The 51,673-nt window shown below is 69.8% G+C and carries 52 protein-coding genes; 26 read left to right on the plus strand and 26 right to left on the minus strand.

What is annotated here, in order from left to right; translation table 11 throughout:
- Positions 1 to 474 (minus strand): TerD family protein (locus ACWDOP_RS35880; protein ID WP_456348623.1); only part of this gene is annotated, 474 nt, incomplete at its 3' end.
- A 388-nt stretch (positions 475 to 862) separates the two neighbouring features.
- Here ACWDOP_RS35880 and ACWDOP_RS35885 point away from each other — a divergent pair.
- The 6 genes from ACWDOP_RS35885 to ACWDOP_RS35910 all read left to right on the plus strand — a co-directional run bounded on the left by ACWDOP_RS35885 (position 863) and on the right by ACWDOP_RS35910 (position 7,934).
- Positions 863 to 2,131 (plus strand): heparan-alpha-glucosaminide N-acetyltransferase domain-containing protein, encoded by a 1,269-nt coding sequence (locus ACWDOP_RS35885; protein WP_456348624.1) that lies wholly within the window; start codon positions 863 to 865, stop codon positions 2,129 to 2,131.
- A 347-nt stretch (positions 2,132 to 2,478) separates the two neighbouring features.
- A complete protein-coding gene (locus ACWDOP_RS35890; protein ID WP_456348625.1) occupies positions 2,479 to 3,372 on the plus strand; it encodes a DUF2971 domain-containing protein in 894 nt (297 codons plus the stop codon).
- 156 nt (positions 3,373 to 3,528) lie between these two features.
- Positions 3,529 to 4,149, plus strand: a complete 621-nt coding sequence (locus ACWDOP_RS35895) for a TetR/AcrR family transcriptional regulator (protein WP_456348626.1) — start codon at positions 3,529 to 3,531, stop codon at positions 4,147 to 4,149.
- A gap of 145 nt (positions 4,150 to 4,294) precedes the next feature.
- Positions 4,295 to 5,629: a flavin monoamine oxidase family protein gene (locus ACWDOP_RS35900; protein WP_456348627.1), complete on the plus strand. Its 1,335-nt coding sequence runs from the start codon at positions 4,295 to 4,297 to the stop codon at positions 5,627 to 5,629.
- A gap of 126 nt (positions 5,630 to 5,755) precedes the next feature.
- On the plus strand, positions 5,756 to 7,354 hold the full coding sequence (locus tag ACWDOP_RS35905; RefSeq protein WP_456348628.1) for a GMC family oxidoreductase: 1,599 nt from the start codon (positions 5,756 to 5,758) through the stop codon (positions 7,352 to 7,354).
- Between the two features lie 211 nt (positions 7,355 to 7,565).
- On the plus strand, positions 7,566 to 7,934 hold the full coding sequence (locus ACWDOP_RS35910; protein ID WP_456348629.1) for a hypothetical protein: 369 nt from the start codon (positions 7,566 to 7,568) through the stop codon (positions 7,932 to 7,934).
- Here ACWDOP_RS35910 and ACWDOP_RS35915 read toward each other — a convergent pair.
- Positions 7,922 to 9,073, minus strand: a complete 1,152-nt coding sequence (locus ACWDOP_RS35915) for an NAD(P)/FAD-dependent oxidoreductase (RefSeq protein ID WP_456348630.1) — start codon at positions 9,071 to 9,073, stop codon at positions 7,922 to 7,924. The genes ACWDOP_RS35910 and ACWDOP_RS35915 overlap by 13 nt on opposite strands.
- An 80-nt stretch (positions 9,074 to 9,153) precedes the next feature.
- Entirely contained in the window at positions 9,154 to 11,265 is a 2,112-nt protein-coding gene (locus ACWDOP_RS35920) for an MMPL family transporter (protein WP_456348631.1), read from the minus strand.
- Positions 11,266 to 11,329: 64 nt separating this feature from the next.
- Between ACWDOP_RS35920 and ACWDOP_RS35925 the strand changes: the two genes are divergently transcribed.
- Entirely contained in the window at positions 11,330 to 11,830 is a 501-nt protein-coding gene (locus tag ACWDOP_RS35925; protein ID WP_456348632.1) for a MarR family winged helix-turn-helix transcriptional regulator, read from the plus strand.
- A 71-nt stretch (positions 11,831 to 11,901) separates the two neighbouring features.
- Here ACWDOP_RS35925 and ACWDOP_RS35930 read toward each other — a convergent pair whose 3' ends face one another.
- Positions 11,902 to 12,480 (minus strand): hypothetical protein, encoded by a 579-nt coding sequence (locus ACWDOP_RS35930; protein ID WP_456348633.1) that lies wholly within the window; start codon positions 12,478 to 12,480, stop codon positions 11,902 to 11,904.
- 445 nt (positions 12,481 to 12,925) lie between these two features.
- Positions 12,926 to 14,977, minus strand: coding sequence for a DUF5615 family PIN-like protein (locus ACWDOP_RS35935; protein ID WP_456348634.1), 2,052 nt, complete (start codon positions 14,975 to 14,977; stop codon positions 12,926 to 12,928).
- A 286-nt stretch (positions 14,978 to 15,263) separates the two neighbouring features.
- On the opposite strand from ACWDOP_RS35935, the gene ACWDOP_RS35940 reads away from it, so the two are divergent.
- Positions 15,264 to 15,974, plus strand: a complete 711-nt coding sequence (locus tag ACWDOP_RS35940; protein ID WP_456348635.1) for an SRPBCC family protein — start codon at positions 15,264 to 15,266, stop codon at positions 15,972 to 15,974.
- 43 nt (positions 15,975 to 16,017) lie between these two features.
- Here ACWDOP_RS35940 and ACWDOP_RS35945 read toward each other — a convergent pair whose 3' ends face one another.
- The gene (locus tag ACWDOP_RS35945; protein ID WP_456348636.1) at positions 16,018 to 17,184 is read right to left on the minus strand and encodes an epoxide hydrolase family protein; all 1,167 of its coding nucleotides are present in this window, start codon (positions 17,182 to 17,184) and stop codon (positions 16,018 to 16,020) included.
- A 63-nt stretch (positions 17,185 to 17,247) separates the two neighbouring features.
- On the opposite strand from ACWDOP_RS35945, the gene ACWDOP_RS35950 reads away from it, so the two are divergent.
- Positions 17,248 to 18,201, plus strand: coding sequence for a helix-turn-helix transcriptional regulator (locus ACWDOP_RS35950; protein WP_456348637.1), 954 nt, complete (start codon positions 17,248 to 17,250; stop codon positions 18,199 to 18,201).
- A gap of 3 nt (positions 18,202 to 18,204) precedes the next feature.
- Here ACWDOP_RS35950 and ACWDOP_RS35955 read toward each other — a convergent pair whose 3' ends face one another.
- Complete coding sequence (locus tag ACWDOP_RS35955; protein ID WP_456348638.1) at positions 18,205 to 18,657, minus strand: MarR family winged helix-turn-helix transcriptional regulator; 453 nt, start codon at positions 18,655 to 18,657, stop codon at positions 18,205 to 18,207.
- A gap of 109 nt (positions 18,658 to 18,766) precedes the next feature.
- Here ACWDOP_RS35955 and ACWDOP_RS35960 point away from each other — a divergent pair, with 109 nt between their 5' ends.
- A complete protein-coding gene (locus ACWDOP_RS35960) occupies positions 18,767 to 20,242 on the plus strand; it encodes an MFS transporter (protein WP_456348639.1) in 1,476 nt (491 codons plus the stop codon).
- A gap of 44 nt (positions 20,243 to 20,286) precedes the next feature.
- Here ACWDOP_RS35960 and ACWDOP_RS35965 read toward each other — a convergent pair whose 3' ends face one another.
- The gene (locus ACWDOP_RS35965) at positions 20,287 to 20,925 is read right to left on the minus strand and encodes a TetR/AcrR family transcriptional regulator (RefSeq protein ID WP_456348640.1); all 639 of its coding nucleotides are present in this window, start codon (positions 20,923 to 20,925) and stop codon (positions 20,287 to 20,289) included.
- Between the two features lie 71 nt (positions 20,926 to 20,996).
- Between ACWDOP_RS35965 and ACWDOP_RS35970 the strand changes: the two genes are divergently transcribed.
- On the plus strand, positions 20,997 to 21,416 hold the full coding sequence (locus ACWDOP_RS35970; protein ID WP_456348641.1) for a Dabb family protein: 420 nt from the start codon (positions 20,997 to 20,999) through the stop codon (positions 21,414 to 21,416).
- Between the two features lie 74 nt (positions 21,417 to 21,490).
- On the opposite strand, the gene ACWDOP_RS35975 is transcribed toward ACWDOP_RS35970, so the two are convergent.
- Both ACWDOP_RS35975 and ACWDOP_RS35980 read right to left on the minus strand, forming a co-directional pair.
- Positions 21,491 to 22,066: a dihydrofolate reductase family protein gene (locus ACWDOP_RS35975; RefSeq protein ID WP_456348642.1), complete on the minus strand. Its 576-nt coding sequence runs from the start codon at positions 22,064 to 22,066 to the stop codon at positions 21,491 to 21,493.
- A 148-nt stretch (positions 22,067 to 22,214) separates the two neighbouring features.
- Positions 22,215 to 23,108, minus strand: a complete 894-nt coding sequence (locus ACWDOP_RS35980) for a LysR family transcriptional regulator (RefSeq protein WP_456348643.1) — start codon at positions 23,106 to 23,108, stop codon at positions 22,215 to 22,217.
- A gap of 210 nt (positions 23,109 to 23,318) precedes the next feature.
- Here ACWDOP_RS35980 and ACWDOP_RS35985 point away from each other — a divergent pair, with 210 nt between their 5' ends.
- Entirely contained in the window at positions 23,319 to 24,221 is a 903-nt protein-coding gene (locus ACWDOP_RS35985; protein WP_456348644.1) for an alpha/beta fold hydrolase, read from the plus strand.
- A 119-nt stretch (positions 24,222 to 24,340) separates the two neighbouring features.
- Here ACWDOP_RS35985 and ACWDOP_RS35990 read toward each other — a convergent pair whose 3' ends face one another.
- Both ACWDOP_RS35990 and ACWDOP_RS35995 read right to left on the minus strand, forming a co-directional pair.
- Positions 24,341 to 25,204, minus strand: a complete 864-nt coding sequence (locus ACWDOP_RS35990; RefSeq protein ID WP_456348645.1) for an SDR family NAD(P)-dependent oxidoreductase — start codon at positions 25,202 to 25,204, stop codon at positions 24,341 to 24,343.
- 80 nt (positions 25,205 to 25,284) lie between these two features.
- Positions 25,285 to 26,151, minus strand: coding sequence for an alpha/beta fold hydrolase (locus tag ACWDOP_RS35995; RefSeq protein WP_456348646.1), 867 nt, complete (start codon positions 26,149 to 26,151; stop codon positions 25,285 to 25,287).
- Positions 26,152 to 26,263: 112 nt separating this feature from the next.
- On the opposite strand from ACWDOP_RS35995, the gene ACWDOP_RS36000 reads away from it, so the two are divergent.
- Positions 26,264 to 26,881, plus strand: a complete 618-nt coding sequence (locus tag ACWDOP_RS36000) for a TetR/AcrR family transcriptional regulator (protein WP_456348647.1) — start codon at positions 26,264 to 26,266, stop codon at positions 26,879 to 26,881.
- 300 nt (positions 26,882 to 27,181) lie between these two features.
- Here ACWDOP_RS36000 and ACWDOP_RS36005 read toward each other — a convergent pair whose 3' ends face one another.
- The 4 genes from ACWDOP_RS36005 to ACWDOP_RS36020 form a co-directional block, all read right to left on the minus strand.
- Positions 27,182 to 27,922, minus strand: a complete 741-nt coding sequence (locus ACWDOP_RS36005) for a hypothetical protein (RefSeq protein WP_456348648.1) — start codon at positions 27,920 to 27,922, stop codon at positions 27,182 to 27,184.
- Positions 27,923 to 27,947: 25 nt separating this feature from the next.
- Positions 27,948 to 28,655 (minus strand): hypothetical protein, encoded by a 708-nt coding sequence (locus tag ACWDOP_RS36010; RefSeq protein WP_456348649.1) that lies wholly within the window; start codon positions 28,653 to 28,655, stop codon positions 27,948 to 27,950.
- 127 nt (positions 28,656 to 28,782) lie between these two features.
- The gene (locus ACWDOP_RS36015; RefSeq protein WP_456348650.1) at positions 28,783 to 30,273 is read right to left on the minus strand and encodes an aldehyde dehydrogenase family protein; all 1,491 of its coding nucleotides are present in this window, start codon (positions 30,271 to 30,273) and stop codon (positions 28,783 to 28,785) included.
- Positions 30,270 to 31,124 carry a sterol desaturase family protein gene (locus ACWDOP_RS36020; RefSeq protein ID WP_456348651.1) on the minus strand — a complete coding sequence of 285 codons (855 nt, stop codon included), beginning with the start codon at positions 31,122 to 31,124 and terminating at the stop codon, positions 30,270 to 30,272. Before ACWDOP_RS36020 ends, ACWDOP_RS36015 begins: the two co-directional genes overlap by 4 nt.
- Before the next feature lie 164 nt (positions 31,125 to 31,288).
- Here ACWDOP_RS36020 and ACWDOP_RS36025 point away from each other — a divergent pair, with 164 nt between their 5' ends.
- Complete coding sequence (locus ACWDOP_RS36025; RefSeq protein WP_456348652.1) at positions 31,289 to 31,936, plus strand: TetR/AcrR family transcriptional regulator; 648 nt, start codon at positions 31,289 to 31,291, stop codon at positions 31,934 to 31,936.
- Positions 31,937 to 32,073: 137 nt separating this feature from the next.
- Here ACWDOP_RS36025 and ACWDOP_RS36030 read toward each other — a convergent pair whose 3' ends face one another.
- Both ACWDOP_RS36030 and ACWDOP_RS36035 read right to left on the minus strand, forming a co-directional pair.
- Positions 32,074 to 32,877, minus strand: coding sequence for an alpha/beta fold hydrolase (locus tag ACWDOP_RS36030; RefSeq protein WP_456348653.1), 804 nt, complete (start codon positions 32,875 to 32,877; stop codon positions 32,074 to 32,076).
- A gap of 116 nt (positions 32,878 to 32,993) precedes the next feature.
- Positions 32,994 to 33,962 carry a DUF1152 domain-containing protein gene (locus ACWDOP_RS36035; RefSeq protein WP_454203116.1) on the minus strand — a complete coding sequence of 323 codons (969 nt, stop codon included), beginning with the start codon at positions 33,960 to 33,962 and terminating at the stop codon, positions 32,994 to 32,996.
- 254 nt (positions 33,963 to 34,216) lie between these two features.
- Here ACWDOP_RS36035 and ACWDOP_RS36040 point away from each other — a divergent pair, with 254 nt between their 5' ends.
- The 3 genes from ACWDOP_RS36040 to ACWDOP_RS36050 all read left to right on the plus strand — a co-directional run bounded on the left by ACWDOP_RS36040 (position 34,217) and on the right by ACWDOP_RS36050 (position 36,633).
- Positions 34,217 to 35,260: an NAD-dependent epimerase/dehydratase family protein gene (locus ACWDOP_RS36040; RefSeq protein WP_456348672.1), complete on the plus strand. Its 1,044-nt coding sequence runs from the start codon at positions 34,217 to 34,219 to the stop codon at positions 35,258 to 35,260.
- Positions 35,261 to 35,394: 134 nt separating this feature from the next.
- On the plus strand, positions 35,395 to 35,658 hold the full coding sequence (locus ACWDOP_RS36045) for a hypothetical protein (protein ID WP_456348654.1): 264 nt from the start codon (positions 35,395 to 35,397) through the stop codon (positions 35,656 to 35,658).
- 138 nt (positions 35,659 to 35,796) lie between these two features.
- Entirely contained in the window at positions 35,797 to 36,633 is an 837-nt protein-coding gene (locus ACWDOP_RS36050; protein ID WP_456348655.1) for a helix-turn-helix domain-containing protein, read from the plus strand.
- On the opposite strand, the gene ACWDOP_RS36055 is transcribed toward ACWDOP_RS36050, so the two are convergent.
- On the minus strand, positions 36,621 to 36,833 hold the full coding sequence (locus ACWDOP_RS36055) for a hypothetical protein (protein WP_456348656.1): 213 nt from the start codon (positions 36,831 to 36,833) through the stop codon (positions 36,621 to 36,623). The two genes, ACWDOP_RS36050 and ACWDOP_RS36055, sit on opposite strands and share 13 nt — an antisense overlap.
- Positions 36,830 to 37,102: a MarR family transcriptional regulator gene (locus tag ACWDOP_RS36060; RefSeq protein ID WP_456348657.1), complete on the minus strand. Its 273-nt coding sequence runs from the start codon at positions 37,100 to 37,102 to the stop codon at positions 36,830 to 36,832. Before ACWDOP_RS36060 ends, ACWDOP_RS36055 begins: the two co-directional genes overlap by 4 nt.
- A gap of 204 nt (positions 37,103 to 37,306) precedes the next feature.
- Between ACWDOP_RS36060 and ACWDOP_RS36065 the strand changes: the two genes are divergently transcribed.
- The 4 genes from ACWDOP_RS36065 (at position 37,307) to ACWDOP_RS36080 (ending at position 40,033) form a co-directional block, all read left to right on the plus strand.
- Positions 37,307 to 37,633: a hypothetical protein gene (locus tag ACWDOP_RS36065; protein ID WP_456348658.1), complete on the plus strand. Its 327-nt coding sequence runs from the start codon at positions 37,307 to 37,309 to the stop codon at positions 37,631 to 37,633.
- Positions 37,614 to 38,129, plus strand: coding sequence for a DUF6879 family protein (locus tag ACWDOP_RS36070; protein WP_456348659.1), 516 nt, complete (start codon positions 37,614 to 37,616; stop codon positions 38,127 to 38,129). The genes ACWDOP_RS36065 and ACWDOP_RS36070 overlap by 20 nt, the downstream gene beginning before the upstream one ends.
- Positions 38,126 to 38,956: a helix-turn-helix domain-containing protein gene (locus ACWDOP_RS36075; RefSeq protein WP_456348660.1), complete on the plus strand. Its 831-nt coding sequence runs from the start codon at positions 38,126 to 38,128 to the stop codon at positions 38,954 to 38,956. The genes ACWDOP_RS36070 and ACWDOP_RS36075 overlap by 4 nt, the downstream gene beginning before the upstream one ends.
- A gap of 312 nt (positions 38,957 to 39,268) precedes the next feature.
- Entirely contained in the window at positions 39,269 to 40,033 is a 765-nt protein-coding gene (locus tag ACWDOP_RS36080; RefSeq protein WP_456348661.1) for an SDR family oxidoreductase, read from the plus strand.
- 89 nt (positions 40,034 to 40,122) lie between these two features.
- Here ACWDOP_RS36080 and ACWDOP_RS36085 read toward each other — a convergent pair whose 3' ends face one another.
- A complete protein-coding gene (locus ACWDOP_RS36085) occupies positions 40,123 to 41,106 on the minus strand; it encodes a hypothetical protein (RefSeq protein ID WP_456348662.1) in 984 nt (327 codons plus the stop codon).
- Between the two features lie 110 nt (positions 41,107 to 41,216).
- Between ACWDOP_RS36085 and ACWDOP_RS36090 the strand changes: the two genes are divergently transcribed.
- From ACWDOP_RS36090 to ACWDOP_RS36100, 3 genes are all read left to right on the plus strand, one after another.
- Positions 41,217 to 42,299, plus strand: a complete 1,083-nt coding sequence (locus tag ACWDOP_RS36090; RefSeq protein WP_456348673.1) for a lycopene cyclase family protein — start codon at positions 41,217 to 41,219, stop codon at positions 42,297 to 42,299.
- 156 nt (positions 42,300 to 42,455) lie between these two features.
- Positions 42,456 to 44,276, plus strand: coding sequence for a hypothetical protein (locus ACWDOP_RS36095; RefSeq protein ID WP_456348663.1), 1,821 nt, complete (start codon positions 42,456 to 42,458; stop codon positions 44,274 to 44,276).
- 10 nt (positions 44,277 to 44,286) lie between these two features.
- On the plus strand, positions 44,287 to 45,240 hold the full coding sequence (locus tag ACWDOP_RS36100) for a hypothetical protein (protein ID WP_456348664.1): 954 nt from the start codon (positions 44,287 to 44,289) through the stop codon (positions 45,238 to 45,240).
- A gap of 22 nt (positions 45,241 to 45,262) precedes the next feature.
- Here the strand turns inward: ACWDOP_RS36100 and ACWDOP_RS36105 are convergent, their stop codons facing one another.
- The 3 genes from ACWDOP_RS36105 to ACWDOP_RS36115 form a co-directional block, all read right to left on the minus strand.
- Entirely contained in the window at positions 45,263 to 46,159 is an 897-nt protein-coding gene (locus ACWDOP_RS36105) for an alpha/beta fold hydrolase (RefSeq protein ID WP_456348665.1), read from the minus strand.
- Between the two features lie 127 nt (positions 46,160 to 46,286).
- Positions 46,287 to 47,171 (minus strand): LLM class flavin-dependent oxidoreductase, encoded by an 885-nt coding sequence (locus tag ACWDOP_RS36110; RefSeq protein WP_456348666.1) that lies wholly within the window; start codon positions 47,169 to 47,171, stop codon positions 46,287 to 46,289.
- Between the two features lie 46 nt (positions 47,172 to 47,217).
- Entirely contained in the window at positions 47,218 to 47,658 is a 441-nt protein-coding gene (locus ACWDOP_RS36115; protein WP_456348667.1) for an SRPBCC family protein, read from the minus strand.
- Positions 47,659 to 48,003: 345 nt separating this feature from the next.
- On the opposite strand from ACWDOP_RS36115, the gene ACWDOP_RS36120 reads away from it, so the two are divergent.
- Entirely contained in the window at positions 48,004 to 48,846 is an 843-nt protein-coding gene (locus ACWDOP_RS36120; RefSeq protein ID WP_456348668.1) for a MerR family transcriptional regulator, read from the plus strand.
- 42 nt (positions 48,847 to 48,888) lie between these two features.
- On the opposite strand, the gene ACWDOP_RS36125 is transcribed toward ACWDOP_RS36120, so the two are convergent.
- Entirely contained in the window at positions 48,889 to 49,485 is a 597-nt protein-coding gene (locus tag ACWDOP_RS36125) for a lipocalin family protein (RefSeq protein WP_456348669.1), read from the minus strand.
- Between the two features lie 147 nt (positions 49,486 to 49,632).
- Positions 49,633 to 50,955: a cryptochrome/photolyase family protein gene (locus ACWDOP_RS36130; protein ID WP_456348670.1), complete on the minus strand. Its 1,323-nt coding sequence runs from the start codon at positions 50,953 to 50,955 to the stop codon at positions 49,633 to 49,635.
- A 186-nt stretch (positions 50,956 to 51,141) separates the two neighbouring features.
- On the opposite strand from ACWDOP_RS36130, the gene ACWDOP_RS36135 reads away from it, so the two are divergent.
- Positions 51,142 to 51,673: TerD family protein (locus ACWDOP_RS36135; protein ID WP_456348671.1), on the plus strand; the 532-nt coding region annotated here is incomplete at its 3' end.

Below are 51,673 nucleotides of genomic sequence, written 5' to 3' on the forward strand. Positions count from 1 at the left end.
GCCGAAGACCATGGCGGTCTCGGTCGAGGCGTCCTCGCTCAGGTCGTAGCGGGCGAGCTCGGTGCCATTGGCGCGGTCGACGACGCGGATGTAGGCGTTGCGGACCTGGCCGAAGCTCTGGCTGCGCGAGACGGCGTCGTAGATCGAGACCGGGAACACGATGGACTCGATGCTCGCCGGGGTGGCCGCGAGATCGACGTTGATGACCTCGTCGTCGCCCTCACCCTCACCGGTGCGGTTGTCACCGGCGTGCTCGATCGCGCCCTCGGGGGACTTGAGGTTGTTGAAGAAGACGAAGTGCCCGGGCGACACGACCTTCTTGCTCCCGTCGACGCCGATGGCGCTGGCATCGAGATCGAAATCGGTTCCCGTGGTGGTCCGCAGGTCCCAGCCCAGGCCGACCGCTACCGCGGTCAGGCCCGGCGCGGCCTTGGTCAACGACACGTTGCCGCCCTTGGACAAACTCACACCCATGCCAACCATCTCCTGTCGATCGTTGTCGCGGCGGGCTCTGAGAAGCCCGCCGTCGCGTTTCGGAACCACAAGGGAACCGCACCTGCGCGAGGCGCGTTGCCCGAGTGGGTCGATACGTCAACATTCGGGACGCGAAAGTGGTTCCCCGCGCTGCCCCCGAAGCCGAACGCACACTATCACGTGCCACTGGATGGTTGTCCGGGCAAGGGTCGGGCAACACCGCCCCCGAGGTGATCGGCGGCCATGAGACCGGCGGACGATTGTGTTTGCTGCGATGTCCACCCCGAGAGTGATCTTGCCCCCGATTCGACGTCGGGACCACCTTTTCACGAGCTCTTGAATTAGCCTGCCGGTAACCGGCATTCGACGATCGGGAGGTGGGCTCGCTGTGACGGCGGCGCGAACGGTGGAATCGGAACGCTCGGCGACCGGGCCGAGCCTCCCGCGGGTACTCGCGCTGGACGCCGCGCGCGGCATCGCCGTGCTCGGCATGTTCGCGGTACACACCGGACCGCCGGAACAGGTGATGTCGGGGTGGCTCTCGATCTTCGCGGGGCGATCGGCGGCGCTGTTCGCCGTCCTCGCGGGCGTCTCGCTGAGCCTGATGACCGGCGGCCGCACACCGCGCACCGGGCGCGCGGCCCGGCGCGATCTGGTGCGCGTCGCCGCGCGGGCGGTGCTGATCGCGGCGCTGGGAATCGCACTGGCGCAACTGCACTCCGGCATCGGGATCATGCTCATCCTGAGCTACTACGGCCTCTATTTCCTGCTCGCCCTGCCCCTGCTGCGGCTCGGCGCGCGGGCGCTCACCGCGCTCGCGGCCGGGTGGACGGTCGCGGGTCCGATCGCGTCCTTCCTGATCAGGGCGCACCTGGACCAGTCGACCGTCGGCGGCCACCCGAGCGCCGATATGTTCACCTCCTGGTCCGGGCTCGGTGACGTCGCCACGATGCTGGTGTTCACCGGCGCGTACCCGGCCATCACCTGGATGCCGTTCGTCCTGGCCGGAATGGCGCTGGGCCGCTGGGGCATCCGAGAACTGCGCGCCCTGCCGCTGCTGGGGATCGGCGCGGCGCTCGCGCTGCTCGGCTACGGCGGCTCGTGGCTGCTGCAGCACCCGTTCGGCGGGCGCGCCCAGCTGATCGATCTGCTGACCGGCATGGGGATCACCGACATCGATCCGGGCGAGATCATCGATCTGGCCGGGCTGGGCACCGTCGGCACCAACAGCTGGTGGTGGCTGACGGTCGACAATCCGCACAGCGGAACGCCGTTCGAGATCGCCGGATCGATCGGCGTCGCCTTCGGGGTGATCGGCGTGCTGACCGCGCTCCTACCGGCGGCCCGAATTCCGCTGTACCCCTTGATCTGTGCCGGCTCGTGCGCCCTGAGCCTCTACATCCTGCAGGTCGTGGCCCTGTGGGCGCTGGTGCCCGCCACCGGCACTCCCCCACCCGGCGTGCTGCACGGCCCGTCCTGGCAGCTGCTGACCCTGCTGGCCGCCGGCTCGCTGACCCTGGCGACCCTGTGGCGCAGCCTCTTCCGCCGCGGTCCGGCGGAGTGGCTGCTCCACCGGGTCACGATGGGAATCACGAACGCACTGGTCCCGATGCCGGCCACGGCCGGCCCCGGCGCGACCGATCGGCACGCCGGGTGACATAGGCCGAACGGGCTAGGCCGCTCCGGCCGCCAGGCCGACGACCGTTCCGGCGCCCGCGCCCACGGCGGTGCCCAGCGCACCGGCGAGGGTGGTGAGGGGTTGGACCACACAGTGATCGACAGTCATAGACCGGCCGACGTTTACGTTGGCTGCGATATCCACCGGAGGGTGATCCGACCCTGTTTAGTCATAAGGCACCTTGTCCCCGCGCCATTAAATAATAGTGGTACAGCGACGTATTCGACCGTGACGAGTGGTGCGGACCTGCAGGACCTGGCCCATCACACATGCGTGAACTCGTGGGCTCTACGATCGGCGGCAAACTGATCAGACGGAGGACGCTGTTGACCGACTCGAGCACGTTGTGGCACTACACCGACGCGGGTGGCCTGCTCGGAATTCTCGCAAGTAACCCGGAGCCACGCGAACCTAATGTGGTTGGCCCGCGTACCCACCGCCCCGAGTTCCGCGCAACAGCAGCCGAGTACCTGAACGACAGCCGCGAACTCATTCACGGACTCAGCGTCATCAGGGATGACGTACTGCTACCCAGGGCCAACGAGCTGGCTGGCCAGACGACCCATGCCGGCCAGACCGGGTACGTGCCGAATGCGCCCGCCAAGGCAGCATTCCTTCGCAATGTGTGCGCCGAAATCGACCGCATCGAGCGCCGCGAATACCCCAGCTACATCCACTGCTATGTCACTTCGTTCTCGACGAATCCAGACTCGCTCAGCCAGTGGCGCGGGTACTGCGGCGGACTGGGCGGGTTCGCGATCGGCATCGACCGGAGCAAGCTCCCCGAACGCGGGGAGTGGATGGTCCGAAAGGTGGACTACAACGACCCGCTCGGCGTACTCGCCGCCCAAGTTGACAATTGGACGGCGTGGCGATTGCAACCCACCGAGGCGCCGAGTTCGTCGGAGGGAATGCTCAACGAGTGCATTCGTGCGTTGGCGGTTTTCGCGATGCAAGTCAAACACGCCGGCTTCGAGGAGGAAGCGGAGTGGCGGGTCATCCACACGGCAGTGTCGGAGGGTGCTCGCTACCGCACGAGGGGTGCGCAGCTCATCCCGTTCTCGACGTGGTCGGTGCCGGCGGATGCGGTCGTCGGTGTTCGCGTCGGACCGGGCCCACGTCAGCATGAGAACTATCTGGCGGCAAAGGGCATGCTTTACGCCCACTGCTACCCCAAGGCAGCTGCCAACCTCGAGAAGTCGGACACCCCCTACCGCTGACCCGGACCCGCCTGCCGCACGAAACTTCGTGCCAAACCTCGAGATCCAAATGGCGGACTATTAACGGCAGGCCGGACGTAGCCGCCCGGTGGGTTGCGGAGCGGGCGGGTGGGAGCGACGTGCGAGACTCGTGGGAGCCGACGAGGAGGGAACGGGTTGGCCTACGTCAAAGCCGCCGAACGGGAAGCGCAGATTGTCGCCGCGGCGATCCGGGTGCTGAGCACGGTGGGCGTGGCGGGCACGACCCTGCGGGCGGTCGCCGCCGAGGCGGGCATCCCGCTGGGCACGATGCACTACGTGTTCCCCGCCAAGGACAAGCTGCTGCGGGCGGTCATCGCGGCCGTCGAGCGCGACGTCGCCGCCGCGCTCCGCGTGCGGGTCGACGTCGGTCACGGTGTGGCGCACACGATTCGGCAGAGCGTCGACAACTTCTGGACCGCGCTGGTCGAGAACGAGATCGGCCTGCAGGTGATGCAGTACGAACTTGCCATGTACTCCGCGCGCCACGAGGGCGCCGACGGGCTCGGCCGGCTCCAGTACCAGGGCTACACCACGCTCGTCGCCGAGTTCTGCGAGCGGGCGGCCGCGGGCGCGGGCGAACGCTGCGCCGTCGACTTCGGGACCCTCGGCCGCCTGTCCCTGGCGGTGATGGACGGGCTGATCGTGCAGTACGTGACGAACCCCGATCCCGAGCGCGCCCGCCGCGACCTCGACCACGCCGTCGACATGATCGTTCGCTTCGCCGATCCACGGCCGCTCGCGGACACCCCGGACTAGCGGACACAACCTCCCGGACCCTTGCGCTCACCGGCGCGATGTGGCTTACTGAAAAAAGTCGGTCGGTTGTACGACTTAGTTCTCATTCGGCTGCCCCGCACCGAGCGCGGCGGTCCTGAACAGGGCGAATACGGAAGGGCACCGGATGCAGCAGGATCCGTCGCGGGAGCGCGAGTCGACACCCGAGACCGCGGTGGCGGTGATCGGAGCCGGGGTCGCCGGCTTGACCGCGGCGCGCAAACTACGGCGGCGCGGCGTCGAGGTGATCGTGCTCGAGGCCGCCGACCGGGTGGGCGGGCGCACGCTGAGCGAAACCACGGCCCTGGGCACGCGCGTGGACCTCGGCGGCCAGTGGATCGGCCACGACCACCATCGGGTGACCACCCTCGCGGCCGAACTCGGCCTCACCCCGTTCCCCATGCACACCGGGCGGCTGCCGGTCATCGTCGACGGCGCCCGCCGCGTGCGCGTCGCGGCGCCCGCGACGTTCGCCGCGCTGACCGCGCTCGGCGCGCTGGAAGTGTTGTCCCGCACCGCGTTACCGCGACGCTGGAACGACGTCACCGTCGCCACGTGGCTGCGCCGTATGCCCGGGCGCACCGCGCGGCGGCTGCTCGAGGTGATCGCCACGACGTCGTGGACGGCGGACCTCGACCGGTTCTCGGTGGACACCATGGCCCGGCTGATCCGCTCGCAGGGCGGCCTGGCGACCATGCTGGCCACGCGCGGCGGCGCACAGGATTCCCTGCTGGTCGAGGGCATGGGGTCGCTGTCCGAGGCTATGGCCGCCGAACTCGGCGACCGAATTCGCCTGGGCCACCGCGTCGAATCGATCACGCGGACGAGCGAGGGCCTGTCCATCGGCACGACGCGGGGCGAGATCCGCGCGGGCAAGGCGATCCTCACGGTGCCGCCGCCGCTGCTCGAGCGGATCGATTTCGACCCCGCACTGCCCGCCGCACAGGCCGACCTGGCGCGGCACTCGTACATGGGCTCGGTGTACAAGGCCATCGCGGTCTACGACCGGCCCTTCTGGCGCGACGGACTCGGCGGCGAGTTCCTGGTGCTCGACAACCCCGGCCGGGCCGCCTTCGACACCACCCCGCCCGGCGACGGCCCCGGTCACCTGTGCGTGCTCGTCCCCGGTCTCGAGGCGCACGCGCTCGACGGCCTCGACGCCCGCGCGCGGCGCGACGCCGTCCTCGGCCCGCTGGCCCGCCACCTCGGCCCCGCCCTGCTCGACCCGGTGAGCTGGCACGAAAAGTCCTGGCATCGTGACGAATTCGTCGGCGGCGGCTACTTCGCGATCCCCGACCCCGGCACCGGCGGCGACTTTCCGCCGATCCCGTCCGCGCCGGCGGGCAACATCCATTGGGCGGGTACCGAAACCGCGGGTGACCATCCGGGCTACGTGGAGGGCGCCATCGAGTCGGGCACGCGCGCGGCCGCGGAGGTGCTGCGGGAACTGTCCCGGCGCTAGATCGGCGTCGGCTCCCCGCCCTCGACGGTGAATCGGGCTCCCGCTCGCCGGTTTTCGAGTACGTTCGGCAACACGTTCTAGTTGCCGGTGACTCGCGGCGACACCGTCTGGGGAGAGGGGCCGACGATGTCGGTTACGGACTACATAGTCATCGGTTCCGGCAGTGCCGGGGCCATCATCGCACGCAGACTGGCCGACTCCGGCGCGACCGTCACGCTCATCGAGGCCGGGCGCCGGGACAACACCCGCCTGGTGCGCACGCCCGGCCTCATCGGGCCCATGCACGCCGTGCCGCAGCTGAAGAAAACCGTCGACTGGGGGCACTACACCGTCGAACAGAAGCACGCGCTGGGGCGCAAGGTTCCGCAGACCCACGGCAAGGTGGTCGGCGGGTCGAGTTCGATCAACGGCATGGTGTTCGTGCGCGGAAACCACCGCAATTTCGACGACTGGGCGGCCGAGGGCAACACCGGCTGGTCCTACGCGGACGTGCTGCCGAGCTTCAAGAAGTTCGAATCCTTCGAGGACGGCGCCAGCGAATTCCGCGGCGACGCCGGGCCGATCAAGGTGATCCGGGCGCGCGAGCTGACCGAGGCCTCCGAGTCGTTCATGTCGGCGCTGACCGAAACCACCGGCGCGGCACACAATCCCGACTACAACGGGGCCGAGCAGGACGGGGTATCGCTGCTGCAGCAGAGCAACAGCGCCGGTCTGCGATACAGCACCTCGGTCGGATACCTGGACTCGCGGCCGAAGAACCTGACGGTGCTGCCCGATACCCAGGTCACCCGGATCGTGATCGAGAACGGCCGGGCGACCGGGGTCGAGTACCGGACGGCGCGCGGTCTCCACACCCTGCGGGCCGACCGGGAAATCATCGTCAGCGCGGGCACTTTCGGCTCCGCGCAGCTGCTCATGCTGTCCGGCATCGGCCCCGCCGACCACCTGCGGGCCTTCGACATCGAGGTCGCCGCGGACCTCCCGGTGGGCGACAACCTGCACGACCACCTGTTCGTGCCGATGAGCTTCGCCATGCCGACCGCCGTACACCGTTCCGCGGCAGGCTATTTCGCCCGCGCCCTGGTGCGCGAGTCGCTGCGCAGGAACAGCACCTGGCTGGCGCGCAGCGTCTTCGAGGTGGTCTCGTTCCTGCGCACCCCCTACTCCACCGGCACACCCGACCTGCAACTGCATGTGCTGCCGTGGAGCTACCCCGGCCCCAACCAGGACGCGCCCATCCGGCACACCCCGGACCCCCGCCGCGCCCTGACCATCCTGGTTACCATGATCTACCCGCAGAGCCGGGGCACCCTGCGCCTGACCTCCGCCGATCCCACCGCGGCGCCGGCCATCGATCCCAACTATCTCGCCGAACAGCGGGACCTGGACACCCTCGTACACGGCATGGAACTGACCCGCGAGATCATGTCCGCGCAATCCATCGGCCCCGCGGTGGACGACGAGATCGAGCCCGGCACAAAGCATCCCGGCCGCGCCGAACTGGCGGCCGAGGTTCCCAACCGCGCCACCACCGTCTACCACCCGGTCGGCACCTGCCGCATGGGCGTCGACGAGCGCGCGGTCGTGGACCCCACGCTGCGGGTGCGCGGCATACAGGGTCTGCGCGTGGCCGACGCCTCGATCATGCCCAGCATCGTCGGCGGCAACACCAACGCGGCGACCATGATGATCGGCGAACACGCCGCCGCCCTCATCCTGGGCTGACCCGGTATTTCGGGGTCGACCGGCCCGGCGCCACGGCCGCGGGGCCGAGCGCGGTTACCCGTGCCGGAACGGCTCCCGTGCAACACTTCTGCCCTGAATCACGATCACACACCGGAGTGGGCAGCGCACTCGGGGGTATTTCGATGCCCCGGCTCGATCAGCTCGGTATCCGTTACACGATGGCCGCACGGCCTTTTGGGAGGATTTCGATATGAACAAGGCGATGCTCGCCGCCACACGGGTCACGGCCGCCGCGGTGCCGGTGCTCGGACTGGCCGTGGCCTTCGGTTCGGGGACCGCGCAGGCCGCGCCGCAGGACTGCGTCATCACGCGGGATCTGGTGAGCGCCTCGGCGATCTGCAACGACGTCGACGCGCCGCCCGGACGCGAATACACGGTGGTCACCGAGTGCTGGGGGCTGGCCGGCATTCCGAACGCCTGGCCGTTCATGGGCATCGGGCCCTACCGCGGCAGCTGGGGCGGCTCGTTCGGCCCGGCCGGACAGGGCTCGTCCTCGTGCCTGGGTCCCGCGAGCGTGGGCACCCTCACCAACGCGTACGTGGCGGTCTACCGGGAGTGAGGCGGGCCGGGGTGGCGGAGTCCGCCGTAGATCCCGCGCCCCACGATGAGCGGCTGTAGCGCGGACCAGACCGGAATCGGGTAGCCCCGGCCACCGGGGCCGAACACCTCCAGGACGTTGCGCTGCGGCCCGACCACCGAACCCCAGCGGCGGGTCGCGGGCACGAACGGCCGCGGCGGCCTGCCGGTCAGCTCGGCGCGAATGTTGTGCGCCAGCAGACCATCGGCGCGACTGCGGGCCGAGGTCCGCAGCGGGTCGGTGGCGGCGACGTCGCCGATCGCGTACACCCCGGGCAGACCGGGGACGCGCAGGTAGTCGTCGACGCGGACGAAACCGCCGTCGTCCAGCAGCTCGCCGGGCAGCCAGTCCGTGTTCGGCCGGACCCGCCCGATGGTCCACAGCACCGCGTCGGCGGTGCTCGCGGGCTGGCCCGTGCTCCACTCGACCAGACCGGTCGTGATCTCGTCGCACGCGAAGCCTTCCGGGACCACCGCGCGATGACGCGGATGCAGGCCGACGCCGAGCCGCTCGAGTCGCGGGCGCAGCGTGCGCCAAACCCGGAGGTGATGCTGCGGCAGCGCGCGGTCGCCGGGAAAGTAGAGGTCCACCTGTGTGCGCGGCCATACGGTGGCGACGTTCAGCGCGCTGCTGACCGCCGCGGCGCCGCCACCCAGCACCAGCACCGAGTCCGCGCGGGCGAGGCGTTCGTGCGCGGCGGCGATCTCGGCGTCCACCTCGTCGCGGGTCTGCAGGCCGGGCCTGCGCCAGAAGCCGTTCGTCACCCCGGTCGAGATCACCAGCGCGTCATAGGATTCCGAGCGCGCGGCCCCGGAGTGATCGACGAGGTGAATCTCGCGCGCGGCGGGATCCAGGCCGGACACCGTCCCGTGCACGATCCGCACCCCGTCGAGCCGGCGGTAACGGTCGAAGGGAACCCGGTACTCGCGCGCCCAGTCGTGCGGGCGAGCCAATCGCAGGCCGAGTTCCTGCCCGCTGACCAGGCCCGTTTTGCTCGAAACACCCACCACATCCGCGTGTTTCGCGAGGTGGATGGCGGTGAGCAGGCCCGTGTCGCCCAGCCCGGCGATCACGATCCGCGGGCGGTTCCCGGCCCGGACTGACGGTGCGGTCGCGCTCATGCGCCGACCGTACTGGAACAAGTTCTAGTACGTGGGGATTCGGCGGGTACCGGTGCGGGGCGCGCACCCCGCACCCGATCTCACCCCTGGGCGTGCGCCGAATCCGCCCGCGCGTCCCGATTCTCGGTCTCCGCGGCGGCGGCCAGCGGGCTCGGCCACCAGATCCGCGATCCGATCACGCTGAACAGCGCCGGAATGACCACGGTGCGCACCACGAACGTGTCGAGGAGGATGCCGATGCCCACGACGATGCCCAGCTGGGTCAGCGTGATCAGCGGCAGCACACCCAGGACACAGAACACCGCGGCCAGCACCAGTCCCGCGCTGGTGATGACGGCGCCGGTCGAGGACACCGCACGCACCATGCCGTGCCGGGTGCCGTGTTCCGGGGTCTCCTCGCGCGCCCGGGTGACCAGGAAGATCGTGTAGTCCACGCCCAGCGCGACCAGGAACAGGAACGCGAACAGCGGGACACCGGTGTCCAGGGCGGGGAAGCCGAACACGTGCACGCTCACCCAGCTGCCCAGGCCGAGCGCGGCCAGCGCGCCCAGGACGGTGACCGCCACCAGCAGCAGCGCGGCGGGCACGGCCCGCAGCAGCGCCAGCAGCACCACACAGACCACCAGCAGGATCAGCGGGATGACGACCATGCGATCACGCGCGGCCGCATCGCTGGAATCCAGTGCGCGCGCGTCGTTTCCACCCACCAGGGCGTCGGCGCCGGGCACCTCCCCCAGGCGCGTGCGCAGGGCCTCGACGGTGTCGAAGGCGGCCCGCGAACCGGGCGCGGCGGAGGTGAGCACGGTCCAGCGGGACCAGCCGGAATCCGAGGTCCCGGTCGCCGCAGCGCGCACGACACCGGGCGTGCCGGCCAGGATGTCGGTGACCGCGGGCGCGGCCGACGACCGCGCGACGACCTGCGTCGGGTCGGCCGCCCCGGACGGGAAATAGGTCGCGAGGGTCTCGAATCCGCTGACCGACTCGGTGCGGGTACGGAACTGCTCGGTCTGGGACAGACCCACGTCGACGGTGAACAGGCCCAGGGTGCACACACTCAGCACCGCCAGGGTGCCCGCGGCGATCGGCACCGGCTTCGCGACCACCCGGGTGGCGACGCGGTGCCAGACGCCCTCCTCGGCGTAGTCCCGATCATCGGGGCGAGGAACGTAGGGCCAGAAGATGTTTCGCCCGCACAGCGCGAGCGCGGCCGGCAGTCCGAGCAGGACGAACACCAGCGCCACCAGCAGCCCGGTCGCGGCGAAGAGCCCGAGGCTGCGGGTGCTGGGGACCGAGGCCAGCAGCAGCACGAGCAGTGCCAGCACGACCGTCAGGTTGCTGGCGAGGATCGCGGGCCCGGCCCGGCGCACCGCGTGCCGCAGCGCCCGCCGATGATCGGTGGTGCGGTGCAGTTCGTCGCGGTAGCGCGAAATGAGCAGCAGGGCATAGTTGGTGCCCGCGCCGAAGACCAGCACGCTGGTGATGCCCGAGGTGGAACCGTCGAAGGAGAGCCCGGTCAGCTGGGCCAGGCCGGTACCGACGCTGACCACGACCCGATCGGCCAGGCCGATGATCAGCAGCGGAATCAGCCAGAGCACCGGGGAGCGATAGGTCAGGATCAGCAGTACCGCGACGACGATCGCGGTGACCGCCAGCAGCGTGACGTCGGCGCCCGCGAACGCGTCGGCGATATCGGCGGCGAACGCGGGGCCGCCGGTGATCTCGACCCGCAGGCCCGCGGGCAGATCCGCGCGGGCGGCCTCCCGAACCAGGGTGATGTGCTCGGTGAGCGCGGCGCCGTCGAGGGCGCCCGACACCGGCACCTGCCCGATCGCCGCCTGCCCGTCCGGCGCGGTCTGCAGGGCGACGGCCGGATCCGGGACACCGCCCGCCGCCCGCGTCGCACGCTCGACGACGCCGCGGGCTGCGGCGAGGTCGGCCTCGGTCAGCGGCGCGTCATCGGTGCGGGTGACGACCGCGATGGCGACCGCGGTGTCCGCGTCCGGGAACTCGTCGAGCACCTCGGCGATGCGCGCCGACTGGGCCGCGTCGGGTACCGACCGCGGCGCCTGCCCGGCCGCGTCGTTCTTTCCTATCCCGCCGATCAGGCCCGCCGCCAGCACGAACAGGGCGACCAGCAGCAGCCACGACCTCCGGTGGCTGACCAGGCTTGCGTACCGATTCCAGAAGCTCACCCGGAAACTGTTTCATGTTTTTAAATGTTAAGCAACGGAGAGAATTGGGGGCTAGGCTGTTCCGGTGATCGCGAACGACGGCGCCGACGCGGAGGCCACCGCACAGCGCTTTGCGCTCGAAACCGAGATCGGCGCGGACCTGCGCGCCCTGACAGCGGTCTCCGAGCAACTCGGCCACACCTTCGCGCGACAGAACAACTTACGCGCCAACGACTTCCGCGCCCTGCTGCACATCGCCACCGCGGAGTTCGCCGGCCGGCCCCTCACCGCCGGGCAACTCGGCAAGCTCATGGGGATGTCCTCGGCCGCCATCACCTACCTGGTGGAGCGCATGATCGAGTCCGGCCACCTGCGCCGCGGCGCCGATCCCGCCGATCGCCGGCGGGTGCTGCTCCACCAGGACGACCCGGGCCGCGCCGCCGCCGCGGACTTCTTCCTGCCCTTGGGCGGACGCAACCGCGCCGCCATGACCGAGTTCTCCGACGCCGAACTCGACACCGCCCACCGCGTGCTCACCGCCATCACCGCCGCCCTCCACGAGCACCTCGACGAGGTCGGCGGTTGACCCGGACCGCCGCCCCGGACGCGAAACAGCCCCCCGTCGCTCGGTGACGGGGGGCTGCCGGGCGGGCGCGATCAGCTGGGCAGATGCGTGATGACGTCGGCGGCAATCGCTTTCGCGGCCCCGATGGATTCCTCGGCCGTGCCGAAGCCCTTGAAGGTCAGCACCAGCACCGCGTTGCCCTTGCGGGCGGCGATGCGCGCGTCGGACTGGGGAATCACCGCGTAGGCGTAGTCCCCGGACATCAGGTACGCCTTGTCGAACTGGGGCAGGGTGATCTCGTCGATCTGCGCCGCGTGGTGACTGGCCTGGAAGCTGCGCACCGCGTCGTCGTAGCTCTCGGTGAACAGGCTCTCCGCGGCCGGGGTCAGGGTGAGGCCGAGCTCGATCTGGGTCGGCACGCTCGTCGCGGATTCGACCGTCCACGACGGCCCGTAGGTGCGGACGCCGTCGCCGTTGTTCATACCGCTGAAGGCCTGTGCGGCGCAGTTGGCCCCGGGCACGTAGGTATCCAGGGTGGCCCTGGTGACCAGCTCGCATTCCTTGTCGACCGGCAGGAACGTCTTGCTGAGCGCCGGGCCGGGGCCCGAGTCCGACCCCGAGGTGACCACCGCCACGCCCACGCCGCCGGCCACCAGAGCCAATGCGGCCACACCCGCGATCCACGGTCCCCGCGACGGCGAGGACGCGGGCGCGTCGGCGGCTACGCGACGACCGACTGCGGGCTTCTTGTGCTGGGTATCGGGTTCGGTAGATCGCCCGGTGAGCGTCATCGTGTACGGCCCTATTCTTTGTCGATCTCGAGGTCGACTGAAGATAACAGACGCGAAGGTCCGGGGCCTCGGCCGAATCCGCCGAATTGCATTGGGCTGCAGCACTAATTGAGAGCAATTGCAAACCGGCGGTCCCAAAGAGATATGCCGATCGGCCGCAACATCCTCCACCGCAATAAGTTCCGGCTCATGCGCGCGGACAATCCCGTGACCGGATTCACCGGGATCGACCGTGGCATCGGGTCCCGGTGTGAGAACCGCGACAGCCGGGCGCCCCGCCGCGGCCGCTGGAACTCCGCGGCCGCGGCGGGGCGCTCGATCGGGATTACCTGTGGGTGAGCGGAAGCCGGCGCGCCCGCACGCCCTGATCGGAGGCGACCGCGAGGGCGCCGCCGGCCAGCACCGCGTCCAGCATCGGCAGGGCTCGCCGCAGCACCGCGAGGTGGTCGTCGATCGTGCCCTCGGCGTTGTCGAGGATGACCACACTGCCGGTCGCCGGGTTCCCGATCATGTCGCGCGCGTAGGAACGCTCGCAGGTGACCAGGGTGCGGCCCATCGTCTTCGCCTTCTCCAGCGTCGCGCGATTGGCGCCGCCGCCCAGACCGACATCCCGGGCGTGCACGGCGTCGTATCCCGCCGCGTCGAGGATCTCCACCAGGCGCGGGCTCATGTTCTCGTCGATGAGCAGCCTGGCGTGGACCACGCCACCGGAAAGGCCCTGTGCCGCTCCGGCATAGGCGGTGTTGATGACGTCGGCGCCCTCCAGCTCGTCGAACAGCGCGTTCACCTCGGCGCCCGCGACGGCGCCGGGCGCGCCCCGGCGGGCACCGGCCAGCGCGCCCGCGCCCGCCGCCGCCACCCCGGCCGCGGCGGCGCCGGCGTGTTTGCCGGACGAGCCGACGGTTTCACCGACCCGCCGGCCGGTGTCGGCCACCCCGCCGGCCATGTCGCCCATGCGGTCCGCGGCGTGCCTGCCCGCACCGGCCAGACCCGAGGTCGCGTCGCCGGCCATCTCACGGGCCCGGCCACCCACCCCGGCCGCGCCCGCCGCACCGGCGGCCGCGGCGCCCTTGACCATGCCGCCCGGGGTGACTCCGCGTCCGGTCGCGTCGGCCCGCGTCGCGCCCGAGGCAGCCGCGCGGTCGTCCCAGCCGGCACCGCCGCCGGGGCGCGACGGGCCGCCGGTGGGGCCACCGGTGTTCGCGCCGCCGCCGCGGTTGCGGAACCAGCGGTACAGACCGGCCAGCGCCGCCAGGACCAGCAGTGCGATCAGCACCGGCACGATCCACCACCAGCCGCCCATGTTGTCCCGCAGCCGATCCCACCACCCCGTGGACTTCTCGGCGGACGAGAACGCCATACCCGGGAAGTCGAAGGATCCGTCGGGCATTTTCACGCCGCCGCTGGGGAATACGATCGAACCGTCGGGCATGCGCACGGTGCCGTCGGGCAATTGCACCGCGCCGTCGGGCAGCGAGAACGAACCGTCGGGCATCCGAATCAGTCCGTTCGCGTATTGCAGCGAACCGTCGCCGAGACGAACCGCGCCCTCCGGCAATTGAATCGAGCCGTCGGGGAGTTTGATCGATCCGTCCGGCATGACGACATTGCCGTTCGGCAATTGGTAACTGCCGTCGGGCATCTTGATGGAACCATCGGGCAGCTGGACGCGGCCGTCGGGCAACTGGACCGAGCCCTCCGGCAGGACGCCGGTCATGCTCGGGAGCCGCAATCCGGCCAGGGCGCCCGCCAAACTGCCGGGCACCGTGGTGAATCCGTTCTCGGCACTCCAGGTGATCTGCGCGGCCCCGTTGTCGCCGCTGAATTTCTGCACGGTCGCGCCGTTGCCGTCGACCGTGGCGGCCGCCGTCGGAAAACCGAGCTCACCCGCGGGGCCCTGAAGTTCGCGGTAGGCCGCCAGGATCGGGCCGCGCACCACCCACGCGCCCTGCTGCGGGGTCCAGTACATGGCGGCGCCGTCGGGTGCGGCGAAGGTGTTGAATCGGCCCGCGACGCCGGTGGTATCGGATTCGTCATTGGTGGGGAATCCGAGATCGCTTGCCGGACCGCCCAGTTCGCGGAATTCGTTCAGAATGACGCCGTACATCACGTGCGCGCCATCGGGTGGGGAGTAGAAGATGGCGCCGCCCTGGTAGTCGCGGCTCGCGCCGCCGGCCACCTCCACGGCCTCGCCGACGGGATTGCCCAGCGGTGAGGACGCACCGCCCGCCTCGTCGTACTTCTGCGTTATCTCCGCGGCTCCGGGCACATCGGCGCCCGCCGGAGCCACCACGAGGGATATGCCGATACCGGCCGCACATCCGAGGAACAACAGGCGCCGGATTCCGGCCGCCGAGCCGATCAATGAATTTTGCACGCGATCCCCTAGTCAGTGGGAGCAGGAACGATCGGTACGCATCCACGCCGCGACGTGGTCGCGTATAGCAAATTTTGAGTTATCGTATCGGCGCTTTTCGCGGCGCGGTCGGGAATCGGTCAAATAGGAATCGGTCCCGGGTCATCGGCGCCCGCACCGGGCCGGACTGCCGCACCATCGCGCCGGGTCCGCCCGTCGATGTCATACCAAGCAAATGCTTGACTGGGATTCGGGTGTCCGCGATGCTTCCTCCGGGGTGCGGGCACCCCGGGATCCGGAGGAAGAGATGACAGCGGCGGAGCGTTTCGCCCGAGCGAACGACGCGGAACTCGAACTCTGCCGCGAGGCCGTCCGTGCGCGGGACTACGCGGGGGCACGCGCCCGGCTCACCGATCTGCACTGGTTCGCGCACGACGACCCCCGCATCCACACCGAGATCCACCGGCTCGAACTCGACGTCGCGCGGCGCACCGGCGACACCCGCACCGCGCGCGGCCGCATCCTGCCCGTGCTGTTCGCCGGTGTGGTCGCGCGCTGGGAGCGCCTGGCTCCCCGCTACTACAGCGAAGCGCTCATCGACGCCTCCCCCGAGGTCACCTATCGGGTCATCACCGACTTCGAGCGCTATTCCGAATGGAATCCGTGGCTCACCGCCGTCCGGGGCGCACCCGAGCCCGGCGCGTCCGTCGCCGCGCAGGTCGTCCTGAACGACAACGCCCGCCACGCCATGCACGAGGTCACCGTGGTCGACCCCGGCCGCCGCTTCGGCTGGCGCGACAAGGGCTGGGTCACCGCCCTCGCCGGCGGCAACCGGCTGCGCGTGCTGCTCACCGAGGGCGACCGCACCCGCCTGGTGGTGCGACTGGCGCTCACCGGCCCCCTGGCGTTCCTGGCGCACGCCCTGTTCGGCACGTCGCTCGTCCGCGGCCTGGCCGCCGAGACCGCCGCCCTGGCCGAACGCGCCGGGGCGGTCGCCGCGGGCAGCGTCCCCGCCTGATCGTCGCGGGCGAGGCGGTTCGCCTCGCCCGCAACGACTTCGGCTAGTCCGAGAGCTGGGCGAAGAACGAACGGATGTCCGCGACCAGCAGGGCCGGCTGTTCCAGGGCGGCGAAGTGACCGCCGCGATCGTGCTCGGTCCAGTGCACGACGTTCGCGTCCCGGCCGGCCAGCTTGCGAATCGGCAGGATGACGTCCTTCGGGAAGACCGCGACCCCGACCGGGCGCTCGACCCGGGCGGGGTAGTCACCCCGCGCCATCGACGCGGCGAACTCGGCGTAGAACCGGGCGGAGGACGCCGCGGTGCCGGTCAGCCAGTAGAGCATCACGTTGGTGAGCATGCGGTCGCGGTCGACGGCGTCCTCGGGACGGTCGGTGCTGTCGGTCCACTCCTTGAACTTCTCCACGATCCAGGCCAGCTGGCCCACCGGGGAATCGGTGAGACCGTAGGCGAGGGTTTGCGGACGGGTCGACTGAATCGCCATGTAGCCGCCGAAATCCCCCTGGAACCGTTCGAGCAGACCGAGTCTGGCGAAATCGGCGGGCTCGAAGGCGTCGAGTTCACCCTCCCTGCCGGAGGGGAAGGTCATCAGGAAGTTCACGTGCACGCCGATCACCCGATCCGGAACGACCCGGCCCAGCTCCAGGGAAATGCCCGAACCCCAGTCCCCGCCCTGCGCCCCGAAGCGCTCGTAGCCCAGCCGAGCCATGAGCTCGGCCCAGGCTCGGGCCACCCGGTTGACGTTCCACCCCGCCTCGGTGGTCGGACCGGAGAACCCGTAGCCCGGAATCGAGGGCAGAACAAGGTGAAACGCGTGCGCGGGGTCGCCGCCGTGCGCGCGCGGGTCGGTCAGCGGGCCGATGATGTCCAGGAATTCCACGAACGATCCCGGCCAGCCGTGGGTCAGGATGAGCGGCGTGGCGTCGGGCTCGGGCGAGCGCACGTGCACGAAATGCACGTTCTGGCCGTCGATCTCGGTGGTGAACTGCGGCAGGTCGTTGAGCGCCTTCTCCTGGGCGCGCCAGTCGAAGTCGTTGCGCCAGTAGCTGATCAGCTCGCGCAGGTAGTCCGTCGGTACGCCGAGCCGCCATCCCTCGCCGGGCAGCTCGTCCGGGAGCCGGACGTGGTCCAGCCGCGCGTTCAGGTAGTCCAATTCGGCCTGGGCGACAGCGATTTCGAAGGGGCGGATCTCGGTGTTCGAGTTGCTCATACCTCAATGAAATCAACCAATGCGGCAACCTACTTGCCGCATTGGTGATTAAGGTAATAATTCGTGATCACCACGTCGGCGCGGCTGCTGCGCCTGCTCACCCTGTTGCACACCCGCCCGCAGTGGAGCGGACCGCAACTGGTCGCCGAACTCGGCGTCTCCCCGCGCACGATTCGCGGCGACATGGACAAGCTGCGCGAGCTGGGCTATCCGATCTTCTCCACGCCCGGCGCGGCGGGCGGCTACCGGCTCGGCCCGGGCGCGAAGCTGCCCCCGCTGCTGCTGGACGAGGACGAGGCCGCCGCGGTGGTGCTCGGCCTCGGCGGGGCGTCGCCGGGCTCGGTCGCGGGCTTCGAAACCGCGTCGGCCCGTGCCCGGGCGAAGATCGAACAGGTGCTGCCCGCGCGCGTGCGCCACCGTATCGACTCGCTGCAGTCCTCGACCGTGATCCCGAATCACGCGGGCGCGGAAGCGGATCCGCGGGTGCTGGCCGCGATCGCGGGCACGGTGCGGGAGCGGCATCGGCTGCGTTTCGACTACCGCAACCACGACGGCGCCGAGCAGTACCGCACCGTCGAGCCGCATCGGCTCGTCTACCTCGGGCACCGCTGGTATCTGGTCGCCTGGGATCTGGACCGATCCGATTGGCGCACCTTCCGGGTCGATCGCATGAGCCCGAGGATCCCGACCGGACCGCGCTTCGATCCGCGCGATCCCCCGGACGGTGACCTCATCACGTTCGTGGCCGCCGGTCGCCGCGTAGCCCGGTTCCGCTACCGGGCGCGAGTGCTGGTGCGCCGGCCCGCGACCGAACTGGTGGAATGGCTGCCCGACGGCATCGCGGTCGAACCCGTCGACGACCGCACCAGCCTGGTGCACGCCGGCGGCGACACCGCGTACATCCTGGCCGCGCACCTCACCTTCCTCGACGCCGACTTCGAGATCGACGGCCCGCCCGAGGTGCTGGCGGCGCTGCGCGAGATCGGACGGCGTTGTGCGGCGGCGACTTCGGGCTGAGACTCAGGAGTGCACGGGCCGCGGCCACGGCCGCCCGTGGTACTGCTCGATCGCGGCGTTGAAGCGGGCCAGATAGTCCGCCAGCGCGGCGACGTCGTCCGCGGGCCAGTCGGCCAGGATGACGTCGAGGTGATGAATGCTCGAGGCCCGCTCGAACTCCATCTTCTCCCGGCCGAGCGCGGTCACCCGGAATTTCCGGGCGATCCCGCCGTCGGGGTCGGGAATGCGTTCGAGCAGACCGGCTTTCAGCATCGCCGCGGTCTGGCGGTTGAGCGTGGACACATCCAGGCCCAGCGCCTCGCTGAGCTGCCCGATGGACATCGGGCCGCCGCCCTGCAGCCGGTGGAGCAGGACGTAGGCGCTGCGCTCGAGCCGCCCGTCGCCCTTGCGGGAGATCAGGCTGTACCGGCCGAAGAGCATGGCCTCGAACTCGAGCGCGTCGATGGGATTGCTCACCCTGCTCCTTCCGCCGATCCGCGTCGACCTGCGGTGTGACCTGATTGCCGCTCACCCTACCGGTCACGACCGGGTCGATCGAGTGTGCATAATGCACATTGTATGTATTATGCATAAGTCGCCGAGCGCAGGAGTAATCGTGACCCAAACCGACCCCATCCCCCGCGGCACCAACGCCGTCCTGGCCGTGCTGGCCTTCACCGGAATCACCGCGTCGCTGATGCAGACCCTGGTGGTTCCGCTGCTGGGCGGACTGCCGCGCATCCTGAACGCCGACCCCGGCGACACCACCTGGGTCGTCACCATCACGCTGCTCGCGGCCGCGGTCGCCACGCCCGTCGCCGGGCGACTCGGCGACATGTACGGCAAGCGCCGCATGATGATCGCCTCCACGGTGCCGCTGTTCCTGGGTTCGATCACCTGCGCGCTGGCCGGGTCGCTGGTGCCGATGATCATCGGCCGCGGCCTGCAGGGCCTCGGCGTCGGCGTCATTCCGCTGGGCATCGCGCTGCTGCGGGACGTCGTGCCGCCCGAGCGCCTGGGCACCGCCATCGCGCTGATCTCCTCGTCGCTGGGCATCGGCGGCGCGCTCGGCCTGCCGCTGGCCTCGGCGGTCACCGAGTACAGCAACTGGCGCGTGATGTTCTGGGGCGCGGCGGGTTTGGTCGCGGTCGCCGCAGTATTGATCGTGGTCGTGGTGCCCGAGGGCAGCGCCGAGGGGCCGAGCGGGCGCTTCGACGTCCCGGGCGCGGTACTGCTCGGCGCCGGTCTGATCGCGCTGTTGCTGCCGGTCTCCAAAGGCGCCGCGTGGGGCTGGAATTCGCCGCTGACCCTGGGCCTGTTCACCGCGTCCGCGGTGGCGCTGCTGGTGTGGGGCTGGTGGGAGCTGCGGGCGGGTGAGCCGCTGGTCGATCTGCGCGTCACCGCGCGGCCGCAGGTGCTGGTGACCAACATCGCGAGCGCGGCCATCGGGGTGGGCATGTACTCGTTGCAGCTGAGCGTTCCCCAGCTGCTGCAGTTGCCCGCCTCGCTGGGTTACGGACTGGGACAGTCGATGCTGGCCATGGGCCTGTGGATGGCGCCCGGCGGCATCATGATGATGCTGCTGTCCCCCGTCGGCGCGAAGCTGTCGGCGGCGCGCGGGCCCAAGGTCACCCTCGTCACCGGCGCGGCGGTCATGGCCGCCGGCTACTGCTCGGCCCTGCTGCTGATGGGCTCGACCTGGGGCCTGCTGCTGGTCACGATCATCTGCTCGTCGGGCGTGGCCTTCGCCTACGGCGCGATGCCCGCGCTGATCATGGGCGCGGTGCCGCAGTCGGAAACCGCCGCCGCCAACAGTTTCAACACGCTCATGCGCTCGATCGGCACCTCGATCTCCGCGGCCGTCATCGGCGCGGTGCTGGCCCAGCTGACCATTTCGGCGGGCGGCCATGCCATCCCGAGCGAGAACGGCTTCCGGGTCGCCTTCCTCATCGGCGGCGGCGTCTCGATCCTGGCCGCCGCGATCGCCGCGGCGATCCCCTACCGCCGCGCGGTCATCGCGAGCGCGGCGCCCGCGGAGCGGCCCGCCGTCGCGGCGGGCTGAGCCCGATCCCGTCGCGGCCCGCGGCGTGCGGGGCCGTCGCGCCCCTACGCCGCGGGCCCGAACGCCCGGAGAAAGGTGTCGACGGCGTTCCGGACGAGCTGTCGCAGTTCGGATTTCGAGATCTTCGCGGTACCCATGCGGGTACGGGACTCGAGTGGGCCGGTGAGCAGGGCGCCGAACTGCTCGGCCGCGACGGCGGGATCACCGTGCAGCTCGAGCCGCCCGGCCAGCGCCAGTCGCGCGAGCCGGGCCGCGAGCGCGTCGTTGACCCGGTCGGTGGCGCGGTCCCGGATCAGGTCGAGCAGATCGGGCATGGTGGGCAGCTGGGCCTGCAGCAGCCGGCGGAGCGCGACGGTGTGCTCATCGCAGTAGCACTCGGCGAGTCGGACTCCGGTCTCGGTCAGCGATTCGGCGAGATCCGCTCCGCGGTCCAGTATTTCGACCGCGGCGAGGTTGCGAACCAGGGCCTGTTCGGCGAGATCGGCGACCACCGCGCGCAGCAGCGACTCCTTGTCGCCGAAATGGTTGTAGATCGTGTGCTTGGCGACCCCCGCCGCCAGCGCGATCGCGTCGACGCTCGCCCGGTGATAGCCGTCCCCGGCGAAGACCTCGAAGGCCGCGCCCAGTATCGCCTGGCGCTTGTCGATCCGCCCCTTCGGGCGCTCCGCACTGATCCGTTGCACGGAACAACCCTAGCGACCGAACCCTTCGGTGCACTATTCTGCACTCGTCAGTGCAATTCGGGGAGGTTCGAATGATTGTTTTCGTGCAGCGGTTCAGCTTCAAGGACGAGGTCGGGGCACAGGAGCGCGAGCAGGTGATCGACGCCATCCGCCGGACCATCTCGGTCGAGGCGTCGGTGTTCTCCAGCATCGGCCCCGACCTGGGCGATCCGAGCGAGGGGTTCACCCACGCGTTCGTCACGGCGCTGCCGGATCTGGACGCCGTCGAGCGCTATATGCACAACCCCGTGCACATAGCGGGCGACGATTTCATCCTGCCGCGCCTGGCCAGGCAGTCGGCGGTGCGCTTCAGCGATGACGCGGATCCCGCACTGGGAGAACGGATCTACGAGATCTACCGGCGACGGGTCGATGCCGATCCGGCGTGGGGGCGGCGGGTGGACGAGCTGTACGCCGCCGGGGCCGCCACGGTTCGGGCGGCGCAGAACTGATCGGGTGCCCGCGTGACGCGGGCTCGACGGGATATCGCCCCGTCGAGCCCGCGTCGAGGCCGCGACGGTGACGTTCAGCGCACCACGTCGTAGACGAGCTTGGCGACGCCGTTGGAGTACGTCGCCGAATCCCGCAGGCGCAGTTGCTGCTTGTCGCGATCCTCGCGGCTGAACAGACCCTTGCCCGCGCCGAGCAGGACCGGGAAGACCAGCAGGTTGTACCGGTCGATCAGGTCCGCGTCGGAGAGCCGGCGGGCCAGTTCGGCGCTGCCGTGGATGAAGATCGCGCCGCCCTCGGATTCCTTGAGCTTCGCCACGTCCTCGACCGTGCGCAGGATCGTGGTCGGGCCCCAGCCGTCGAGCAGGTCCTGCTCGGTGAGGCCGGTGGACAGCACGTACTTGGGCAGGTCCTTGTAGGCGGCGTGGTCCTCGGACTCCCGCCAGAACGGGGCGAACGCCTCGTAGCTGCGCCGCCCGAACAGCAGCGCGGTGTGATCGGCGAGCTCTTCGCCCTTGAGCGAGTACGCCTCGGGGACGAATTCGGTGTCCATGACCCATCCGCCACCGCGATGACCTTCCTCTTTGCCGCCCGGGGAGTCGACGACCCCATCGAGCGACATGAAGCCGGTGTAGACCAATTCGCGTGACACTGATTCCTCCTGATTTTCCTGCGGTGCGACCGCCGTCGGTGTTCCGAGAATCGGATGCTCACCAGCATCGCCACGCGAAAGCGCGCCAACAAGCACGATTTCGACAACGCAGCGCTTAGCCGAACTCAACGCTTGCCGGGCGCGGCATTCAGTCGGTGGGGGTGAGTTCGGCGATCACTTCCAGGAAGGGCTGCACGAGCGGATTCTTTCCGGCGGTCGGCCACATCAGTCCGTAGTCGATCGGGGACGCGTCGTGGAAGGGGACGAACACCAGGTTGGGCCGGGCGTGAAAATCCCTGGCCCGCAACGAGACCGTGCTGACACCGGTGCCCTGGCTGACGTGCACCAGTACCTCGGGCCAGAAGTTCGTCGCGGGCCCCTGCGGAATCGGGCGGCCCGACGGCGTGTGCAGCGGGAAATAGCGGTCCATCCAATACTTCGGCACCGATTCGCCGTTGATGGTGACCAGCGTGGCGTCGGCCAAGTCCTCCATCGACACCGATTCCCACTGTGCCAGCGGATGCTTCGCGGGAACCATCAGCGCGCGCGGCTCGGAGAAGATGATCGGGCCGGTCGTGATGTCGGGCTCGGCGATGGGAAATTCGGTGAGCTGCATGTCCACCGCGCCCGCGCGCATGCGACCGAGCGGGTCGACCAGCTGGATCTCCTCGATGTCGACCGCGGTGTTGGGGTATCGGGCGCGGAACGCGTCCGCGGCACGCACCAGCAGGTTCCCGCACCACGGCGCGGAGAATCCCACCGTGATCGTCTGTTCGACGGTCCTGCCCCGGCTCGCGGCGACCAGGCTGGCCGCGATCTGGTCGTAGGCGGGGCGCAATTCGTCGCGCAATTGTTTGCCCAGCGGGGTCAGCCGTACGACGCGGCTGTTGCGCTCGAACAGCGGTGCGCCGATGCGGCGCTCCATCTTCCGGATCGTCTGGCTGATCCGGCTCGTCGTCACACGCAGGCGCTCCGCGGTTCTGCCGAAGTGCAATTCCTCGGCGAGGGTGAGAAAAGCCTCCAGTTCGAGACGTTCCAGCATGCACATCCTCAGTTCGTGAAGCGGGGCTCAACATAACATTGCCGAATTCGGACTTGATTCCTCCGGCCGGGAGTTCGGTGGCCGCCGTCACGCGGGACGCGTCGATCGAATGGCCGTGCCGCCGATGAATTCCCCGTGGACGCCTCGTCTCTACCGGCGAACGGCGAGGAACCGCGGCCTCGCTCCCGTATCGAACGAGAAGAGACCGCAATGCGTAAGATCGGCCTGGCCCTGCTCACCACCCTCACCGCCGCGGCGCTGGTCGCCTGCGGCGATCCCGGCGAATCGGCTTCCGCCACAACGACAGTGGGCGACTACGTCGAGGTCAACGGCGCACGCCTGTACTACGAGGTGCACGGCGAGGCGACCGACGAGCCGCCGCTGGTCCTGCTGCACGGCGCGCTGTCGGGCATCGGCACCGATTTCGGCGAGCTGATCCCGCTGCTGTCGAAGGACCGGCAGATCATCGCCGTGGAGCAGCAGTCACACGGCCACAGCCCCGATGTGGCGGGCCGCGCCCTGCGCACCGCGACCATGACCGACGACACCGTCGCGGTGCTCGGCCACCTCGGTGTCACCCGCGCCGATGTCTTCGGCTACAGCATGGGGGCGGGCGTGGCGCTCGACATCGGGCTGCGGCATCCGGGCCTGGTCCGCAAGCTGGTGCTGCTGTCCGGTGGTCTGGGACCGCACGCGATGCACCCGGGCACGGTGGACGAGATCACCACGCTGCAGCCGGAGATGTTGCACGGCAGTACGTTCCACCGGTACTACCTGGACACCGCACCGCGTCCGGAGGACTTTCCCGCGCTGGTGTCCAAGATCGTCGACATGGACAGCAACATCCCGACCGTTCCCGACGCCGCCGTCGACGCCATGACCATTCCGACGCTCGGCATCATCGGTGACTCCGACATCGTGACCCCCGAGCACGCGGTTCAGGTCTTCCGGCTGCTGGGCGGCGGGATCATGGGCGACACCCCGGCGGGGTTGCCCGATTCGCAGCTGGCCATCGTTCCCGGCGCGTCCCATGTCTCGGTCATGCACCGCCCGGAACTGCTCGCCCCCATGGTGACCTCGTTCCTGGAGCGTGAGCCCCGCTCGCGGCAGTGAGTGCGCGGGCGGCGTCCTCTCTCCCGCCGCCGGCGTCGAGACGGCCCTCGCTGATCGGTTCAGCGAGGGCCGAATTCGTCGGTCCGGTAGCACTCTCGACTACGCGGCGGGCCCGTCGACTACGCGGGCCAGGTGAACTCGGGATCGGTGAGGTAGTCCCGGCGGCGCGCGTCCAGGGCCAGGGCGACCATCTGGTGCGCGCCCGGGCCGATGATCCGGCGCAGCGGCGGATCGGTTTCGTTCACCAGGGCCAGCAGGCCCGCCGCCGCCACTTCCGGTGCGGGCTCGGCCCATTCGTTCGCCCCGGCGTCCGCCGCCGGTTCGGCGGGGGCGGCCGGGACGGCCGACAGGTCCGGATAGTCGCGCAGGCCGAGAATGCTCTCGCGGACACCGGCGTACGCCGGCACACCCGTGGCGAACTGCATGCTCGACTTGGCCCAGTCGGTGTCGAAGCCGCCCATCTGGGCGAGGGTGACCTTGACTCCGAAGGGCCGCAGCTCGTCGGCGAGCGAGGCACTGAAACCCTCGAGCGCCCACTTGCTGGCGTTGTACATGCTGAACAGCGGCAGCGAGCCGACCGCGCCCACCGTGGAGATCTGCACGATGTGGCCCGACCCCTGGGCGCGCAGCGCCGGCAGCGCGGCCTGCGACACCCAGAGCGCGCCGTAGAAATTGGTGTCCATCTGATCGCGGATCTGGGACTCGGTCAGTTCCTCGAGCGCGCCGACCAGCCCGTAGCCCGCGTTGTTGACGAGCACGTCGAGCCGTCCGGTGACCTCGAAAGCCTTGGCGACCGTGGCGAATACCTGTTCCCGGTCACGAACGTCGAGGGGCAGCACGGTGAGTCGCGCATCCTCGATGTCGGCCATGGTGCGGGGGTCGCGGGCCGTGGCGACAACGGTGTCGCCCGCCGCCAGCGCGGCCACGGTGAACGCGCGGCCGAGGCCGCGGTTGGCGCCGGTGATGAACCAGGTTCTGGACAAGAAAGTTCCTTTCGTACGGGTCAGCGATTCTTCAGCATCGCGCCGTGGATTCCCAAGCCGGGAAAGCACGGGGCAGGCGGTCAGCCCTCGGACGCGGTAGCGCGGATCGCGTCGGCGACCGCGCGGAAATCCTTGCGCAGGATCTTGGAGTGATTGCTCGGGACCTGGGCGCTCACCGTCACGTTGGCGTTGCGGGCGAGGACCGGGTCGAGCGAGGCGCGCACGGCCGCCATTTCCTCTTGGCCCGCACCGAGATTCGACCCCGTGGCCAGCACGTACCGCACCGGCTCGGTGACCCGGTCCAGCACCGGCGCGATGGCGGCGACCACCGCGTTGATCTCGATGTTGACCTCGGCGTGCTCGTCGGCGCTCATCCGCGCGGCCATACCCAGCGGCCGGGCGAGCGGAAGCAGGAATCGCATGCGGCGGAACAGCTTCCGGATGCGTTCGCGACCCGCTTCGTCGGTCAGGCCGTACGGCATGGCCCCGTCCACGCAGACCACGCCGAGGGCGCGGCCGGGATTGCGGTCGGCCCAGTGCACCGCGGTGGTCGCGCCGTAGGACCAGCCCACCAGGATCGGGCGTTCGGTGACGCCGCGGGCGGCGAGCACGACGCCGACATCGCGCACACACGCCTCGAAGGAGTAGTCGGCCGAGGTCCCCGATCCGCCCCGGGCTCGTTCGTCGAAGGTGATGTGCCGCAGGCCCTCGCCGAGTTCGGCGATGACGGGCTTCCAGTGCGATTGATCGGCGTACGCGCCGTTGAGGTAGACGACGGGACGGCCGGCGCCGCCGGTGTCGGTCACCGCGAGGGCGGTGTCGTCGACGGCGACCATTCCGGACCAGGCGGCGGGGGTGGCGGTGGTGTTCATCGGGATGCTCCTGCTCGGTGCGGTGCGGGTGGGGTTCGAGGCCGGACGGGCCGTACCGATGTCTGCGCGGGTCATGTGCGCTCCTCCCTGCCGAGACGAGACGTTGCGTCTCGTTGATGGATACGACTTTGACCCATGCCCGCGCGTTTGTCAAGACGAGACGTTGCGTCTTGTTAAGATTCGTTCCATGACCCACCCAACGCCCGTCCGGACCCGTCGCCGCGAGAGTTCCCGCGTCGCGATCCTCGACGCGACCCGGGAACTACTCGGCGAGGTCCCCTACGCCAAACTGACCATCGAGTCCATCGCCGCCCGCGCCGGGGTCGGCAAGCAGACCATCTACCGCTGGTGGGAATCCAAGGGCGCGGTGGTCCTGGACGCCCTGCTGGCCGCGAGCGAGAACGCCGCGGGCACCGGGCTCGAACTCCCCGACACCGGGGACCTGTCCCATGACCTGAAGGTCGTATTGCGCGCCACCGCCGCCGAATTCGCCGACCCCGCCTTCACCGCCCCCATCCGCGCCCTCATGATCGAGATCATCGCCGACCCCGCCCTGGCGGCTCTCTACCGGGAGAAACTCGAACAACCCACCCACGACGCGGTGCTGACGCGCCTGCGCGCCGCCGTCGACGCCGGCCAGCTCCGCCCCGACGCCGACCTTCCGTTGATGATCGACATGCTCTACGCGCCCCTGACCCACCGCTGGCTCCTGCACTCCCCCGGCTTGGACGACGCGTTCGCCGACACCCTGGTCGACGGGGTTCTGCACGGGTTCGCTCCGCGCGATGGCGCTGCCCCGCAATGAATCTCGCGGCGGGAATCGGTGCAGCTGAACTCCGATCCACACCGGCACACGGCATCGGGCCACCCCGCTCCACCCGGTACCGTGACTCGCGCCGGGCCCCGCAGCCGCGAGACGGCGGAAGCGGTCATCCGAGCGCGCCTACGCACCCGCCACACGGTGCGCCCACGCGCCGGATCGTGCAGCCGTCGCCCCGGATGTCACCGGCGTGCCCGCCTCGGGCGGGGGCGTTTCGGCGCGCAGTCCGGTGACCCGACCGACCGCGGCGGCCCGCAGCCCGGTGCCGAGCGCGGCGGGCCCGGTTCAGCCCGCAGAACCGGATGCCGAGCCGGTGATCAGGGGCCGCAGGGGTAGCGGCGGCAGGCGCAGGGTGGCATCGGGGGCGCCGGCACCGTCTGGGTCCTGGAGACCGTCCTGGTCGGCGTAGTCACTCGTGCCCGGCGGCGCCTGCAACGTGGTGACGTACTTCCAGAGGCCCTGTGCCAGTGCGGTTCCACCCAGGGCCAGGGTCGCGGCCACGCCGCCGCCCGCCGCGAAGGCCATGATGGCGGCCGGGGTGGTGGCCAGGCAGCCGGGGCCGACCAGGAGGCAGGAGCCGAGTCCGATCGCCGCGCCGACCAGGGCGCCGATGGCGAACCCGCCCACCGTGGCCGTCAGCGACGCCCGGGACATGTTTCCGGCGAATTCGGTGAGTGCCAGCTGGTTTTCGAGGGGGGACGCGACCGCGCGGACATCGGGACGGGGCGTCAGGATCAGGGTGTCGCCGTCGCCGACGATGCGCTGATCGATGCGATGGGTGACGCCGTCGAGCTCGAAGGTCAGCGGCAGGGACAGCACCGGTCGTCCCGAATCGTCGTGCGCCCGAATCGATCCGCGGTCGTCGGCCAGGGCGAAGCTCGCACCCCGCAAAGTCGTGATCACGGCGCCGTGCACCAGCTCGGCCCGGACCTCGGGGCCGGGGCGCTCGGCCCCGGCGGGGGTCGCGGCCGCGGTCAGCGCCGAGGCGGCCGCGAGGACGACGACAGTTGTTGTGCGAATATGCATTACGGCTCCTGATCGCTTCGCGGGGTCACTCGGCCGCCGGCGCGCCGCCCGCGCCCCGCACGTGGGGCGCGTACCGACTCCGGCCGGGTTCGGCGCTCAGGGTGCTCCAGTAGCCGAAGGCCGCGGCCGCCGCGGCCGGGCCGCCCGCCACGATCAGACCGGCGAGACCACCGGCGGCGGCGACCATGCTGACGATCGGCAGCACGGTGACCACGCAGCCCAGGCTCAGCACCAGACACGAGGCCCCCGCCAGGGCGACGCCGACGCCGACACCCGCCACGGTGCCGATCGCCGTGCCGATCAGGCTGCCGATGGAGGTGCCCAGGCTGACCGCGTTGATCAGATCGTTCATGGCGAGCTGGTTCTCCAGGGGCGAGGCGACCGGCCGCAGCGCCGCGCGATCCAGCGTCGAGAGGTCCGGCGTCAGGCGCAGGGTGCGCCGGTCGGTCGAGATCTCCTGCCGCAGTGGCATTTTCTGTCCGTCCAGGGTGAACGTCAGGGGGAGCGTCTCACGCAGTCTCCCGGCGTCGTCCCGGATCGCGATGCTCGAATCATCCTCGGCCACGGCAAAAACGCCACGGTCGAGGGCGGCCACCACGACATCGTGCTCGAGGTTCACCCGGTAGCCGATCGCGTCGGGTGCCGCGCCGGGCTGGGCGTTCGCGGTGGCGACGCCGCCCGCGACGGTCAGGGCCGTCGCGGCGGCAAGGAAGGTGGTTCGGTACAGCCTCATGTGTTTTCCCTTGTCTCTGTCACCGGTCGAAGTGGGTCGACGGCGACGGGCACGGCCCACGACGTGGGCCGAGAGTGTGGATCAGGTACGGGGAGTGGACGGTTCGGGTCGCCGGCGGCGGATCTCGTCACGGTCGTCGGCCGCGCCGGGCGTGCAGCAGGGTGACCAGCCGCCGGACCACCGCCATGGCGCGCGGGGCCCGGGTGAAGGTTTGCAGGGCCATACCCGGGATCGAGAAGCGCCGGCGCGCAAGGGCGTGCGGGCGGGCGAACTCCCGCAGTCCTTCGGTGCCGTGGATGCGTCCGATACCGGACTCCCCGACGCCGCCGAAGGGCAGCGCCGATATCGCGGCGAAGGCCAGCACCGCGTTGATCGAGGTCGCGCCCACGCGCAGGCGGCGCGCGATGGCGGGGCCGTGCCGGCGCGAGTACACCGCGGACGCCAGACCGTATCGGGTGCCGTTGGCGAGGGTGACCGCCTCGTCCAGGTCGTTCACGGTCCGCACGGTCAGCGTCGGCCCGAAAGTCTCCTCCCGCACCGCGATCGAGCTCTCGCCGACCTCCACGAGCAGGACCGGGTCGATGTACGGCGGCCGCACCGAGTGCGGTCCGCCGACCATCGCGGTGCCGCCGTGAGCCAGCGCGTCGGCGATGTGATCGCGCACGACCTGGATCTGGCCGGGCATCGTCATCGGACCGTAGTCCACACCGGCCCGCACCCCGCTCAACTGCTCGCGCAGTGCCCCGATGAATTCCTCGCTCACCGTCCTCGTGACGTACACCCGCTCGATGCCGACGCAGGTCTGGCCGCTGTTGGAGACCGCGCCCCAGGCGATGTCGCGAGCCGCCGCCTCGAGGTCAGCGTCATCGGCGACGATCGCGGCGTCCTTGCCGCCGCATTCGAGCAGGACGGGGGTGAGGGATTCGGCGGCCGCAGTCATGATCTTCTTGGCGGTCGCGGTCGATCCGGTGAACGCGATCTTGTCGATGCCGGCGCGCACGAGCGCCGCGCCGGTCGCGCCGCCGCCGGTGACGGTGGACAGGATCGACTGCGGCAGTTCGGGATTCGCGGCGGCGAAGGCGCGGGCGAAGGCAGTGCCGATGGTGGTGGTGTACTCGCTCGGTTTGAACACCACGGTGTTGCCGGTGGCCAGCGCCGACGCTATCGCGCCGGTCGGGGTGTACACCGGATAGTTCCACGGGCCGATCACGCCCACCACGCCGAGCGGGCGCCATTCCACGGACGCGGCGATGTTCGCCATCAGCGCGCCCGGGCGGACACGCCGCGGCGCGAGGGCGCGGTGGGCGTTGCGCGCCGCCCAGTCGATATGGCCCAGGGCCAGTGTGAGTTCGAGGAAGGCGTCGTCGGCGGTCTTGCCGTTCTCCCGGGTGATGAGGGCCGTGATCTCCTCGGCCCGCGCGGTCAGGTGCGCCGCCCAGCGTAGCAGGGCGCGCTTGCGCACCGAGAAGGGTTGCGCGGCCCAGAATGTCGCCGCCGCACGGGCGCGGGCCACGGCGTCCGCGACGGCGTCAGGGCCGTCGATCGGATGCGCGGCGATGCGGTCGCCGGTCGCGGGATCCCTGGAGATCAGTGTGTCCGTGGCGGTGACGGCGGTCATCGGTGCTCCGCTCGGGCGGGGACGGAGTCGGGCTGCCAGCCCGGGCGGTTCACGAGGATGCCGACGCGGTCGCGCCAGCCGCGTGCATCGGCGAGGTCGCGGCCGATGGCGACGTACTCGTGGGTGGCCACCCGCAGGGGATTGTGCGTGTCGATGTTCTTGGTCAGGCCGTAGACCGGGCGGTCGATCTCCTCGGCGTAGGTGCCGAACATCCGATCCCAGATCATGAGGATGCCGCCGAAGTTCCGGTCGAGGTAGTCGCCCTGGGACGCGTGGTGGACGCGGTGGTTCGCGGGGGTGTTGATCAGCAGTTCGATCGGGCGCCAGAGCTTGCCGATGCGTTCGGTGTGCAGCCAGAACTGGGTGAGCATATTGATTCCGCCGCACAGGAATACCGCCCACGGCGGCACGCCGGCCAGGATCAGCGGGATGTAGAACAGCTGGGAGGTCAGACCGGTCCACGGCTGGCGCATCGAGGTCGAGAAGTTGTATTTCAGGCTCGAGTGGTGCACCACATGCGCTGCCCAGAGGATGCGGACGAGGTGGTGTTCGCGGTGCATCCAGTAGTAGCAGAGGTCCTGGGCGAGCAGGATGAGCGGGAAGGTCCACCAGGTGACCTCGATGCGCAGCGGGGTCAGCTCGTAGAGCACGATGAATCCGGCCAGCGCTATCGCCTTGTAGGCGATGTCCGCGATGCCCGCCCCCACGCCCACGGTGAGGCTGGTCGCGGTGTCGCGGAGGCTGTATCCGCCCGCGTTCTCGTCCGGGTGAAGTCGGTAGTAGATCATCTCGATCGCCATGAGCAGCAGAAATGCCGGAACCGACCAGATGAGCAGGTGCTGGTTGTTCATTGTCCTCCAATCGGAGCGTTTCGCTCCGGCAGGAGTTTAGGAGCGAAACGCTCCGATAGGCAAGAGGGAAATGCGACCCGGGCCACATTCCGGGGGTTGGCGGCATATCCGGCGCGACGGGGTCGCGCGGCCGCGCGCGTGATGACACGCAATAGGCTGACGAGGTGAGTACCGCACCGTCCGATCGCCGCCGCACCGGAGGAAAACTCGGCCGCCAGAGCGAGGCCGAGCGCAACGACCAGCTGGTGCTCGCGGCCGCCCGCGCCGTCTTCGCCGAGCAGGGCAGCGACGCCCCGGTCGCCGCCATCGCCGAGCGCGCGGGCGTGGGGATGGGCACGCTCTATCGCCGCTACGGCAGCAAAGACCAACTGCTGCAACGCCTGTGCCTGATCGCCATCGACGACACCGCCGACGCGCTACGGGCGGCGCTGGATCTCGACGGCACCGGATGGACCGGTCTCGTCACCTTCCTCGAACGCTGCGTGGCCGCCCGTGTCGGCGCCTTCGCCCCCCTGGCCGGGTCGCTACCCATTCCACCGGAGGTGGTGGCGGGCAACGCCCGCGCGAAGGAGCTGCTGGAGCAGCTACTCGCCAAGGGCCAGGCCGACGGTTCGGTCCGGGCGGACGTGAACACGGTCGACATCACCCGCCTGATCGAGCTGTTCAGCGGCTATCCCCAGCGCACCGACGCGGACGCGCAGGCTCGCGGGCGCCTGCTGGCGCTGGCCGCGGACGGGTTGCGGCCGTCTGGCACCGCGCTCGCGGGCCCGGCGCCGACCTGGGAAGCCTACGAATCGCAGTGGTACCGCTGAGCCGGGGTTCTTGAGCGGGTCGCCGCAACCCGATCCCCAATACTCCCGATCCCCAATGCTATTGGCGAACAGTCTGCAATTCCATATTGCGCGATTGTGCGGTGCGCCGAATCGGGTCGATTACGAGCGTCTTTCGCTCAGTCGAGGCCGTCCAGGAACGTGCGGATCACCGGGTCGGTGAGATGGGGGTGGGTCCAGGTCGGAGCGTGGTTGACGCCGTCGGCGTCGATCGTCTCGATGACCACGGGGCCGCCCAGCCGTTCGGCGAGCCTGCGTATGCGGTTCTCGGTGTACACGACGTCGCCGGACCCGTACAGCAGCAGGGCCGGCGCGGTCACGACGTGAATCCGGTCCTCGATATCCGGACGCTCGAGCAGGGCGGTGACGGGTGCAGCCAAGCGGCGGCGGTCACCACTGTTCCATTTCCCGGTCCAGTAGTCGCGATGCGATTGTTCGCCGCCGATCATCTGTGCCGCGATGAGCTCGGTGATCGGCTCGAGCGGCATATCCCCCAGCGCCCACTGTTTGAGCAGAATCATCTTGTAACCTGCGTATTCCGCCGGGTTGTAGGCGTCGGCCCGGGTGCCGATCAATATCAGCCCGCGAACCCTTTCGGGTGCCGCGCACGCCGCCCACAGCGCGACGATGCCGCCGTGAAAGAGCCCGCCCAGCACCACCTCCCCCACCCCGAGCTCGTCCACCACGGCCCAGATGTCCTCTCCCAGGCGCGCGTAGTCGTAGTCGCCACCCGCATCGGCGGTCTCCCCGTGCCCCCGCGTATCCACCGTGATGATCCGGTACTCCGCTGCGAGAGAGGCGATTTGCGGCTCCCACAGCGTGCCATCCATGAGGATGTCGTGCACGAGCACCACGGCGGGCCCGTCGCCGCGGGTGTCCCGATAGTGGATCGCGGCACCGTCGCCGGTGGATACGAACGGCATGATCTGCCTGCCTCCCAGTCGATTTCGACGCCGGGCGACCAACGGTCACCGGCGGCGCGACCGACCATAACAGGAACACGTTCCAGGAGGATCGCGTGGCGAGGACCGGCGACCCGTCACGCCGGGATGGACCGGCGGGGGCGGAGGGGATTGCGATCGCGGAAGGCCTCTATCGCGGCGGCCACCTCGAAAGGGGTGGCGGACTGTTCGATTCGGTCGCGGTAGCGCACGCGGTCGGCCACGGCGTCGAGGTCGAAGGACCAGAGCATCGACATCAGGGGGTTGATGAACAGTTCGGTGCCTGCCGAGCGGGTGCGTTCGAGGGAGTGGTGATTGCCGAACTCACCGCGCGCGGCATCGGTGATCGAGGCGCACACGACGCTCTCGCGGGCCGGGGTGTGCTCCTGCACCCAGGCGACGGCCTCGAGCCAGGCGTCGACCGCGGCGACGCCGGGGAGCAGCGCTGTCACACCGTGGTAGGCCCCGGTTCTCGCAAGGGCCGCAACGTTTTCCAGGAAGTGGGCGTGGCAGACGCCGTGCGGGGTGTCGATGCCGAAACCGACGCAGGCGGCGAGCTTGACCGGAACGTCGACCGCGCGGGCCGCCAGCAGACTCGTGATGTCCTCGACTGGCCTGCCCAGCCCCGCCTCGTCGCCGGTCATGAGCAGATCGGTGCCGCCGTCCACGAGCACCAGGCCGTCGAGCTCCAATTCCGCTGCCAGCCAGGCGTATGCGGCCTTCACCTGCCTGGTGCCGCTCTTCTGGATCATGAAGACCCGATCGTCCGGGTAGCCGCGCCGGTGCAGCCACCGCGCGAGATCCTTCTCCGGAAAGTACGTGCGCGGCCCGGTGCTGTCGGCGCGCGCTTCGAAAACGCCGGGGGCCAGGGGCCGCGCGGTCGTCCGGGCGATCGCCGTGTAGGTGAGGTTCGCCAGAAAGACCGTCTTTCCGCGCTCGCGCAGGGCGAAAGCGACCGGCAGCCCACTGAGAAAGTCGCAGCCCCCACCGGCGCCGACGACCAGGACACGTTCGCAGTTCCGTAGCTGATGCAACATCGGTGTGTCGAACAACGAGGGAGCAGACATGCTTTCGAGGATATGCCCAGGCACAGCGTGTGTCGCTGGGAATTCGCTGACTTTTTTCGTTGCCTCGCGTCCTGCCGCTCGCACACGCGGCAGCCGCGCACGTCGCCGCATCCCGCCCCGGAATCACCCGGAACACGCCATGGGCGTTCATCTTTCGGTCCCACTCCATCGGATGACGCCACCCCGACCGCATCCGATCGGATCAAAATATTGACCCTCGTCTGGACACATGTCTATGTTGAGGCGTGGACCGGATCAACCCCGCGAAAGCAGGCAACCGGAGTCGCCCGCGCAGCCTCGTCATCGGCGCCAGCGGGTTTCTCGGCTCGCACGTCGCCCGTGAGCTCGCACGTCGCGGTGAGACGGTGCGTGCGATGGTGCGCGCCACTAGCTCGTTGCGGGCGCTCGACGGTTTGGACATCGAACTCGCCGTCGGTGACATCGACGATCCGGATTCGCTGCGGGCTGCCATGACCGACGTCGATACCGTGTACTACTGCGTGGTCGACGCCCGCCCATGGCTGCGCGACCCGACGCCCATGCTGCGCACGAACGTTGAGAGTTTGCGGACGGTGCTCGACGTGGCGGTGGACGCCCACCTCTGGCGCTTCGTGTTCACCAGTTCGATCGCGACACTGCCGATCGGCCGCGAAACCGTCGACGAGGATTCCGGCCCGCACAACTGGCAGCACCTCGGCGGGGATTACGTTCGCTCACGGGTCCAGGCGGAGCAGCTCGTCCTGGATTACGCGCGGGACCGCGGCCTCCCTGCGGTCGCGATGTGCGTCGCGAATACCTATGGCGCAGAAGACTATCTGCCGACCCCGCACGGCGGATTCGTCGCCGCGGCCGCGCGCGGCTTGTTGCCGTTCTACGTGCGCGGCGCCGGCGCCGAGGTCGTCGGGATCCGCGACGCGGCCGAGGCCCTGATCCTCGCGGCGGAGAAGGGCAGACCCGGGGCGCGGTACATAGTCTCCGCGGGCTTCCGCGCCACCCGCGAAATCCACGACTACGCGGCCTCTCTCACCGGTGCGCGCCCGGCACGGTTCGGGATCCCCCGGATGCTCCTGCCCGTGATCGGCGTGCTCGGCGAAGTCACCGCGTGGGCCACCCGCACGGACGTGCGCGTCACCCGCACCACGATGCGCCTGATGCACATCATGACCCCCGTGGACAACACGAAGACCCGCCGCGAACTCGGCTGGACACCTCGCCCGATCGAAGATTCCCTCGCCGAGGCGGCCGCCTTCTTCACCCGCCGACGCCGCGAGAGCTCGCCCGCCGACATCGATTCCTGACATCCACCGTCGCCGCGACAGCCTCACAGCAACCTCCCAGCAGTCCCGGACGCCACGTCCAGGCACGCCCGGCACAGTGAAGTTCATCCACTTGGAGCTACCCGCCAGGGTGACCGACACTAGGGAGAACAGCTATGGGATTCACGAAATCGACGGTCGCCAAGACCGCTGTCACGGCAGGTGTGGCGCTCGGTGTGCTGGGCATCGGGACCGGGGCCGCGAACGCGGATCCCCACCCGGACATCAACAATCCCGGCCAGTCGCAGAATCACGATCAGCGCGACGATCGTGGCGGCGATCGGCAGCAGGACAATCGAGACAACGACCGGCCCGATCGGGAGCAGCATCGCAACAACGGCTTCTGGTTCTTCGACCGGTGGGTTCCGCTGCCCTGGTGAGGTGTGAACGGCCGCCCAGGGCGTCGAGAACAACCTCGGCGGCGCACTCCTGTTCACGCAGCAGAACTACAGCCGGATCACCTCGAACGGCTTCCGAGGTCACGGTCGCCGGATTCGCCGGGGGGATAGCCTGTCCGAGTGACGCGTTCGGAGCGGGCATCCCCCGTCGGCGCCCTGCTGCGCGAGTGGCGGCAGCGCCGTCGGCTGAGCCAATTGGAACTGGCGCTGGCCGCCGACAGCTCGGCGCGACACGTGTCCTGCGTCGAGACGGGGAAGGCGCAGCCGAGCCGGGCCATGGTGCTCAAACTCTGTGACGTGCTGGATGTTCCGCTGCGCGAACGCAATACGGTGCTGCTGGCGGGCGGTTTCGCCCCGGAGTATCGCGAGAGCGGCCTGGGCGACGTTCAACTCGCCGCTGCCCGCGCTGCTCTGGACACGATGCTCGCCACGCACGAGCCGTATCCCGCGATCGCGGTCGACCGCTATTGGAACGTGGTCGCCACCAACCGCGCGATGGGCCTGTTCTCCGGCGAGGTCGACGAACACCTGATGGAACGCCCCAACGTGTACCGCCTGGCCTTGCATCCCGGCCCGCCCGGCGCCACGACCCGCATGATCAACCACGGCCAGGTCCGGGAGTTCCTGCTGGACCGCCTCCAACGCCAGGTCCGGACGACCGGCGACCCGTTCCTGCGTGACCTGTACGAGGAGGTCTCGCGCTACCCATATCCGCCCGGCACCGAACCCGATGCCGGTGCGCCGATGTCCTTCGCGGTACCCCTGCGCGTCGCCACCCCGAAGGGCGAGCTACGGATGTTCAGCACGATGGTGACCTTCGGAGCGCCCTCCGACCTAACCCTGGCCGAACTGGCGATCGAACTCTTTTATCCGCTGGACGATTTCACCGCCGAGACTCTGCGCATGCTCTTCGCCGACACGACGCTGTCAGTGGGAGCTGCGGGTCAGCGCCACTGATTTAGGTCGATCACCCGACACGCGGCATCGTCGCCGCAGACCGCCTCCACGAGCTTGGACACCCTGACAGGGTCGCCGACCGATCCGTCAGCCCACACGGGCTCCCATGTCCCGTCTGCGAACTGGAGCCAACTCCGCGGCCGCTCGAACTCGAACTCTTCGAGCCCGGAATACCCGTCATCCTCGTCGTCGAAGATCACGCCGCATCACCTCCGGGCCTCTCACCGCGAAAGTCGTTGTACCGAGGCGCGTTGATCAGCGACCACCCCCGGTGCGTGATACGCCATCCCGCCGGGGCGCGCCGGCTACACCGTGCCAGGCCCGAGTTGGCCAACGCGTTGATCATCTTCCGGGTGCCGGAACTCGTGAAACCCGTTCTCTCCCCGAGCTGTCGGACGGTTAGCGACTGCCCCGGCTCCAGGGTGGCCAGCGTGGCGAGCACCATGGCCTGTGACTCGGTAAGCGACATGTGCGTACCCCCTGTCGTCGTTGGAGAGGCGGTCCGGGGCCGAGACTCCAACGGCCCCGGACGCCTGAGATCGAAGGTACGAACTCGAGCCCATTCGACGCGAGAATCTTGCACTTTCTTGCACAAGACGTTGACCAATATCGCTGCCACTAGGGATCATTGAGCGCAGCAGTGAAAGTTCACGACACCAATAGGGGAACTCTCATGAAGCTCGAACGACTCGGCGGAGACTCCGTAAACGGACAGTCACCCACTCTGTATCAGAGCGATCGCGGCACTTACGTCATTCAAGGCTGGCGAACCGACCAGACCGACACCATCGAAATACCACATCGATTGATCCAGTTCCTGAAACCGGGAACCTGCTTCGGTACCACGCTTCACGACAGCGGGCACGGTACCTTCACCGTCACTGGGGAACCCGTGACCGATCCGGAGGCACTCGATCGGATACAGCCACCGGACCACGAAACGGCGATCGAGGTCACGATCGGTCGAGAGCGGAGGCGCGATGTACCACATGGACTTTGACGGCTTGGTGACCGCGTTCCGCAGCCACGAGCGCGCGTTCCACCTCGAGGTCCGCGACGACTACACCGGCGTTCCCGGCGAAGCCGAAGCGCTGGAACGCTTCCTGACCGGACAGCCACTCGATCCGGAGTTCACGGCCCAGTGGCACTCGCTGATGGAGGAGGTCACGGGGAACGGAACCGCAGTCCAGCGGGTACGCGTGGTGACAGAACCACACACCGACTACATCCGGTTCGCCCTGGCCACCACGCCGGGCAGTGTCGCAGTGGGCGACGACATCCGGTGGCTTCCCCGGAACCTCGCTCCGGTCGGCCTGCCCGAGGATGATTGGTGGCTTTTCGATGAGGACCTGGTCGCGTGGACCGTGTTCGAGCACGACGGAACCGCACTACCGGGGTGGGTCGCCAGCACAGACCCGGCCATAGCAGCCCATTATGCACAGCTCCGAAACCAACTGTGGGGTAAGGCCATTCGGGACAGCGACTACGCGCGTTGACCAATGTCCGGCAGGCACGCCGCGACCTCGGGGCACGACTTCGTGATCTCCGGCTCGCGGCGCACCTGCGTGCCTACCAACTCGCCGAACAGGCCGGCTGGTCAGCGTCGAAGGTCTCCCGCGTCGAGAACGGCGCTCACTCGCTTACCGAGGCCGACCTGGAGATCTGGTGTCGGCTGACCGGGTCCGAGCTGGCCTACCCCGACCTTCGGGCCACACTCCGCAACGTGAATGCCGCTTGGATGGAATGGCGGCGCATTGTCGGCACCGGTCACGCACGCCACCAGGGCGAGATCGGCGACCTGGAATCCCATACGGAACTGCTCCGCAGCTATGACCCGCAGGTCATTCACGGCCTTCTACAAACCGTAGACTACGCCCGTGCGGTGCTGTCGGCCGCCGCCGGCTTCCTGCACATCAGCCAAGATCTGGACACCGCCGTCGCAGCACGAATGCGACGACAGGCAGTCCTGCGCAAAGGCCGCCACAGGTTCTTCTACCTGGTCGGCGAACCAGCACTGCATGCCACCGTGGGCAGCAGCGAGATCATGCGCCATCAGCTGTCACACCTGCTCACAGCGATGAACCTACCGAATGTCGTCATCGGCATCGTGCCACTGACAGCGGAGTTCTTCTACCGCACAACAGAGTTCGCGATCTACGACCAGAAGACGGTACTGATCGAGACGGTCACAGCAGAGTCAACGATCACTCAGCCCCACGAGATCGCCCTCTACGAAAAGCTGTTCACCATGCTGGCCGATCAAGCGTGTTACGGCGATGCTGGACGTGCGTTGATCCACAAGGCCGCAGGCTCCCACGAATAGCATCGGGCCGCGCGGCGGGCAGCCCTGCGGCGTCCGCTTTGGGACACACATGGACGCGATGGACTCGACGAAGCCCGAGATTCGACGCCGGCCGCCGTCACCCTGCGCCGGGCCCCAACCCGCAACCTCACCGGACAGTCTCATTCCCCACGACGGCGGCGAACACCCCGGTCGGAAGCACGAGCAATCCGCATGCGACCGCACCAAAAGTCGCCCGTCCATGTGACTGCAGGACCTGCGGCAAGTGACGGCACGAACCCCCACCCGGGGCGGGTTCACACAGACCATGTGACTGAAGTAGCGTGCCGTCACATGAGCGAAGATCTGGTTGGGAAGAGTGCGCTGGTTACCGGGGCGAGCCGGGGAATCGGGTTCGGGGTCGCGGCGGAGCTGCTGCGGCGGGGAGCCAACGTCGTCGTGACCGCGCGGAAGGCCGGGCCGTTGGAGGAAGCCGCCGAGCAGCTGCGGGGGCTGGGGTACTCCGGCAAGGTGGTCGCGGTCGCGGGGAACTCGGGAGAGGCCGAGGCGCGGGCCGAGCAGGTCGCCACCGCGGTCGCGCAGTTCGGGTCGTTGGACGTGCTGATCAACAACACCGGGATCAACCCGGTGTACGGGTCGCTCATGGAGGCCGACCTCGACGCCGTGCGCAAGATCTTCGACGTCAATGTCGTTGCGGCACTGGGGTATGTGCAGGAAGCGCACCGGGCGTGGATGGGTGAGCACGGCGGAGCCGTCGTCAACGTCGCCAGCGTGGCGGGGTTGCGGTCCACCGGCGTCATCGCCGCGTACGGCGCCTCCAAGGCGGCGCTCATCCGGCTCACCGAGGAGCTGGCGTGGCAGCTCGGGCCCAAGATCCGCGTCAACGCGGTCGCGCCGGGCGTCATCAAGACCAAGTTCGCCGACGCGCTGTACTCGGCCGACGAGGAGGCCGCGGCGGCCGTGTACCCGATGAAGCGGCTCGGGTCGCCGGAGGACGTGGCCGCGCTGATCGGATTCCTGGCCTCGAACGAATCGGCGTGGATCACCGGCACCACCATTCGCGTGGACGGCGGCTTGCTCTCCACCGGCGGCATCTGAGCACTCACCACCGAGCAGAAAACAGCCCGGCTAGCAACGAATACCGTTGCGAGCCGGGCTGTTCCGCTACGCGGATCGAGCGCCCCGGCTCACCGCCAGAGCAGCGCCCCCAGCGTGTCGCTGTGCCGGTACCGCAGGTACTGCTCGACGGTGTCGGTGGCCACCGACGCGTCCGCGGTCGCGAAGGTGATCACCAGGAACTGCCCTTCGCTGCCGTCCCGCCATTTACCGGTGTGCCAGTTGGCGATATAGCTGCCCGAGCGGAGATTCAGATCGTTGTCGTCGAACTGCCCCTCGGCCCCGGACGCCGCCGTCGCGTCACCCATGCCGAGCACGAACTGGGTGAGCATCAGCCCGCCGTTCTCGGACTTCCACACCATCTCGGCCGCGTACTGGCAGCCCAGCCCGGTCAGCTTGCCGCCCTCTTCGATCGGGCCGCAGGTCGAGTAGTCCTTGCCCTCCACCCACGACGCCTGCAGGGCGACGTCGCCGAGCTTGAAGTTCCAATCCTTGCCGTACTCGGTGTAACTGAACTTGCCGCCCGACGGCGCGGCCTTGGTGGTCGTGGTCGTCTTGGTGGTGGTCGGCGCCTCCGAGGTGGTCGACTCCTCGGTCGTGGTGGTCGAGGTCGTGGACGCCTGGTTCTGACCGCCGTCGTCCTTGGTCAGCACCACGACCGCGCCGATCGCCACCGCCAGCACCGCCACCACACCCAGCACGACGCCGACGATCAGGCCGGTGTTCGAGCGCGGCGGCGTCGGCGGCTGCCCGTAGCCCTGCTGGCCGTACGCGGGCTGCTGGCCACCCCACGGCTGCTGCGGTTGCTGATGCTGCCAGCCCGAATTGGGATCGGGCTGCTGCGGCTGCTGCCACCCGGAGTTCGGGTCCGGCTGCTGCGGCTGCTGCCACCCGGAATTGGGGTTCGGCGGGGGCTGCTGGGCAGCCCAGTTCACCTGCGTGGGATCGGCGGGCGGCGGTGCGACCGGCTGGTCCCACCACGCCGGATCCGGCTGCTGACCCTGGCCGTGGGGATCGCCGCCGCTGCCGGACGGCGGTCCGGGTGGATACGTCATCTGCTCAACCTTTCGCACCGCGCCGGGCCCTCCCCGGCCCAGCCATCGTCTCCGAAGCGTATGACGGTCGCCCGGCATGATCCAATCTCCGGGTGACCTCAGACCTTCTCGTGTGCGGATCGGGCCCGGCCGGACGGGCCCTGGCTCATCGCGCACTCGCCACAGGACTATCGGTCACGGTGATCGATCCGCAACCGCGGCGGCGCTGGCCGGCCACCTACGCGGCGTGGGCCGACGAACTTCCGGACTGGATCGCGGCGCACGCCATCGCCGCGACGGTCGACCGGCCGGTCGCCTGGACCACGCGCCGCATCGAGATCGACCGCCGCTACGTGGTATTCGATACCGCGAAACTCCAGGATTCACTCGATCTCACGGGTGCGCGCCTGATTTCGGACCGGGTCACCGAGATCGTGCCCCCGAGTCGAGCCGGAGGCGGCATCGATCTGCCCTCGGTCCGCCTGGAGTCGGGGCGGATACTGGCCGCCGGACGGATCATCGACGCGCGCGGGGTGTCCCGCTCCCCCGCGCGCGCCGAGCAGACCGCGTTCGGCCTCGTCGTGGACCGCGCGCGCTGGCCCGACGCGGACACCCTGTTCATGGACTGGCGCGACGACAACGGCGCCGCGCCGGGCGAACCCCGCTCGTTCCTGTACGCGGTGCCCCTGGGACCGGACACGGTGCTCCTGGAGGAAACCTGCCTGGCGGGACGCCCCGCCCTGGATTCGCGGGTGCTGCGCGAACGGCTCGTGCACCGGGTGCGATCGCGCGGACTCGAACCGACCGGCGACGAGCCGGTGGAGCGGGTGCGGTTCCCGGTGCAGGGCGGACGGCCGCGCGACGGATTCTTCGGGGCCGCGGGCGCTTTCACGCATCCGGCAACGGGATACAGCGTCGCGACGGCGCTGAGCGCGGCCGACGCGGTCCTGATGGGCGAGTCACCCTGGACCCCGGGCGCGCGCGGCGTCCGCGTGCTCCGGCTGGCGGGCCTGCGGGCGCTGCTGGCCCTGGATCCCGGGGACCTGCCGGTGTTCTTCGATCGGTTCTTCGAGCTGCCGGTCCCGCTCCAGCGCGCCTACCTCTCGGGCCGGGCCGACCTGCCCGGCACCGTGCACGCCATGTCCGCGCTGTTCGCCGCGCTGCCCTGGCGGTTGCGGGCCGGGCTGGCCCGATCGGTGGCGGTCGGGGCCTAGGCCGGTCGGCAGGGCACGATCGGGTACCGAGGCGCGCCTTCACGGGTAGCGACCGGGCCGAAGCGGACAAAATCGAGTATCGGCTACTCGCGACCCCGTTCCGGGGCGGGGTTCGAATGGAGTCGTCCCATTCCACCGCTCCACGAGGTGTCCGCCATGATCGACTATCGAACACACCTCGCCGCCCTCGCCCTGCAGACCGCGCACCTGGCCGCCCGGCCGATCGCCGATCCGGTGCTCGCGGCCCAGCGCGACCATCAGGTCGGCGCGGTCCAGACCGCTTCTCGAACAGCGCAATTGGGCGCGCTGGTCGATCATCTGTTCCGGCACGCCGGCACCGACGGCGCCGAACTCGCCCTGCTGGAACGCGCCGCCGCGCTGTGGTCGGACGGGCTGCGGTTGTACGCGACCGTCGAACGCGTACGCGACGACGTCCAGGCCGCCCTGGCGAATCCCGCCGCTCCGGGCGCGCCCGCGGCCTTCTGCGCCGCGACCCGCACGCTGCGCGCGCTGGCCGAGGAATTCCAGGACAAGCACGCCGACATCGCCGCGCTCACCACCGACATGCGCGCCATGGAGCACATACCCGAGCATCCGCGCCAGGGGGATCTGCGCACCGACCGCTGGCCGTGGGGTGATCTCTTCCTGGCCCGGCGCACCGACGCCTTCGCGCGAACCATGTTCGCGCACGCCGACTCTCCCGACGAACTCGCCTTCGCCTTCGGCGTGCTCTCGAGCGCGACGGCCAACGCCTGCGGCTCGGCCTTCCACGGTCAGGTGGTGGGCGGGCCCCGGCGCTCGCATCGCTTCCGGGACCGGGTCGCGGCCAACACGCTCGGCAGCTGGTTCGCACAGTCGCGGCCGGAGTTGCGGCGCTGCGCCGACATCGCCGACCGCATCCGCTTCGGCGCGGGCCCCGAACCCGAACTCCCCCAGCACATCGCCGATCTGCTGCGGACCGTGCTCGACGAGGTCTACGACCCGGCGGCCAGTCCGCAGGCACCGGACCTGCACCTCGGATATCGCAGGCTCATACGGCACCTGGAACTGCTCGACGGCTTCGAACAGCCGCCCGCACCCGCGCCGCTGCCGCTCACCCTCGTCGCCGAAATCTACGGCGACCCCGCCAACCCGCCCGCCCCCATCACCACCCCCACCACCGCCACACCGCCGGTCGGGCACGGACCGGGCATCACCCCGACCTCGTATACCGGCCCCGGCGGCACTCTCGGCGATCCGACCCCCACGGACTCACCCCCGAATGCCGGTGAGGCGTGCGGGGCTTTCTGGCTCGGCGTCCTGGCCTTCCTCGGCTTCGCGGTCCTGCTCGGCGGACCGTGCTGGGAGCAGTGGGGCAGCGGCAAGCGCTGCACCTACTGGGACAAGTACGTCGCGAAGAACTTCGAAACCGCCTTCACCCCACCGGCATTGACCCAGGAAGAGCGCGACGACCTGGCGAGCCAGCAGCAGCCGCTCGCCGCCGGACAGCTCGGCAACGCGGCGGTGCTGCGGCAACTGACCGAACTGGCGGCACAGCTGTTCGAGTTCCAGAAGGGGCTGTGGGAGGCGCTGGCCAAGGCCAAGGCGTACCTGACCGGCAGCGGACTGCTCTATCCCGATGGAAAACTCGGATTTCCGCTGTACCGGCAGTTCCTGACCGTGCCCGAGACGACCGGGTGGCCCCGCAGGCCCGAGCCCGACCCGGTGCGGCGCTTCTACCGGTACCCGCCGACGCCCCTGGAACACCCCGTGGCACACCAGAACCTGCTGCCCCCGGGCGCGGGACCGGCACGCCTGCGAGTTCTGCTCGGCGCCGCCCTGACCGAACCCTGGGTCGACATGATCTCCGGCGTGCGCGGTACCACGAACCCGGACCTGGACGCCGATCGCGGTGTGCGGCACGGCTGCTGGGCCGCGAACGGCTCGGTGCACGACAACCCGATCGACGTCCGACTGCTCGGCTATCAGGAAATGTAGGGGTCCGGCGATGCCCGAGAACACACGGCCCGCACCCGAATTGCCCGACGGTGCACGGGAGAACTGGCACCCCGATCACGAGGAGCAGGGCGAGCACACCGGCAACGACCGCCCGTTCCTGTTCGTGCACAGCTACCCGCCGCCGGTGATCGGGGGCGGGTATCCGCCGCTGGACACCGGCGCCAGACCGCTGCCGCCCGTGGTGTGCTGGTACCTGTGCACCGGCATCGAGGCCCTCACCCCCTACGTGCCGGGTGAGCGACTCTCGGTGCGGGTGACGATCGGCAACTGGCAGGGCGGCAACGCCGAGACCCTGGCGAATGTCGCTGTGTGGTGGTCGCATCCGGTCGGCGGGCCGACGGTGCCGGACAAGGACAAGTTCATCGGATTCGCCACCGTGGCCGTCGCGCCGCACGGCGGCCGGGCCACCACCCTCACCCTGACCACCGCCGACCCGATTCCGGTGGCCGCCGGACCGCACATCTGCCTGCTCGCCAAGGTGTGGCACGTGCTCGACCTGCCCGCCGGGACGCTGGCCGACCCGGTGAACGACAGGCACTGGGCGCAGCACAATCTCGCTGCCGTGCAGGCGAATTCACCGGTCCCGATCAGTTTCCTGATCACCAACCCCACCGAGGATCGCACCGCGAACCTGGTGCTGGTGCGGGCGGCCGACTCGGCGCTGTGGCCGCACTTCACCGCCGGTGACACCTGGCGTCCGGCCCGTGCCGCGGCCGACCTGCGCCTCACCGACCCGGTGACGGGTGAATCCATCTACGGCACGGGCGCTCTCGACTACGCGGTCGAACTCGACCCGGGTGAACACCGCGAACTGCGGCTCGACATCCACGCCGCGGATCCGCTCGAGCCCGGGACGGTCGCACCCTACGAGATCCTGCAGTGCGACATCGACCGCCGCCCGCTCGGCGGGATCGGCATCGCACTGCGCGGAGACCTACGCTAGCCGAGCGGCTCGGCGGCTCGGATCAGCGCCGCTCGGCGGGATCGGATTGCCGCAGCCCGTCCAGGATCTCGGCGGCGTGGTGCACGAACAGCAGGTGGCCGACGCCGGGCAGCACGGTCAGCTGGCTGTTCGGCAGGCCCGCGGCCAGGTGCCTGCCGTCCAGCAGCGGAACGTTGTTGTCGGATTCGCCGTGCCAGACGTGCACGGGCACGGTGATGTCGGCGAGACGGAAGCCCCAGGGGCTGGTGAGCGATTGCAGGTCGGCCGCCACGCCGTGGCTGCCCTGCCGGAAGGCTTCGGTGATGTTGGCCTGGAGTTTGTCGGCGAGTTCGGGGTCGGCGGCGATGAGTTCGCGGTCGTGCGGGCACATTTGACCGACCAGGGCGTCGATGCCGCCGGGTTTGTGGACGAACATCGACAGGCGGGCGGCCAGCGGCCGCGACAGCAGCGGGAACTTGCGCAGCAGCGCGAGCAGGCGCCGGCGCCGGCGCCCGGCCTCGTCCAGTTCCGCCGCCGCGCTGAGGGTTTCCAGCGGCGCCGGGCCGCTGACCACCGCCACCGCCGAGACGCGATCGCCGAGACGGGCAGCACAGGCCAGCGCGTGCGGGCCGCCGCCGGAGACGCCGACGGTGGCGAAGCGATCCAGGTCGAGGTGGTCGGCCAGCGCGGCCACCGCGCCGGCCCAGTCCGCGACGACGCGGTGCCGGTCGCCCATGGGGGTCAGGCCCATACCCGGGCGGTCGATGGCGATCAGCCGGATGCCGGCCGCCGCGGCCGGCCCGTCGAAGGCGACCGCCTCCACGTGGGAACCGGGAGCGCCGTGGCAGTACACCACCGGCGCACCCGCCGGATCGCCGTAGTCGACCAGCCCGAGCGGGCCGGTGGGCAGTGAAATCGTCCGTGCTCGAGGGGAAGTCACCCGAGCAGGGTAGGGGGCCGCACGGCGTGGCGGGTGCCAGATGCTCGAAAGTTGCTCCCCCGCACGGCGGGTCAGCCAATCTGGGTGGCTGACCGCGCCGCCGCGACCCCGGACCTGCCCGGACCGGTCAGCGCGATTCGATCAGCTCGATCGTCGCCTCGAGCACCTCGAGCCCGGGGGCCGCGGGCACGAGGATGAACTCGTCCAGCCCCGCCGCCTCGGCCGCGTCCAGGGCCCGATGCAGGGTGGGCGCGTCGAACGTCTTCATCGAGGACGCCGCCGCGGCGGCGTTGTCCGACCCCATGAAATCCAGGTACTGGGCGGTGAAGTCGCGCACCGCCGTCGCCGGATCCGGGACGCCCAGGGCGTAGAAGCAGCCGCTGACCAGACGCGGCGCTGTGTCGTTGCCGGCGTCGGTCCACGCCCGGCGGGCGGCCTCGGCGGAATAGGAGATCTCCGCGGGCACGCCGCCGACGCTGAAGGCCACCACGCCGTCGGCCCAGCGGGCGGCGCGGGCCAGCGACTTGGGGCCCAGGGCGCCGGCCAGGATCGGCGGGCCGCCGGCCTGCACGCACGGCGGGCCCAGCGGATCACCGCCCGGTACCGGCGGGGTGCCCGCCCACAGCGACCGCAGCTCGGCCACGCCCGCGTCGAGGCGATCGTGGCGGCGGCCGAAATCCGCGGCGAGACTGCGGTAGTCGTCGCGCCGGCCACCGACGCCCACCGCCAGGGTCAGGCGGCCGTCCGAGAGCACGTCGAGGGTGGCGGCCTGTTTGGCGACCAATTCCGGCGGATGCGCGGGCAGCACGGTCAGGTTGACGAAGATGCGAATGCGTTCGGTCAGCGCGGCCGCGGCGGCCATCGTGGTCCACATCTCGGGATTGTGGAAAGCCATGCGCTCCCCGCACGAAATGCTCGAGAACGGGCCCTGTTCGGCGCGCAGGCACCAGTCGACGGTCGAGCTCCGGTTATAGCCCGAACACATGGTGGGCAATGCGATACCGATATCCATGCGCCCTACTGTCGCACCGGTCCCGCTGTGGCGCAGGGTGTTCGCGCTAGCTGTTGATCCAGTCACCGAGCCGCGGCAGGGTATTGCGCCAGCTGCGTTCCATGGCGTTGCGCTGCATGCGCTGGCGGCGGTCCTCGATGTCGAAACCGGTCTGGGTGAACAGCAGCCGGGTGCCGCGGCCCTGCGTCCGCAGCGTCCAGTCGATGGTCCAGGTGGCGGGCGGGTCGGCCAGGGAGTAGGACCAGCTGTAGGCGAGCTGTTCGAGCGGGCGGGCGATCAGCACCTCGCAGTCGACCTGACCGGGTGCGATGGCGGGGGTGTTGAACAGGAAATGGGTTCCGACGGTGGGCTCGAAGCCGGTCGGGCGCACCATCCAGCGTTCGAGCATTTCCGGGTCGGTGAGCGCGTTCCACACGACCGCGCGGGGTTGGGGGAAGAAGCAGCCGAGTTCGACCGCGGCGGGGTTCAGTCCGGAGTCGGCCGTCATCGGCTCACCGCCTCGGTGGTGTCGGTACTGCCCGCGAGAAGCGATTCTCGTTCGTCGGCCATGACTCTCCTTCCTCCGTGCGGTCACGTATCCCCCGGCGTGCGTGTTCCCGGTTCGCGCCACGGTGGCGGCGGTCCGGGCCGTGCGGCCGTGCCCATACGCTACGAACTCCACCGGGGTGGAGGTTCAAGCCATTGTGACCGACGGCACCGGACGGGGCACGCTTGTCGGCGCCGGAGAGTTGGCCCGCGACACCGGAACTTCGCGGTGTACACGCCGAGGACACGCCGGGGTTCGGTGCGGGTGTATATCGGCACGGCGCGCCCCGGCAGGCACAATCAGGACATGCCAGACGGTCCGCAACCCACCTCCGATCACGCGGGGTACTCGGTGCGCACGGTGGCCGAACGACTCGGGATTCCGACCGCGACGCTGCGCAGCTGGAATCGGCGCTACCGCATCGGGCCGGAGCAGGAACGGCCCGGCAGCCACCGGCTGTACACCGAGGCCGACATCGCCGTGCTGACCCGGATGGTGGATCTCATCAGGGCCGGGTCGACCCCGGCGGGCGCGGCGGCCGCCGCGCGCGGTCCCGTGCTGTCCCTCGGCGATCGGGCGGTACTGCTCACCGCCGCGTTCGCCCTGGAGAGCCGCGCGGTGTGCGCGCTGCTGGAGAGCCACATCCGCGACTACGGGGTGATCGCGACATGGGATCGGCTGTGCCGTCCCGCCTTCGGCGACATCGTGGCCCGCCAGCTCGACGGCGAGGGCTGCGTGGACGTGGAGCATCTGCTCTCGTGGTGCGTCATCGCGACCCTGCATCGCGCCGCTCCCCCGCCGGACGCCCCGCCCGCACCGCTGGTGCTGGCCTGCACCGGCGGTGAAACCCATTCGCTGCCAATCGAAGTGCTGCGCGCCGCGCTGGCCGAACACGGGGTGGGCGCGCACATGCTCGGTCCCGACGTGCCCACCGCCGCCCTGCGCGACACCCTGCACCGCCTGCCCGCCGGCGCCCGGGTGCTGCTGTGGTCGCAGCAGCGGGAGACGGCGCTGACGGCGGCGGTGCGGGCGTGTCAGGGGGCCGGTGCGCGGGCCTATGTCGCCGGGCCGGGCTGGGACGATCTTGCCCTGCCCGCCGGCGCCGGCCGCATCGACAGCCTCGCCGAGGCGGTCGAGGTACTGCGCTGAGTCCAGCGAGCGAATCAGTGCGGGCTCCTTACCCGCAGGGGGTCAGTCCGCGGCGCACAGGGGCGCGATGGCCTCGTCACCGCCGGTCGTCGGCGAGGTCAGGAACAGGCACTCGTTCGCGCCCGCCGCGGTGATGGCGGTGCGGATCTCGGTCCACTGCCCGTCGCTCAGGGCGGGGGTGCGCGAGAGGACGAAACCGGCGGTGCGGGAGGGATTCAGCACCAGCGCCCAGCGATAATCGGGATCGAGCGCGGTCACGACGTAGTTGGTCGCGGTGTCGGTCTCGCCGCGGAAGTTCACCGCCAGTTGCGCGTTGGTGGAGGGGTCGGTCACCCGCGCCGTGCCGACGATCTCGTTGGGCCCGCCGGTCCAGGTCGTGCAGGAGTTGCGGACGGTGACATCCCCCGCGGGGTCGAGGGTGTAGTTCGCGCGGGTGTCGCGGGCGCAGACGAGGTTGAAGAACTGCGGTATGGCGGCGAGCTGATTCCAGGTGCCCAGGTAGCGCGTGAGGTCCAGGTTCGGAACGGGCGCCGCGGGGGCGGCCTGGGCCTGACCGGTACCCGCGGTCAGTGTGGCGCAGACACCCGCGACGATCGCGCAGGCGGCTTTCGAGGCGAGGTTCTTTCGTGTCGTGTTCATCGCTCCCACAATCGTTCTCGCGATCGGCCCGCCGCGGTCGGGCGGGCCGTACGGCTGATGGTTCCCGTAACGATGCGAAACCGATGCGCTCGGTACGCCGGGAAGGGTCCGCTCCGCATTACCCGGACACACCGGGCACAAACCCGGTCACATGCCCCGGAATTCGACGATCGGCGCCGGATACACCGAGGCCGGGATTCCCGCGCGCCACGGCCGCTGGATCTCGGCGCCGGGCAGATGCGCGATCTCGGGCAGCCAGCGCCGCACGTAGACGCCTTCGGGATCGAAGCGATCGGCCTGGCGCAGCGGGTTCAGCACGCGGCTCGACCGGGTGTCCGTGCCGGTGCCCGCGACCCACTGCCAGTTCAGGCGGTTGTTCGCGATATCGGCGTCGACCAGCCAGCGTTCGAAGTGCTCGGCGCCCAGCCGCCAGTCCACCTGCAGGGTCTTGCTCAGGAAGCTCGCGGTGATCATGCGCGCGCGGCCGGGTTGCAGGCCCTGTGCGAGCAGTTGCCGCATGGCGGCGTCGACCATCGGGTATCCGGTGCGCCCCGCCTTCCAGGCTTCGAAACCGTCTTTGTCGTTCAGCCAGGTCCGGCCGTCGGGCCGGTAGTCCTCGCTCGCGACCTCGGGACGGTCCGCGAGCACCTGGTGGTGGAAGTCGCGCCAGGCGATCTGCCGCACGAACGCCTGCCCGCCGGTGGTGGAGCCGTCGGTGCGGAACACCACCTCGGTCGGCGACAGGCAGCCGAAGTGCAGGTACGGGGACAGCCCGGAGGTGCCGTCGACCGCGAGCTGATCCCGGAGGTCGCCGTAGTCGTCCACCGGCCCGGATACCCAGCGCGACAGCAGCTTCCGGCCGGTGGTCTCCCCGCCGACCTCGAGTTCGGGCGAGCCCGGGCCATCGCAGAGTTCGGACGGATCGGGCAGCGGTTCGCTGTCGATGTCCGGAACCGTCACGCGCTCGGGCACCGGCAGCGGCCGCCGCAGCGGGGTCTCCGACCAGCGCCGGTAGTACGGGGAGAAGACCGCGTAGTGCCCGCGGCCGGTGTCGGGCTTCATCTCGGCCGGGTCGACCGCGGTGATCGAGGCCGGATGGGTGCGGACCTGGCAGTCCAGATCCGAGAGTTCGTCGCGAATGTCCTGCTCGCGCTCGCGGCTGTATCGGCTCACGTCCTCGGCGATGTGCACGGTCCCTGCGCCCACCTCGGCGGCGACCCGCGCGACCTCCTCGGCCACCCGCCCGCGGCGGATCACCAATCGCCCACCCCGAGAACGCAATTCGGTGTCGAGCTCGGCCAGGGCGGCGAGCAGGAATCGAATTCGGTTGGGCGCCTCGCGCACGCGGGCCACGATGGGCTCGTCGAACACGAACAGCGGCACGACCGCGTCGTCGCGTGCGGCGGCGGTGAGCATGGGGTTGTCGCGAATGCGCAGATCGCGACTGAACAGTGCGATGGAGACCGACATGGCACCAGCCTATCGCCGAAACGATGCGTAAACGATTCAACACGGCGAGTCCGCGCGCATGTCCGGGCCCTTGTCACCGACACGACCGGCGCTGACACCGCACACTTCGCTATCGTCGGTATCGGCAACGACCGACGAGAGAACCGGCCGGGAACGACGTTCCCCGGCGACAGGAAAGGAACCACTATGGGTGTCAGTCTGGCCAAGGGTGGCAATGTCTCACTGTCCAAGCAGGCTCCGAATTTGACCGCGGTATCGGTGGGTCTGGGCTGGGACGTGCGCTCGACCACCGGCGCCGACTTCGACCTCGACGCCAGCGCGCTGGCCACCGATCCGAACCACAAGGTGTTGTCGGACAGCCATTTCGTGTTCTACAACAACCTCAAGTCCCCCGAGGGCAGCATCGAGCACACCGGCGACAACCTCACCGGTGAGGGCGACGGCGACGACGAGGTGATCAACGTCGATCTCGCGGGCACCCCGCCGACGATCACCAACATCTTCTTCCCGGTGTCGATCCACGACGCGCAGGCGCGGCAGCAGTCCTTCGGGCAGGTCCGCAACGCCTACATCCGCGTGGTCGACCGCGCCAACGGCGCCGAACTGGCCCGCTACGACCTGACCGAGGACGCCTCGACCGAGACCGCCATGGTCTTCGGCGAGCTGTACCGCAACGGCGCCGAGTGGAAGTTCCGCGCCATCGGCCAGGGCTACGCCT

The organism is Nocardia sp. NPDC003693 (genome assembly GCF_053981095.1).

Coding starts and splice junctions, on each gene's coding strand:
- ACWDOP_RS35900 (WP_456348627.1), top strand. CDS start 4,295: ATGCAGCAGGATCCGTCGCGGGAGCGCGAGTCGACACCCGAGACCGCG.
- ACWDOP_RS35905 (WP_456348628.1), top strand. CDS start 5,756: ATGTCGGTTACGGACTACATAGTCATCGGTTCCGGCAGTGCCGGGGCC.
- ACWDOP_RS35910 (WP_456348629.1), top strand. CDS start 7,566: ATGAACAAGGCGATGCTCGCCGCCACACGGGTCACGGCCGCCGCGGTG.
- ACWDOP_RS35915 (WP_456348630.1), bottom strand. CDS start 9,073: ATGAGCGCGACCGCACCGTCAGTCCGGGCCGGGAACCGCCCGCGGATC.
- ACWDOP_RS35940 (WP_456348635.1), top strand. CDS start 15,264: ATGACAGCGGCGGAGCGTTTCGCCCGAGCGAACGACGCGGAACTCGAA.
- ACWDOP_RS35945 (WP_456348636.1), bottom strand. CDS start 17,184: ATGAGCAACTCGAACACCGAGATCCGCCCCTTCGAAATCGCTGTCGCC.
- ACWDOP_RS35960 (WP_456348639.1), top strand. CDS start 18,767: ATGCATAAGTCGCCGAGCGCAGGAGTAATCGTGACCCAAACCGACCCC.
- ACWDOP_RS35970 (WP_456348641.1), top strand. CDS start 20,997: ATGATTGTTTTCGTGCAGCGGTTCAGCTTCAAGGACGAGGTCGGGGCA.
- ACWDOP_RS35980 (WP_456348643.1), bottom strand. CDS start 23,108: ATGCTGGAACGTCTCGAACTGGAGGCTTTTCTCACCCTCGCCGAGGAA.
- ACWDOP_RS35985 (WP_456348644.1), top strand. CDS start 23,319: ATGCGTAAGATCGGCCTGGCCCTGCTCACCACCCTCACCGCCGCGGCG.
- ACWDOP_RS35995 (WP_456348646.1), bottom strand. CDS start 26,151: ATGACCCGCGCAGACATCGGTACGGCCCGTCCGGCCTCGAACCCCACC.
- ACWDOP_RS36000 (WP_456348647.1), top strand. CDS start 26,264: ATGACCCACCCAACGCCCGTCCGGACCCGTCGCCGCGAGAGTTCCCGC.
- ACWDOP_RS36005 (WP_456348648.1), bottom strand. CDS start 27,922: ATGCATATTCGCACAACAACTGTCGTCGTCCTCGCGGCCGCCTCGGCG.
- ACWDOP_RS36010 (WP_456348649.1), bottom strand. CDS start 28,655: ATGAGGCTGTACCGAACCACCTTCCTTGCCGCCGCGACGGCCCTGACC.
- ACWDOP_RS36015 (WP_456348650.1), bottom strand. CDS start 30,273: ATGACCGCCGTCACCGCCACGGACACACTGATCTCCAGGGATCCCGCG.
- ACWDOP_RS36020 (WP_456348651.1), bottom strand. CDS start 31,124: ATGAACAACCAGCACCTGCTCATCTGGTCGGTTCCGGCATTTCTGCTG.
- ACWDOP_RS36030 (WP_456348653.1), bottom strand. CDS start 32,877: ATGCCGTTCGTATCCACCGGCGACGGTGCCGCGATCCACTATCGGGAC.
- ACWDOP_RS36035 (WP_454203116.1), bottom strand. CDS start 33,962: ATGTCTGCTCCCTCGTTGTTCGACACACCGATGTTGCATCAGCTACGG.
- ACWDOP_RS36045 (WP_456348654.1), top strand. CDS start 35,395: ATGGGATTCACGAAATCGACGGTCGCCAAGACCGCTGTCACGGCAGGT.
- ACWDOP_RS36060 (WP_456348657.1), bottom strand. CDS start 37,102: ATGTCGCTTACCGAGTCACAGGCCATGGTGCTCGCCACGCTGGCCACC.
- ACWDOP_RS36065 (WP_456348658.1), top strand. CDS start 37,307: ATGAAGCTCGAACGACTCGGCGGAGACTCCGTAAACGGACAGTCACCC.
- ACWDOP_RS36070 (WP_456348659.1), top strand. CDS start 37,614: ATGTACCACATGGACTTTGACGGCTTGGTGACCGCGTTCCGCAGCCAC.
- ACWDOP_RS36080 (WP_456348661.1), top strand. CDS start 39,269: ATGAGCGAAGATCTGGTTGGGAAGAGTGCGCTGGTTACCGGGGCGAGC.
- ACWDOP_RS36085 (WP_456348662.1), bottom strand. CDS start 41,106: ATGACGTATCCACCCGGACCGCCGTCCGGCAGCGGCGGCGATCCCCAC.
- ACWDOP_RS36095 (WP_456348663.1), top strand. CDS start 42,456: ATGATCGACTATCGAACACACCTCGCCGCCCTCGCCCTGCAGACCGCG.
- ACWDOP_RS36100 (WP_456348664.1), top strand. CDS start 44,287: ATGCCCGAGAACACACGGCCCGCACCCGAATTGCCCGACGGTGCACGG.
- ACWDOP_RS36110 (WP_456348666.1), bottom strand. CDS start 47,171: ATGGATATCGGTATCGCATTGCCCACCATGTGTTCGGGCTATAACCGG.
- ACWDOP_RS36115 (WP_456348667.1), bottom strand. CDS start 47,658: ATGACGGCCGACTCCGGACTGAACCCCGCCGCGGTCGAACTCGGCTGC.
- ACWDOP_RS36120 (WP_456348668.1), top strand. CDS start 48,004: ATGCCAGACGGTCCGCAACCCACCTCCGATCACGCGGGGTACTCGGTG.
- ACWDOP_RS36125 (WP_456348669.1), bottom strand. CDS start 49,485: ATGAACACGACACGAAAGAACCTCGCCTCGAAAGCCGCCTGCGCGATC.
- ACWDOP_RS36130 (WP_456348670.1), bottom strand. CDS start 50,955: ATGTCGGTCTCCATCGCACTGTTCAGTCGCGATCTGCGCATTCGCGAC.